Source organism: Acinetobacter sp. YH12023, from assembly GCF_013420135.1.
Lineage (GTDB): Bacteria > Pseudomonadota > Gammaproteobacteria > Pseudomonadales > Moraxellaceae > Acinetobacter > Acinetobacter amyesii.
The window spans coordinates 230,687-288,357 of sequence record NZ_VOYU01000004.1 but is presented as its reverse complement, the minus strand read 5'-3'; the positions used below and the strand labels follow the sequence as shown (position 1 = coordinate 288,357).

Sequence of the window (57,671 nt, the reverse complement as noted above, 5' to 3'; positions counted from 1 at the left end):
ATGTATGTGAGCAAGATGGGGTGGTATGGATTTATCTCGGTGAAAAGCCCAAACAGGAACGCCCAGAAATATTTAAATTACCGTTTTATGATCAAGCCGGCTGGGTCAGCTATTACATGGTCGGCAGTTATGATGGTGAGATGGGCGCTGTTGCACAAAATATTATGGATGTGACCCATACTATATTTGTCCATGAAGGCTGGTTTCGTTCAGAGTCCGGAAAAGCCGTAGATGCCACCATAGATGTCGGGCCGCGCAAAGTAGTCGTTGACTATCATGACCATGATGCAGATGTTGGCATGATGCCATGGCTGACCAATCCGCATGGTGCTGAACAGGTTCACCGCGACAGTTTTATCGCACCGAATATTACCTTGGTGGAATACCATTGGGGAGAGCCGTCGGGTATGGTGTTTAATAGTCTGATTAGCCCTGTGGGACCGTATGAGTCAAGGGTTTATACCTGTGTTAGTTATAAATTTCCGATTCCAAAATTGTTGTCTAAGGCATTGATGCCGGCTGTGAATGCCTATACTTGGGTGGTCAACAAACAAGACATTAAAATTTTGTCAGCGCGAAGAGCTGGCATCGAGCATATGCCGATGACCCATTCGCATAGTGTACGAGGGGATATGGCACATATTGCCTTAGAGAAGATTTTAGATGCCTTACGTCACGACCAACAATTGGCACCATCTTTTATTGGCAAACGTCCGATGCAATTTCAAATTTGATAGCAGTTGAATCTGCTTGAGGAGTTTATTTTTCTGAGCAATGTGATTTTTGAAGATGATTTTTTCTGCGCACGTGCAAATGTATGCTATATGAAGGCATTAATTTGAGGAGACCGCTATGCGTCAGCAAATCGCTTTAATTATGGCACTGCCGAGTGAATCTAAAGGCTTATTTGAAGCTGCAGGCATTGAAGTGCATTACAGTGGTATTGGTAAAGTCAATGCCGCATTTAAAGCCTTTGATGTGATTCAAAAAACCGGATGTCATACTTTGCTGAATTTGGGCACTGCGGGAAGTTCACATTTTGATGCACATGCTTTGGTTGAAGTAGCTCAATTTGTACAACGGGATATGGATGTATCGCCTTTGGGTTTTGATGTCGGGGTGACCCCGATGGATACCGATCATCCTGCTGAAATTCAGCCAGAGAGCATGTTTAGTCATTTGCCTAAAGGAATTTGTGGTACAGGCGACAGCTTTGAAACTGGGCTGCCGAAAGTACCGTGTAATCTTGTCGATATGGAAGGCTACGCAATCGCTAAAGTATGTAAAAAACTGGGTGTTCGCTTTGTGTCGGTAAAATATATTACCGATGGTGCGAATGACACAGCACATCTGGATTGGGAAGAAAATTTATTATTCGGCGCAAAGAAATTATTGGAATTATATCAAACAGTAAAATAAGGCATTCAGCTAATTTCGGTCGGCGACCATAGAATGCTATGGTCGTATGCCAATTCGACCCAATTCAATTTACTTTTCTGGGCGTGGAATTACACCGTAAAGCATCATATGGACGGTATGTTGAATAATCCGTTGTTGCATACTGCGATTACGTAAGGTTTTTCCAGTGACCATTTCCATTTGGGTTGCAAAGTCAGCATAGTTTTGCGTGATTGCCCAAATGTTCAGAATTAAAAGTTCTGGATCAATATCTTTTGAAATTTTGCCTTGTTCTTGCCAGTTGCTAATGACTTTGGCTTTGCGTTTCACTAATTTTTTTAGTGGGCCTTTTAAAATTTCAAGAATGTGTGGTGCGCCCTGAATGACTTCAAGTGCGAACAAACGTGAGGCTTTCGGTTGCGTACGTGATACTTCAATTTTCTGCAATAGATAATTGGTGATCGCTTCTTCGGGCTCAAGGTCTGCTTCCAACATTTGTAGCGGAGCAAGCCACTTTTGTAGAACCGTTGTCAGAACTTCAACATAAAGCGCTTCTTTATTTTCATAGTAATAGAAAATATTCGATTTATGCATTTCTGCAATCTGTGCGATCTCATCCAAGCTGGCGCCATTGAAGCCATACAGGGAAAAGACATCCAGTGCTGCATTAAGCAACTGGTGGCGTTTCTGGGTACTCTTTTTTTGTTCCATTAGCTCTTTTAAGAAAATGAAAAGGGAATATTGAATTGTACGGCAAATCAACAGATTTGTGCACAATCATCGTTTTTAATTTTATGAATTTTGGCAGTTTATTCTGTTCAACGGTCAAATAAATACGACGAATGCCATAATATTTCAAATAATCATTTTAGGGTGAAATTTAAATAAATCATTATTTTTAGTCATGGATTTATATGATTTGTCGTAATTTTTGTGATGTATTTGTCAACAGGCGATAAATCTACCCTCAATGCTAAACATGGTTTTGTTGCGATATTGTTCTTGAATAGTACAGGAAGTCACACGGTTTAAGTGATGATTTCCTGCACAAGTACAGCTTAAGTGGCCAAGACCGCTTGTAAGACTTGTTGTTCAAGTTCAGTAAATTCAATGCCTTTTTTTCGTGGGCGGGTCAAATCGACACTAAATTCTTTGGCAATATGGCCTTTATCGAGCAAGATTATACGGTCTGCCAACTGCACGGCTTCACTTACATCATGCGTGACCAAAATCGCGGTAAACCCTTGTTCAGTCCAGAGTTTTTCAATCAAATTCTGCATATCTAAACGTGTTAAGGCATCGAGCGCACCCAGTGGTTCATCTAGCAGCAAAATGCGTGGTTTATGTGACAAAGCACGTGCCAGTGCAGTACGTTGACGTTGCCCCCCTGATAGCTGTGTTGGCCAAAGCCCCGCTTTATCTTTTAAACCAACTTTCTCGAGGAGTGCTGTGGCATTGGCATGTTGGTCTTTGCTTAAACCGAGTTGCACATTTTTCTCAATGCTACGCCAAGGCAGGAGGCGAGGGTCTTGGAACATCACACGAATATCATCACTTGTGATGCCTTCACGAATATGACGTGCAGACTTAAATTTAATTTCGCCATAACTCGGTTTTTCTAAGTCGGCGATGAGGCGAAGCAGGGTACTTTTACCACAGCCACTACGACCGACAATCGCCAAGAATTCACCGGGTTGAATATGTAGGTCAAGGTCTTCAAGGACTTTAACATCGCCATAAAATTTGTGTAGTTGTTCAATCAGGATCTCTGCGCCCAACACCGCATGGGGGTTGATATCCTCGACTGAAGAACGCTGAGGTTGGGTTGAGTCGTCTGCATGACGGCTTATGCTTAAATCGGTCATCACATGCTCCTTATTTTTGGTAACCCGAGTGCCAACGGAGTAAATATTTTTCTAAGGCAACAGCCAGTACATCGGCCAATTTACCGAGTAGGGCATACAATAAAATCCCGACCAAGACGATGTCGGTTTGCAAGAATTCGCGTGCGTTCATGGTCATATAACCGATGCCGGCTTGTGCAGAAATGGTTTCTGCCACAATCAACAGAACCCAAACGAGCCCGAGTGAAAAACGCAGACCAACTAAAATAGACGGCATCGCTCCCGGCAGAATGATTTCTTTATACAGTTGCCAGCCACTCAAACCGTAGCTTTTGCCCATTTCAATCAGTTGAGGATCTACAGAGCGAATACCATGATAGGTGTTGATATAAATGGGAAAGAATACGCCAATAGCAACTAAAAAAAGCTTGGCCGATTCATCGATCCCAAACCATAAAATCACCAAGGGAATCAGGGCAAGAGCAGGAATGTTACGGATCATTTGCAGCGTGGTATCAAGTAGCGTCGATGCTGTTTTGGATGAACCATTCAGCAGCCCTAAAAAAAGACCTAATCCACCACCGACTAAAAGCCCAACCAAAGCACGACCCGCACTGATTTGAACATGCTTCCACAGTTCACCACTGATCAGTAAATTCCAAAAGGCCACCACCACCGCACTTGGCGCAGGCAAAATGCGACTTTCTAACAGCCCTGTAACAGAGGCAATTTGCCACCCGATAATTAATGCAATAGGAAACAACCAAGGCAGCAAACGCTGCCCGAGTTGTGTTCCACGTGAAACCTTCGGTGCTTTGAAGGTTTCAACAGAAACAGTTTTGGACATTAGGCCGGCTCCTGAATCTTTTCAGCTTTTTTATTTTCATCTGGGGTGTAGTTGTTCGCGACGATCTCACCAAATGGGCCTGTTAAGTTAGGTTGAACCAATTTCTGACGTGTTTCCAATGGCAGTAGTGGGAACACCAATTCTGCAAAACGAATAGACTCTTCAAGGTGTGGGTAACCAGAGAAAATAAAGGTGCTAATTCCTAGATCGGCATATTCTTGGATACGTGCGGCTACCGTTTCAGGATCACCAACGAGTGCCGTACCTGCACCACCACGAACCAGGCCAACACCCGCCCATAAGTTTGGCGATACTTCTAATTTGCTACGCTCGCCGTTGTGCAGTTCAGCCATACGGCGTTGACCAACAGAGTCCATGGTTTTGAACTTGGCTTGCGCGGCTGCAATGGTGGCATCGTCGACATATTGGATCAGCTCTTCAGCTGCTTTCCATGCCTCTTCATTGGTTTCGCGCACAATGACATGTAAACGAATGCCATAATTCAGTTCACGTCCTTTGGCTTTGGCTTTTTCACGCACCACTGCAATTTTTTCTTTTACCGCAGCAGGTGGCTCACCCCAAGTTAAATAGGTGTCAACTTGATCCGTTGCCAGTTCAACAGCTGCCTCTGAAGAACCGCCAAACCATAGTGGTGGATACGGTTTTTGTACCGGTGGATAAAGTAATTTTGCGTCGTCCACACTCAGGCGTTCGCCATGGAAGGTATAGCTTTCACCAGTATGTGAACGGGTTAAAATTTCACGCCAAATCGTGGTGTATTCTGCGGCAGTTTGGTAACGCGTCGCATGATCTTCATAGACACCATCACCCTTGAGTTCTTGCTCATCACCGCCTGTAACTAAATTCAGTAAGATACGACCGCTAGATAAACGGTCAAATGTTGCAGCCATACGTGCAGTCAGTGCAGGCGTTGTCACCCCTGGGCGTAGCGCGACTAGAAATTTTAGATTTTTAGTGGCATCAATCAAGCTTGCAGCTGTAAGCCATGGATCTTCACATGAACGACCTGTCGGAATCAGAACGCCTTCATAGCCAAGATTATCCACCGCTACTGCAATTTGCTTCATGTAGGCATGATCGACTTGGCGTGCACCTTTACTTGTTCCTAAGTAGCGACTGTCACCGTGGGTAGGGATAAACCAGAAAATTTTCATGTTCAGTTCCTTGTATTTTTGATGGCTCGGGTATCAATGTGATGAAGGTGTCCAAACTTGCTTTTGGACTTGAATGTTGTTTGGAATCAGTTGGACTTGTTTAAATAAGTCCGCAATATTTTGCTGTGCTTGTATGACCTCGGGTGTCAGTGGGCGCACAGGAGATGGTTTGGATCGGCGAGAAAAGGCTTGCGCAGCAATATTCTTTTGCAGCCCAGTGCTGTTTTGATAAACCTCTAAAGCCACATTTTGGTTCTTCACAATCCACTGATCGGAAGCGTCTAGGGCCTTTAAAAATTTAGCTGGGGCATCAGGGTGCGTTTGAACGACTTTTGGATTTGCCACATAAAATGAATAGGTCTTTGGAAAATCACCAGATTGAATCAGCACTTTAGCCTGAGCATCCAACTCCGCTGCAGATAAAAACGGGTCCCAAATGGCCCATGCATCAATTGATTTTTTATCAAATGCGGCCCGTGCATCTGCTGGTGGAATCCAAATCGGTTGAATGTCATTCCAAGTCAAACCGGCTTTTTCTAAAGTTTTGGCTAATAACTCATGTGCACTCGAGCCTTTTTGTACAGCAACGCGTTTGCCACGTAATTCTTGAATGGTTTTGATTGAGCTATCCGCTGGAATCACGACAGCAAGCGACTGTTCAGGCACCACTTCATAGCCAATATAATTCAGGTCTTTATTGGCAGCTTGGGCAAAAATAGGCGGGGTGTTGCCGACATAGCCATAATCCACCGCACCGACGGCAAGGGCTTCTAACATTTGTGGGCCAGCAGGGAATTCCTTCCATTTAATCTGAGCGCCGGGAAATTGTTGTTCAAAGAGCTTTTGTTCACGGGCAACCAGTAAATTTAAGGCTGATTTTTGGAAACCGATAACCAAGGTTTTTACGGCTGTTTCAGCTGGTTTTTCACCATCCTGCTGTGCTGTTTCTTGTTTTTGGCAGGCACTGAGTCCAAGGCCCAAAGTGGCTAAAGTCAGTATGGAAAATGTTCTTAGAATACGCATGGCATCGCCCTTATGCTGTAGTCGGCTTATTTAATAATGGCCGACTCAATATTTAATTTATTTGGAATTAATTTTTCGTTATAAAACGCATCAGCGACTTGCTGCTGCTCCTGCGCCACTTGTGCAGTAATCGGCGTCACTTGATTGCCTAAGCGAGAAATTGATGTTTTAAGTACATCTAGACCTAAGCCGGTTTTGCCTTCGAGTAACTTGGCCGCTTCATCTTGATTTTTTGAGACCCATTGCGTGGTCAAATTCAACTCATTCACCACAGCTTGCAGGACTTTTGGATTTTCCTGAGCAAATTTGCGATCGGCCAAATAGAACTGGTAGTTCTTCACCAAGTTTTCGCCATTGGCAATGGTGCGAGCATTAAGTTGATGCTCAGCGGCGGAAAGGAACGGGTCCCAAATTACCCATGCATCAACGGCACCTTTTTCAAAAGCAGCACGTGCATCGGCAGGCGGTAAATACACGACATTGATGTCGCTAAATTTAAGCTGATTAGCTTCCAACAACTTGAGCAACAGGTAATGCACGTTTGAGCCTTTGTTTAAGGCCACACGTTTACCTTTTAAGTCCTGAATACTGTGAATAGCCGAATCTTTTTGCACAATTAATGCTTCTGCTTTTGGAACAGCAGGTTGGTTGGCAATGTAAACCAAATCGGTTTGAGCAGCTTGAGCAAAGATAGGTGGTGCTTCACCGACTTCACCAAATGAAACACTGCCCACATTGAGACCTTCAAGCAGCTGTGGACCCGCAGGAAATTCCACCCATTTGATATTTACACCTTGGCTTTTTAAGGCTGTTTCTAAGGTTCCGCGTTCTTTTAAAATTGGCAATAAGCCATATTTTTGGAAGCCGATATTTAAGGTGACATTTTCTTCAGCCTCTTTTTTGCCACAGCCCGACATCATCATGGCACCCACAACAGCTGTAGACAGTACAAGTGTTTTTGTCCAAAGTTTTGCTTTGTGCGTACGCATGTGTTGCTCCTATAAAGGTCTAAATTTGCAGAACTGTTGATTTATGAACACATAAGCTAAAGAGTTTTCTTTTTCGAAAAAAATAAGAAAACTTAAATTTAAAATCAGGAAAAAAGATAAATAAATATCAGCAAAACTTATGAGAAATTATGATTTTAGAAAAACATATAATGTGTCGAAGTATTATTTTAAGTTATTGAAATTATTTTATTTATTTGGGTTATTTAAATGGTAGATATGGTTATTCTATGGCTTGCAAAGTGATTTGAGGGGATAGCCAAGGGATTCGGCATAACCTTATGCAAAATAATGCTATTCAGCGCATAAAAAAAGCCACTTTAAAGTGACTTTTTACAAACCAATGAGTTTCTTTGGTAGTTATATAAGGCCTGACGGGCATTCGGTAAGTCATCGACACTGACTTGTTCAAAACCTTGTTCAAGGAACCAATGCGCTGTCCGTGTGGTCAAAATAAACAATTGTTCAATACCTAAATCTCGCGCTTTTTCTTCTAAATAATGCAAAATTTGGCTGCCACGATTCGATTTTCGATAACCTGGATGCACAGCCACACATGCGATTTCAGCAGAGCGTTTCTCATTCCCTGTGACAGGAATCGGGTATAACGCAGCGCAAGCCAAAATCGTACCGTCACGTTCAATCACTGCAAATTGTCCAATTTCATTTTCCAGACGTTCGCGTGAGCGATAAACCAAGATACCTTCTTGTTCGAGAGGGCGTAAGAGATTGATTAAGCCACCCACATCTTGAATATCGGCAGTACGCACTTCTTCATAATGCGCATCCGTGATCATGGTGCCAGAACCGTCACGTGTGAACAATTCTTCGATCAATGCGCCATCATAGGCATATGAAATAAGATGAACACGGTGTACGCCTTGTAACGAGGCATCTTTAGCAACGCTTAAATGCAGGGCAATATCGGGATTAGAATCTTGATATTGCAAAATATGCTGATCAAGTTGATGAGGTGTAATTTCGCGTTGTAGCTGCCCATGTTCATTGTGCAAACCGTGTTGTTTGCCCAAGAAAATTAACTTATCCGCTTTTAAACTGATGGCGGTTTTGGTCGCAACTTCTTCAGCCAATAAATTAAACACTTCACCTGTAGTGGAATAACCTGTCGGCCCAAGCACCACAATGTTTTGGCTCTCTAAATGACGTTGAATTGCATCGATATCGACGGAACGAACTTCACCAGACAGTTGAAAATCGATACCGTCACGAATGCCATACGGTTTTGCCGTGACTAAATTACCTGAGACCACATCAATACGCGCGCCGTACATCGGTGAGTTGGCTAAACCCATAGATAGGAGGGCTTCAATTTGCAGACGAATGGAGCCAACAGCATTCATCACAGCAGGTAAAGATTCGCGAGTGGTGATGCGACGATGATGATGAAATGGTGTCTGGATGCCGCTGCTTTGTAAATTATGATTGATTTGCGGACGGGCACCATGCACCAAAATTAGACGAATACCAAGCGAGTGTAATAAGGCAATATCGTGAATAATGTGTTGAAAATTTTCATGTTGCAGCGCTTCACCATCAAACATGATGACAAAGGTTTTGTTGCGATGCGCATTAATATAGGGTGCAGAATGACGGAACCAATGCACATACTGTAAGGTTGTGCTGGAAGATGGTTCAGTGATATTCGTTTGCATGCCTATGCCTGTTTATTCGCTTTGGTATGGATGATTCTAAACAAAAACATATGACAGCGGAAAGCAAATATAAAAAAACACCTGAACAGTGTTCAGGTGTTGGGAAAGGGACTTAAGAGATCGTCGAATGATTAGCCATTCTTAATGCGAATGATACGATCGGTACGATCATTGACTAACACATAGTCACCATTGATTTTGTACCATTGTTGATAACGACCGGTGTTCGGTAAGCGGCGCGCTTCACGATCACTCACTTTGTAGCGGCTTGAATCGAAATAACGAGGAAAGCTTTGACCGACACGCCAATCGCGGCTTGGATTTACACGACGAAAGTCATTACGGTCGTAGCGATTATTGTCATAACGGTTGTTGTTATTCCAATTGCTCGGACGGTGATCTTTGTCCCAACGGTTGTCTTGATGTTGGTATGACGGATGGTAACGGCGGTCATCTTGACGATGGTCTGGCGCAGCAATGGCTGCTGTTGTTACCATCAAAGCCGATACGGAAAGAACTAAACTCGATACGATTTTGTTCATGGGACACCTCTATACATTTCTAATCTGTTTTTCGATGATTCAAAATTAGCGAGAAAGTTCAGAGAAAGCGTGGGGGCAATATAGTTGAATTGTGAAATGTATGGAGGAAATTTGAAGGTGTGTAAATGATCTGAACGTTAGGCAGCATCAGCTTTTGCGGTTAAACATTAAAAAAACCTCATAAAAAAAGCCCAGAGTTGATCTGGGCTTTAAAAATATGGCGAAATTAAATTCAAAACGGCTTACATACCTAAAATTTTCAGAATACTGTTACTATCTGAGTTGACCAATATGTAGTCATTATTGATTTTATACCATTGCTGATTACGCGATGGTTTAGGTAAGTTATGGTCTTTATAATCGACTTTATAACCATTACCACGATAATGCTGTGGCATCACATAGCCCGTTTGCCATTTATGTTGTTGCAAACGTTTGACTCCACGTTGTTCACGCATACGGCGTCGATCTTCAAGATCGTCATCGTCCTGATAACCACGGAAATCACGATCTTTTTTCATTTGACCATATGCATTGCCGCGTGGGCCATCAAAGCCACGTTCATCGTTCTTGAAGTGAGGCGCTGCAGACGTGATGCTGCTTGCTATTAAAGCACTGAAAGAAATAGCCAAAATTGGCAAAATCTTTTTCATGTTCAACCCTCATGAGTAATTTATCTTCAATATCACTACTGTACGCATTAAATGCAGAGAAACTGTGAAGAAAGATGAATATTTCTTTAAATAAAACGAAGAGATTGCGGATATTATGCGATAAATTTCGCGCTGAGAACAATCTTTCCATCTTGAAAGAGATGGTCCGATAATGCGCGCTTTTTATCCTTGCAATTCAGCTTTGATTAAATTTGAGGTCTATTGTAAGCACGATCAAAACAGCCCATCAAGTCTTGACAGGCAAATGAGGGGAGAGATGAAAGACTGAAAATGTTGAGTAACTTCGGGTTTTAGTACCACTGCTCGTTTAGGCATTGGAGTGAATAAATTGCTTGAGCCACATATTCAGCTTGCTCGGCATCGTCCATTGCAGAGATCAAATTTTCAGTCAGTTGTAAGTTTTCAATTGAACGAATGGTTTCAATTTTGCGTGTTTGATCAGCCATTTGGGTCTCCTTGCCGTCGGTCTATGTCATGGCAAGCAGTCTATGCTTTTATATTTAATTTGAAAAACCGAATATTATTATAAAAATAATTTAAAAATACGATCAATGGCAGGTTGGGTAATGAAGCTGTCTATTGATCAAAGCTTGTTGAATTTCAAATGCTAATCTAAGAGTTTAAAAAAAGGGCATCAAATGGCCCTTTTTAGTTCTAAATGTGTCACTTGGAACGTAATTAGTATGCGTATTTCAGGTCGGTATAATCCGTTAATGATTTTTGAATATGAGCTTGAATAAATTCATTAATATCTTCAGGTGTCATTGCTGCACCTTGTTTGGTAATCACATGCTCAAACGGTGCTTGATCTTGCGCAATGATGCGATAAACAAAGTTAGTGATCACTTGAAAGCCTGCTTCTTGCTTTTGAATGCAAGTGACATAGAAATAGGCATGCTCAAAGTTTAAGTCAGTATGCGAAAAAATAAATTGTTCAAATAATTTTGCATTTTGACCGACGTCTAAGCCTTTTAAATCGTCCACGATACTCGGGTCGAATTTCATGCCATATTTTGCTGAAATCGGTTGACCATCGACCAGTAGGTTAACCATGCCATCCTCAGTTGGAGTCACTGTAATATTGCTAAAGTCAGACATGTATCAATCCAATGTTTTTAAAGAATGCCCCAAGTATCGGCAAATTTGCTAAAAACTCAAGTCGACTTTCGCGTGGTCACTGCAAAATCAGTCGGTTAATGATGCGTTGTAAAGATTCAAGACATAAAAAAAGGAAGCGCGATCTTCCTTTTTAAATTGGGTTTTCACCCTATTCATCTTGGGCATCTATGCTAGCACCGGTTAAATGCAAGCTGTCGTCACCCATTAAATATAAATATGCAGGCATGATGCTTTCAGGCGTAGGCAAAGTTTTTGGATCTTCGTCTGGATACGCCTTTGCACGCATGGCAGTACGTGTCGCACCGGGATTAATGCAGTTAAAACGAATATTGGGGTGTTCATTTTCTTTGGCGAACAATGTACTCACGGCTTCAATGGCAATTTTTGAGACCGAGTACGCGCCCCAACGTTCACGGGCTTCACGTCCCACACCCGAACTGGCAAAGACCACTGAGGCATGCTCAGATTTTTGCAGTAATGGCATTAGCTCTTGAGTCAGTACAAAAGGCGCACGAAGGTTCACCGCCATAACATCATCCCATACATCTACAGGATAATGTTCTAGTTCAGTCCGCTCACCCAAAATCCCGGCATTATGCAAAATGCCGTCAAGGCGTCCAAATTGCTTTTCTAAGGTATCGACCAACAGCTCATAATCACGAGGAGAGGCACTAGACAGTTGTAGCGGTAAAATCGCCGGTTGGGGGGCACCCAATCCTTCAATTTCATCGTAAATCACTTCTAGTTTATTCAGTGTGCGTCCATGTAAAACCACGGTTGCGCCATGTAAGGCATAGCTGAGGGCAGCCGCACGGCCAATACCATCGCCCGCACCTGTAATCAGGATAATGCGATCTTTGAGCAGATCGGGGCGAGGTTGATATTCTGAATATTTCATCCGTACCTCCTCGTTTTATTTTGTTGTGTTCTATCGTTATAAAGTCGCTGTGTTTAGCGTTTTCGGTTTGATAACCAAATCATGAATGACTTCATGCAATTCAGCAACAGTCTTCACTATACAATCTGCATGCCAAGCTGTTAAGTCATCTTTGTGTTGTAAAGGTAAATAGCCATAAGCCGCAAGAATTGTGTACATCTGCGCATTACGACCGGCATCGATATCACGTGGATGATCACCGACATAGATACAGTCTTGAGCATCTAGATGAATGTGCTTGGCTGCTAAATACATCGGCTCTGGGTCTGGCTTGGTTTTACTGACATCGTCTGGGCAAACCAATACCGAGCAGCGTTCAGTTAAATTCAACGCTTTGAGCAACGCTTCACTGAGTGAACGTGGCTTATTGGTGACAATGCCCCACGGAATTTGATGTTGTTCTAACTCTGCGAGTAGTGGATACATGCCTTCAAATAGATCGGTATCAACTGCAATATCAGCACCATACAGATCTAGAAAGCGTTGACGATGTGCCAGAAAGACAGGATCTTCAACGTCTAACTCTGGATAGACCAGTTTGACCATCGCACGCGCGCCTTCAGATACTTGTACACGAATATCTTCTGCACTGACCACCGCAATGCCTTTGTCACGGCACATGTCTTGAATAATACGAATAAAATCAGCCGCGGTATCAATCAGTGTACCGTCAAGATCAAAGAGTACAGCTTTCATTAGGCTTCTTTCACCGTATGAACCATGTAGTTCACATCCACATTCGGTGCGAGCCAATAGCGTTTGGTGATCGGGTTATAATGTAAACCTGTCATATCTTTGAGTTTTAACTCGGCTTGACGAATATCATGAGCTAATTCTGAAGGTTTAATAAACTTGGAATAATCATGAGTGCCTTTCGCCAACATGCGTAAAACATATTCCGCACCAATAATCGCAAACAAATAGGCTTTAGGATTACGGTTAATGGTGGAGAAGAATACATGACCACCCGGTTTTACCAGTTTTTGACACGCTAAAATAATTGATGCTGGATCAGGTACATGTTCGAGCATTTCCATACAGGTAACGACGTCATATTGACCTGCTTGTTCTTCTGCCAATTGCTCTACAGGCACTTGGCGATATTCAATATTTTGCACATTTTCTTGTTCGGCATGTAGGCGTGCAACATTTAATGGCGCTTCGCCCATGTCGATACCCAATACTTGCGCACCGCGACGTGCCATGCTTTCAGCTAAAATACCGCCGCCACAGCCAACATCTAATACTTTCTTGCCAGTGATACCATTTGAATGCTCATCAATCCAGTTCAAACGCAGGGGATTAATCATGTGCAAAGGGCGGAACTCAGAATGCTGATCCCACCATATGGCTGCGAAAGCTTCAAATTTGGCAATTTCTTGTGGATCAACATTCAATTGCGACATCGGTTGCACCTCAATCAAGTCTTTATATTTTAGAAAAAAGTTTATGGGAGTTAGTGTAGCGCGTCCTGAAAAAAAAGCGATAAAAGCCTTAAAAAAGTTCACAGAATGAAAACGAAATCGACAGATTTGATTTATAGTGTTGCCATAAACTAATCATAATGATTTTGAGGACGATAAGTTCAATGAAAAAATTCCTTTTAGGCACGATTACAACAGCTATTTTGGCTTTTTCTGGCAGTGCGATGGCAGCGCAATTTGTCGCGGGGACTGATTACACAGTTATTCCAAAACCGATTAAAGTCGAACGTCCGGGTAAAATCGAAGTTCGTGAGTTCTTTTGGTACGGTTGCCCACATTGCTTTAAATTAGAACCGCATATGCAAACGTGGTTAAAGCAATTGCCTAAAGATGTACGTTTTGTCCGTACACCTGCAGCAATGAATCCACTTTGGGAACAAGGCGCGCGTGCTTACTATGCATCGGAAGCACTGGGTGTTCGTCAAAAAGCACATTTACAATTGTTCCATGACATTCATGTGGGTCAAAAAAATATCTTAGAACAAGGCGCATTTGCTAAGTTCTACACCCGTTATGGTGTTCCTGAAGCGAAATTTAACAGCACATTTAAATCATTTGCTGTGTCTTCAAAAATTGCTCAAGCGAAAAACTTAGCGGCTCAATATCAATTGAGCGGCGTGCCTGCGATTACCGTCAATGGTAAATACATCGTACAAGGTGAAGATGCACGTACCGTTGAAATCGTGAAATTCCTTGTTGATAAAGAACGCAAAGCGAAATAACAGATGTCATAAAAAAGCCGCACTCGATGCGGCTTTTTTATGGCGATAAATTTTGTGGATCAGAGATTTGAGCCAAAGATCGATCCCAATGTAAGATGCCACGAAATAAGAGCTGAACTTGAGTCTGAGCTTGGCGGCGAAATTGTTGTAGCGCATCAGTACGTTGTGGAAGGTCAATATGTCGATGTAAGTCAATCCACTGCATTGCCCAACTTAAGGCCAATTCAAACAAAATTTGTCCCAATACTTTGAGGTCTTGTTCGGATTGAATATGTTGAGTCGCTTCAACTTGAGCCAGTGCATGGGCCAAATCGGTACTGAGAAAATTAAACTCACGAGTAATGGCTTGTCTTAACAATGCTGAACCACCCCAACGTTCAGCAATAAGAAACATCCATGCCTCAGGAAATTGCTCAACGGCATGAAATAAATAATCCAGACTTTGTCGTGTGCGTGCATCTGGTGCTTGAAAGCATTGCTGACTCAGTTGATTGAGGACATTCCGAAGGTGCAGGGCCATTTGGTCGACTAGTTCCAAACCGAGTTCGTCCATGTCTTGAAAATGGCGATAAAATGCAGCGGGGACCAAGCCAACATGACGGGAAATTTCGCGTAAGCTCAGACTGCTAAAAGAACGGCCTGTGGTACTCAATGCAAGCGCTGCATCAAGGATAGCTTTACGACTTTGTTGCTTACGTTCTTCCCGTATCGACATGCAATTCGTCCTGAATATTGCGTGGCTTCAGTCTAACAAATTTCCTGATGACGTACGACGGTCCTATCAAAACTTGGTTGAATGGATTTTGTAAATGCACACGAATGCGTCCCGAATCTGGCTGTACCTTCTGTTATAATGTACCGCAATCAATTTTGTCAGATTAAGGACTCATCATGCGTATCGACCAACGAGCATTAGATCAATTACGTGAAGTAAAAATTACCCGTAACTACACACGTTATGCGGAAGGTTCTGTATTGGTCGAATTTGGTCATACAAAAGTTCTTTGTACTGCAAGTGTCGACAACTCAGTACCGCGTTTCCTTAAAGGTAAAGGTCAGGGTTGGGTGACTGCTGAATATGGTATGTTACCTCGTTCAACACATACACGTACTGACCGTGAAGCGGCACGTGGTAAACAAAGCGGTCGTACTCAAGAAATTCAACGTCTGATTGGTCGTAGCTTACGTGCGATGGTCGATTTGAAAAAATTGGGTGAAAATACAATTAGCATCGACTGTGATGTGATTCAAGCAGATGGCGGTACACGCACAGCATCAATCACAGGTGCAGCTGTTGCTTTGGTCGATGCGATGAATGTCTTGCTTGAAAATAAAAAAATCAAACAAGATCCGCTTAAAGGCTTAGTTGCAGCTGTTTCTGTAGGTATGTATCAAGATGAAGCATTACTTGATCTTTGCTATGAAGAAGATTCAAACTGCCAAACTGACTTAAATGTGGTCATGACACAAGCAGGTGAGTTCATTGAACTTCAAGGCACAGCTGAAGACAAACCATTTACGCGTGCACAGTGTAATGAAATGCTTGAATTGGCTGAAAAAGGCATTCAAGAATTGATCAAAAAACAACAAGAAGCTTTAGGCTGGTAAGTTGTTTGATTCAGTTTAAACTGAATAAAGAGCGCATCTTCGGATGCGTTTTTTTATGCGCTGAATATAGAAAATCCAACAAGAATCGGCTATTAAGTAGCGTGTCTTTGACTCAAATTAATAGGATCAGAATGCTTTGAAGGACTAAAAATGAAAAATTGGATGATGTATTTTTCTTTATTCAGCGTATTTTTGATCAGTGGTTGTGATTTTTTGGGGAATCAGGATCAAGAGCGTGAAGGTGGTCGTTTTTCTGAACAAAGTGAAAACTCAAAAGATCAGGACGATGATCAAGATGAGCGCGAGCAGCATGAAGACGATGCGGAGCATGAAAAGGACTCTGAACATGAAGATCAACGAGGTGCAAAACAACAGCAAGATGATGATTAAGTCATGCTAGAGGTTAAGCAGAAAAAAGGGTGCGACAGCACCCTTTATTTATGTTTAGAGTAAGCCTAGAGCTTAGGCATTAAAGCGCATCGATAAATCAATCGCTGTGACATCTTTGGTAAGCACACCCATCGAGATATAATCGACCCCTGTCGTTGCCACTTCACGTAAGTTTGCAATGGTGATATTGCCTGAGGCTTCAAGTTTGCAGCGACCATTCACATGTTTGACGGCATCAATCATTTGTTGCTGACTAAAGTTATCCAACATCACAATATCCGCACCTGCTTCTAACGCTTGGTTGAGTTCATCCCAAGTTTCGACTTCAACTTCCACAGGTTTGCCCGGTGCAATGGTATGCGCTTTAGCAATAGCTTGGCTAATGCCACCAGCAGCCATGATGTGGTTTTCTTTAATCAAAAAGGCATCAAATAAACCTAAGCGATGGTTTTGACCACCTCCGACAGCAACTGCATATTTTTGTGCAATACGTAGGCCTGGTAAGGTTTTACGGGTATCGAGTAAACGAGTATTCAAACCTTCAAGCTGCTGGACATAGGCAGCAGTTTTAGTCGCTACTGCAGATAATGTTTGTATAAAATTTAAGGCTGGACGCTCAACCGTGAGTAAACTACGCGCAGAACCTGCGAGTTTTAAAAAGGCTTCGCCTGCGGCAACACGGTCACCGTCATGTTTCAACCATGTGACTTGTACACTTGCATCAAAAGTTTGAATGAGCGCATTGACCCACGGTTGCCCTGCTAGCACCATATCTTCACGGCTGATAATCGTTGCAGTGGCCTGTTCATCTTCTGGAGTTAAAAGGGCAGTGATATCGCCTTCGCCAATATCTTCTTGTAGTGCGTGTTGAATATTGATTTGGATAGATTGTTCAAGCAAAGATTGCGATATGCTCATAAGAAATTCCGTATCTTTTTAACCCGAGAAAATGTGCGCGCTATATTAGCATTGTTCATGAAAAATGAGCGATTTTTAACTCCTTTCACAGACTTGAATTGAGATTTCAATGTGAAAGTTTTAGCATTAAACCTTTCAAGTAGGGCTCGGCGTTTTGATCTGCAGCATTGCAGGCCGGCTTAGATACAGGATTTTTTTATGTCACAAGCAACAACATTTCAGGTGCAGGATGGGCAATTGCTAGGTGCGCGTCAAATTCCATCACCGAATTTTAACCAGCGTCCTGAAGATACCGAAATTCAGCTTGTCGTCATTCATAATATTAGTTTGCCACCTTCTCAGTTCGGCGGTGGTTATATCGAACAATTTTTCCAAAATCAGTTGGATTGGTCGAAACATCCTTATTTTCAAACTATTGAAGGGATGCAAGTATCGACACATTTATTGATCCTGCGCACAGGCGAAGTTCTACAGTTTGTCAATTTTAATGATCGAGCTTGGCATGCAGGTCGCTCAACCTATTTAGCACAAAAAGAATGCAATGATTATTCGATAGGCATCGAACTCGAAGGAAGTGATGATTTACCTTTTGAAGCTGCACAATATGCCGTGCTGACAGAGGTCGTGGCGTGTTTACAACAGGCTTATCCTAAAATTCAACAACATATTGCAGGGCATTCAGATATTGCACCGGGACGTAAAACTGATCCAGGTCCATTTTTTGAGTGGAACACTTTTCGTCAACAGCTGCATCATTTTAAAAACAAATAAACAATACATACTGCGTTTAATAAACCAATGAAATTCCTTGACGAGTTTCATTACAATAGGCGCACTTTCAAAAGTGAGAAATACCGATGGCGCTTTGGCGTTCGACAGTCATTGTCAGTGCAATGACTATGTTGTCCCGTGTATTGGGACTGGTACGGGATATTGTCCTGTTAAATGTATTTGGTGCAGGTAAAGACTTCGATACCTTCGTGGTTGCCTTTCGTATTCCTAACTTTTTTAGGCGCTTATTCGCAGAAGGGGCATTTTCACAAGCCTTTATTCCTGTATTGACTGAATATAAAACCAGTCGAACCCATGCCGAAGTCCAGATTCTGATTAGCCGTGTTTTTGGCTGTTTAGGTCTGGTGATGACTAGTTTGACGTTCATCGCGATGGTGGCGGCACCTGCCATTATTTATATCTATGCACCGGGTTTCCATGGTGATGCAGACAAGTTTGCGTTAGCTACCGATATGTTCCGCCTAACGATTCCTTACTTACTGTTTATGTCTTTAACGGCATTTGCCAGCAGTATTTTGAATAGTTATGGCTCATTCAGTACACCTGCGTTCGCTCCAGTGTTACTCAATGTCGCGATGATTGCCGGTGCGCTGTGGTTAACCCCTTATATGGCTGAGCCAATTATGGCTTTGGGTTGGTCTGTTGTCGCGGCAGGATTCTTGCAATTGGCGATTCAGATTCCAGAGCTGTGGCGTAAAAAATTACTGATTCCACCGAAAGTTGACTTCAAACACGAAGGTGTTGATCGGATCATGAAGTTGATGCTGCCAGCACTGTTTGGTGTCTCAGTGACGCAGATCAACCTACTGTTGAACACCATTTGGGCGTCTTTTATGCAAGATGGTTCAGTATCATGGCTATATAGTGCTGAACGTATGACCGAGCTACCTTTAGGTTTGATTGGGGTAGCTATTGGTACCGTGATTTTACCGTCATTGTCTGCACGCCACGCTGAACAAGATCAGGACAAATTCCGCCGTATGATTGATTGGGCAGCTAAGGTCATTATCTTGGTGGGTGTGCCTGCCAGTATTGCGCTTTTCATGCTCTCTACACCTATTATTCAGGCCTTATTTGAACGTGGTCAATTTAGCTTTGAAGATACACAGATGACCGCATTGGCATTGCAATGTATGAGTGCCGGTGTGATTTCATTCATGCTCATTAAAGTGTTTGCACCAGGGTTTTATGCGCAACAAGATACCAAAACTCCAGTACGTGTAGGTTTAATGGCGGTCGCAGCCAATGCCATTCTTAATGTGGTGTTTATTGGATTCTTTAAACTGATTGATTGGCATGCTGAGCATATGGCCTTGGCATTGGCATCCTCTGGTTCCGCATTAGTGAATGCAGGGATGCTGTATTTTTATTTACATAAGCGCAATATTTTCCGTTTTGGTGCGCATTGGAAAAAACTGGTGATTCAGTTTGCGATTGCCAATGCTGTGATGATTGCTGCTCTGTGGTATGGCTTAACATGGTACAACGGTGATGTGTCTGCGTGGATGCGTGTCGCGGAAGTGATCATCTTATGTGTGATTGGTGTTGCTGCTTATGGTATTGCCTTAATTGCAACAGGCTTTAGACCACGTCATTTAAAACCATAAAGCTAAAACCATATAACGTAGTAAGTTTACGTGGATGTAAAAAAATAAGAGCCCATAGGCTCTTATTTTTTTCATTGACACTCAAGATGATAAAAACGTACGTTTCATATCCATAAGTCTAAGGGGGTAATTTGTAGTTTAAAACGACATACAATCCGTCGCCTAAACTTTTCCTCGAGAGAGGAAACCAACAATTGCGAGAATAACTGCAATAACCAAAAGAATAACAGCAAAGTCTTTGGATAAGCCTGCCACACCACCAAAACCTAGCAGACTCGCAATCAATGCAATTACAGCGAAAATAATAGCCCAGCGGAACATAGTTTTATCTCCATGTGATTTTTTATTCTGTATGCTCATTATAAGAGGCTAAAAAAACCTACTCTGTAGTCTTTTGTTTATTTAATGTTCAATATTCGGTAACTTAAACAAGGAATTAATGTGCAGGTTCAGTTAATATGCCTGCCACCTTTGTTGCGAGCGAGAAGATGACCGATACTCTACGCCCACATTTTTGGAAAAAGCATCCTTTGACTGAACTCACCCATTTGGAGTGGGAGTCACTCTGTGATGGTTGCGGGCTTTGCTGTTTAATTAAGCTTGAAGATGAAGATACTCATGAGGTTGCCTACACCAAAGTGGCATGCAAACTTTTAGATTGTGAAAAGGCATCTTGCTCCAATTATCCAAATCGTCAAACACATGTTCCAGACTGTATACAGCTGACGCCACATCAGATTCACCAATTTCATTGGCTACCACCGAGCTGTGCTTATCGTAGAATTTCTGAAGGTAAAGATTTACCACGTTGGCATTATCTAGTGACGGGAAATCGTGACAGTATTTTGAAGGCACGAAAGTCTGCCGCAGGGCGTTGCATCAGTGAAGAAGACGTCAACCCTGACGATATTGAAGATTATATTGTGCGTTGGGTACGCTAAAGGACACAGATACGCTCAATTTTGGATCTAGAGTTGATCTTGTATCATAGCCAGAAAGTCTTGTTCTGACAGAACCTGAAAACCGTGCTGTTTGAGGAGTGCTGTGGTTACCCCATAGCCTTCAATTTTCGTACGGGTAAAGCTGCCGTCATAAATATAATGGCTGCCGCAAGACGGGCTGCGATCTTTCAAGACAACAACATCAACTTTGTGTAATTGGGCCAATTCTAACATTCGTTGAGCACCTGCAATAAATTCAGCACTAACGTCTGTCCCCAAAACATCTTTAACTTGAGCTGTACCATTGAGCACATCAGTGGCTTGACCATTTTGAATTTCTGCAGGAAAACGTGGACAGCTCAGGCCGCCCATCATTTCTGGGCAGGCCGTAATGACTTGGTGAGTCTGCATCAGTTGGCAAATCGCTTGTTGTGTATTCGATTTGGCATCATAACGAACGGGTTGGCCTGCCAGACAGGCACTGACTAAATACTTCAGTGTCATCGTGTCATGCTCCACAAGTTTTAGTGACTCAAAAGTTCCATCGCATGGTCATAACTGAGCGGACGATAAAAGTAAAAACCTTGTCCAGTATGACAATTACATTCTTTTAAGGTATCGACCTGTTCCGGTTTCTCTATACCTTCGACTAATATATTCAGGGAAACACTCGCACCAATTTGTGTAATCGCTTTGACAATGGCAAGTGCTGAACAGTCGGTATGCATGCGTTCCACAAAATTACGGTCTATCTTAATACAGTCGACAGGGTAATTACTCAAACGTGTTAATGATGAATGACCTGTACCAAAATCATCTAGAGAAATGTGTATGCCATGCTCTTTTAATAAATGGAGAGCGCGAATCACATAATTTGAGCCACGTTCTGACAGGCTTTGCTCGGTAATTTCGACCTCAATAATATCTGGTGATATACCAAACTGCTTTAAGCGATTCAGTAATTTTTCCGCATAGTCATCACGTAAAAATTCGACAGGTGCAGCATTTATTGAAATCGGTAGCGGTTGCAGTCCAAGTTCAATCCATTTTTGAATATCTTGAAAGATTTTAATTTGCATTGTTTCACTAATGCGTGAAGCTAATTCATAATCTTGAAATGCAGCAAAAATTTGAGAAGGTAATTGTAATTGTTGGTCTTTATCATACCAACGTAACAAGGCTTCAAAGCCGATAACTTGACTGTCAGAAAGACGAACTTTGGGCTGATAAAACGGAATAATTTGATTGGACTTAATCAAGCTGCGTGCAAGCGTTAATTGGCGAGTAGTATTTTCAAGGGTTTTGAACATAGTATGGTTGAACATTCGTACACCACCACGACCACTGCTTTTTAAATCATTTAGCGCAATATCAGCACATTTAAGTAAATTGGAGGTATTTTGTGCATCGCGAGGGTAGATCGCACAGCCAATACTCATACCAATGTTGATACTTTGCCCATTATAGAAAATGGGCATGTCCATTTGCTGACAGGCGATGCTGGCAAAATTCTGTAATTGTTGTTGCGATTTTAAATTTGGAATAGAAATGGCAAATTCATCGCCACCTAAACGTGAAACTACAATATTTGTATCAAAACATTGCTGAAAACGCTGCCCAAGGGTATGCAGTAAATGGTCTCCTGCACTATGACCTAAGGTGTCGTTAATATGCTTAAAATAATCTAGATCGATTAATAACAAACCCAGTTGTTGCTGATGTTCTCGCGCCACTTTTAATTGGCTTTTAAATACTCGACTAAACGCACGGCGGTTTAATAAACCTGTTAAATCATCTCGTTCAATGATGCGTTGAAGTTTATTTTCTGCAAGTCGCTGTATCGTAATATCACGTGATACACAGAGGATTTCTTTGACTTGGCCAGATTCGTTGAATACTGGGCTGAGCATATTATCCCAATAAGCCAAGGGTTCATCTGCTACTTGGCTCATGCCGACAAAGCGAGATATTTTACCTTCTTTGGCTTCGGCAAAAGCATTCAAACACGCGTCACGGACTTCTTCAGGCAGTAATTTATGCCAAGACATACCAAACTCAGTTTCAGTTAGAGGTACGCCCAGAGCTAAACATCCCGCGCGGTTCATATGCAGAACATGACCGTCTAGACTTAATAATTTTATACAGTCGACACTAGCATCTAACATTTGATTACGACTATTCAGTTTTTCTCGTAATTCAGCGAATTGATTATCTTGTAATTGTATATTCTTGGCTTGGGGCATTTTTTGAAATAAATTTATAGGTAGATCAATGCCTTGTTGAACTTGAACGATTCGCTTTTGCTTTGTTGATTGCTTCATACAATCTGTCCAATTGGGTCAGGCAAGTCTAAAATGGGATATCTTGCCGATGATACTTTAATTTGATCAATAAGGGCTAGGATGTCTTGTTACATTATAGTTAACATTCGCCTAAGCTTTTTTACATGCAAGATACTTAAATAACGACATTAAACCACTCTCCTAAATTGAATACCGAATAAAGCAAAGATTCTGCCAAGGCAGTGTTAGAATAGAAAAAACGTCCCCAATTGCCGGAAACGAAATAATAAGATGTCAGACAGCCAAATTCCTCTTCCTGAACGCATGCGTCCTCATGATTTATCTCAAATTATTGGACAAGATCACCTTCTGGGTGAAGATGCACCGTTACGCCAGATGATTGACCAAGGGCATTTGCCATCGATTATTTTTTGGGGACCTCCGGGTGTAGGTAAAACCACGATTGCATTGTTGTTGGCGCAGGCTGTTGACCGACCATTTATTAGTTTATCTGCGCTCAATACTGGGGTGAAAGAGTTACGTGAAATCATCGCCGATGGTGGAGATTTATTGACACCTGTGGTGTTTATTGATGAAATTCATCGTTTTAATAAGTCACAACAAGATGCCTTACTGAATGCAGTTGAAAAGGGCAAAATTACCCTGATTGGTGCAACCACAGAAAACCCTTCATTTGAAGTTAATAATGCCTTATTGTCGCGTTGTCAGGTGTATACCTTAAATGCTCTAGATAATGACGCAATTCAGCGCTTATTGGATCAAGCCATTCAGCAAGATTCGTTTTTAAAAGAGCGTTATATTCAAATCGAAGAATATGAAGCTTTATTTCAATTTGCCGCAGGTGATGCTCGTAAAGCATTAAATCTTTTAGATTTAATCGCCAGTACGTTTGAGCCAGACTTAGAAAATATCATTAACAATGCGGTGGTAGTCAAAGTTGCGCAGCAAAATATTGCACGCTATGACAAATCGGGCGAACAGCATTATGATCTAGTTTCGGCTTTTATTAAGTCGATTCGAGGCAGTGATCCAGATGCCGCTTTGTATTGGATGGCTCGAATGCTCAAAGGTGGTGAAGATCCTGTTTTTATTGCCCGTCGTATGTTGATTGCGGCATCTGAAGATATTGGCAACTCAAATCCAAATGCTTTACTGTTGGCTGGAGAATGTTTCCGATCTGTGCAGGCAATTGGTATGCCTGAATGTCGAATCATTTTGGGGCAATGTGCGGTGTATTTGGCAACCAGTGCTAAAAGTAATAGTACTTATTTGGCCATCAACAAAGCCTTAGATTTGGCTGAAAAAACCTCGAATCTACCTGTGCCACTACATTTGAGAAATGCACCAACCAAATTGATGAAAGAGCAAGGCTATGGCGTGGACTATTTATATCCACATAATTATCCTGAACATTTTGTCATGCAGGACTATATGCCACCTGAACTGAAAGGCACTAAGCTGTATGAGTCTGCACGCAATAAACGTGAAGTCGAAGGTGAGCGTTTGCAGCAACGCCGTTGGATGCAACAACAACAGCAGCAATGATTTGAATGATCATAATGGGAAGGCGCTTCGGCGCCTTTTTTATGCCTATTTCACGCAAAAAAAAGCCCAACTCAAGGCGAGCTGGGCTGAAAAAATAGGATGTCTTTGGGGAGATACATCCTAGAGGGTAGATGGAAAATCTGGTCGGCATACACATTGGAAACTTATAGATCCTCGTGCTGCCTGGTATGTAGCTATCTTAGTGTGAACTTGGGTAAATGTGAAACAGAGGTTTTTTATGGTTAACATTTGTTTTTTCGATCATGGATTAATCGAGTAATATTTCATTAAAAAACCGAGCTAAAGAGCTCGGTTTTTATAATCGATGGACGATTTAGATATCAGAAAGGTCGATACCTAAACGTGCAGCAACTTCTTCATAAGCTTCAACTACACCGCCTAAACCTTGACGGAAACGGTCTTTGTCGAGTTTTTTCTTAGTGTCTTTGTCCCATAGACGGCAGCCGTCTGGAGAGAATTCGTCACCTAGTACGATACGGTCGTGGAACACGCCAAATTCAAGTTTAAAGTCAACAAGCAGCATGTTGCCTGCATCGAATAGACCTTTAAGTACTTCGTTTACTTTATAAGTCAATTCTTTCATTTGAGCGAGTTGTTCTGCAGTCGCCCAACCTAATGCAATCGCTTGTGATTCATTCACCATTGGGTCGCCTAACGCATCGTCTTTGAAGAACAATTCGAAAGTTGGCGGAGTAAGTTCTTTACCTTCTTCAACGCCTAAACGACGGCAAAGTGAACCTGCTGCATAGTTACGAATTACGCACTCTACAGGAACCATAGTCAATTTTTTCACTAAAACTTCAGTTGGAGAAAGAAGTTTTTCGAAATGAGTTTCGATACCAGCCGCAGCCAATTTTTCCATGATAAAGGCGTTAAAACGGTTGTTCACCTTACCTTTGCGATCCAGTTGTTCAATTTTTTCACCGTTGAATGCAGAAGCATCGTCACGGAAAACTAGGATGAGGTGGTCAGAACTATCTGTTTCATAAACAGATTTCGCTTTACCAGTATAGAGCAAGGTTTGTTTTAACATGAGGGAACCTTTTTCGAGAAAAAATGCCTAGTACGACTAGGCTGGCCAATTTTGGTAAATCTGAGCTAACAGATCTGCAGCTTTTTCTTTGTCTGCAAAACTGTTATCGGCATTGAACACAGCGATGTTATTGCTTGAACCTACAGAAGAAAGTCTTAAGACATAGGTCTGCTGATCGACCTTGACGGTTACTTCGTAACGGTTTTTGCTCTGACCAACAATGGTATGGTTAAGGCTGCTGAGGGTAGCAAGTGTGTATTGCCAAATTGTAGCAGAATTTCCTTCAACTTTGATCAGTGGATTTTGATTTCCATCCACCAATAGTTGAGGGCGGCTAATATTTGTACTGTCTGTTGAGGAATCTGCGACGACATTATTTTTTTCCGCGGCTGGACGCGGAAGGGCATAGCGATTGCCACGCTTATTTTCAAGCTTTGGTGCATGCTCAATTGCTAGTGGGTCAACAGATGGAGCAGGATACAAAGGCGTTGCAGGACGAACCATCGACCCTTCAGGGTATTTCAGCGGTTCAACATCTGTGGTTTGTTTATAGTCCAGTGTGCCATTATTAAAGGCAAGTGAACTACAACCGGCTAATGTAAATACTGAAAGTGCCAGGCTAAGTCCTAAACGTAATTGCATGATGTTTGCTCTTCTTTATTTGATAACGCCCGCAGTGATGAGTGCTTCACGAAGCGGAGTACGATATTGTTCTGCAAGGGGTGTTAATGGTAAGCGAATGCCTGTTTCAATCAGGTTCATCTCATGAAGTGCCCATTTCACAGGAATTGGGTTCGATTCGCAAAATAAAATTTGATGTAAATTTGCAACAGTATTGTTTTGTTGCTCGGCTTGGACTGCGTCACCCGCCAAAGCGCTTGCACACACTTCGCTCATTTCTTTTGGCGCCACGTTCGCAGTAACCGAAATGTTGCCTTTAGCACCTAAACCCATTAACTGATAAGCTGTTGCATCATCACCTGAGTACACCACCATATCTTTGCCTTTAAGGCCTTCAATGAGTTCTTGACCACGAGGAACATCGCCAGTGGCGTCTTTAATGCCCACGATTTGTGGAATTTCAGCAAGACGGATCACGGTGTCGTTGTGCATATCTACACCAGTACGGCCAGGTACGTTGTATAAGATTTGAGGTAAATCAACCGCTTCAGCAATCGATTTGTAGTGTTGATACAGGCCTTCTTGGGTAGGTTTGTTATAGTATGGTGTAACTAATAATGCCGCATCTGCACCTAATTCTTTGGCTTCTTTGGTGAGTTCAATTGCTTCGTGGGTTGAGTTTGCACCTGTGCCGGCAATAATTGGAATGCGTTTGTTCGCCACACGGATGATTTCTTTGATCACCTGAGTGTGTTCGGCCATGCTCAAGGTAGAAGCTTCACCTGTAGTCCCAACAGCAACAATACTATTGGTGCCTTGCTTTATATGCCACTCAACCAGCTTCTCGAGGCTCTTCCAATCTACGCTGCCATCTTCAAACATTGGGGTGACGATTGCGACAATTGAACCTTGAATGGTCTGAGCTTGCTGAGTCATTTTGAAAAGCTATCCTATTTGTCCATCCGACAAGATGAAATATTGATTTCTGGATGGTTTCGAATTTTGATTTGTAGCATGTTCATTGGGCTATACCCAAATTGAATAATGCTTACGCAAATTATGACTGATCAAACGCATAAGAACAATATGCTTTGGTCAAAGCCATAAAATTCTTTATACAAATCAAACTTAAAACAATCAAGTGTAAAATAGCGGTTTTTTTGCAGCCTGAAAATTGTTCAGCAAGGGCTGAATCTTGAAAATGTGTTATTCAATCGAGAGGGTTGGCATGGTTGATGGGATTGATTAAATCATCAGCAAAAGGTTGATCTATGTGTATTCCGTGCTTTTTAATCAGAATTTAAGATTAAATAACAATGACTAAAGATTTAAAAACTATATCAATTCGCTCGGGTTTTATTACAAATGATTGTTAAAAACTTGGGTAATAATCTTTTTTATATCTAATAGAAATAGACATGTTTTTATGAGTGTTTAAAAAGATCGCTTGATTTGACTGTTCATTGCACGATTCATATTTTTTTATTTTAAATTTTTAATTGTTTTTACGACTTTGTGACTTAAAGCACAAAAACTATTACACCATGCACGTAATCCAATTTTGGACGAAAGGCTTCAACTTATTGGTAGTTATATCCTTTATAAGGCTCAGCGATGATGCGACTTAATTTGAACGCTGATGACAACAAGGATTCTCCAATGGAAAAGTCAGATAATAAGCATGCTATTGTCACGGTAGCAATCTGCTTCCTTATTGCCGTAATCGAAGGTCTGGATATTCAGGCTGCAGGTATTGCAGCAGCAGGGATTCGTGAATATTTCGGGCTGGATAGCTCGCAGCTAGGGGTGTTTTTTAGTGCCGGTATTTTAGGATTATTACCTGGTGCTTTGTTGGGTGGTCGGATTGCAGACCGAATGGGCCGTAAAAAAGTATTAATTTGGTCTACGGGGATGTTCGCCATCTTTACCTTATGTACGGTATGGGTAAATAGCTTCCATAGCTTACTCGCTGTACGTTTTCTTGCAGGTGCAGGTTTAGGTGCAGCAATGCCAATTTTAATTACCTTGGCATCTGAAGCGGTAACGCCACAAAATCGTGGTCGTGCAGTCGGTTTGATGTACTGTGGTATGCCTGTGGGTGCGGCAATCTTGTCATTAGTTGCAATGACGAACTTCGGTGCAAACTGGAAAAATATTTTCTATTTAGGCGGTTTATTACCGATTGTTGTTATTCCATTGATGATTTGGTTCCTGCCCGAATCGCGTGAATTCTTGAAAGCCAAAGATCAAGCGGTTCAAGCGACTGCCAATGGTGAAGTGCAACAAGGTGCTTTCAAAAACCTCTTTAACACAGAAAACCGTTTACGTACTTTCTCAATTTGGGTGAGCTACTTCTTCACCTTGATGGTGGTGTACATCATGTTGAGCTGGTTACCGTCGTTGTTCACCGAACTCGGTTTCACTCGTAAAGATGGTGCAACTGCGCAGTTCTACTTCATGGTGAGTGCAACCATTGGTACGATCATTTTAGGTATGTTGACTGACCGTTGGAAGAAAGCTTATGTGATCATTTTGATGTACGGCGGTATTTTGGCAGGTCTATTTGCGCTGAATGGTGCAGGTTCATTGACTCAAATGTACATGGCGTCAGCTTTAGTCGGTGCATTCGTGATTGGTTGTCAAGGTGTACTGTATGCCTTCGGTGGTATCGTGTATCCGACACAGTTACGTGGTACGGGTGTTGGTGTAGCTTCAGCCGTTGGTCGTGTCGGTGCAATGTTAGGCCCTGCAATTGCGGGTCAGTTATTGGCAGCAGGTTTTGGTGCGGCAGGGGTGATTACCGCGGCAATTCCATGTATCGCAATCTCTGCAATATTTATGTTGTTATTGGTACGTCGTATTCCATCATAAGGAACATGCCATATCAAAAAAAGCCCGCATATTGCGGGCTTTTTTATGGCGACAATAGAAGTCGCACTAATGCTTTAAGCCAAGATAAATAAACGTATTTGATGTAAAAATACAGTAGAAAGAGAAAACAAAAAATCAACGTAGAGGGGCTATGTCAGCAAGAAAACTGGTCGCAATTTTTAAAGTTGATCAACGTGAATTTAGTTTGTATCTACATCAGCACGAATTTATCTTGGAACTCAAACCTGTATTTCAAAGACATCGCCAACATCCGAGACAAAATGCGTGGTTAGCCTTTGCCGATGAACCTACCCTAGAAGATGTTGCTGAAAATATTAATGCATTTGAGGTCATGCAACAGACACGCAGCCATTTATTAAAATATATCTTTCAACATCAACCGCGATATTTTTATTTTCATGCTTCGACTCGGCGAAAAGCCCGTATTTACCCACGCTTTGCACAACGTTTGGTTGAGCATTTGCCCAAGTATCGGTATTGTCAGGAAGGACAGTCATTTTATTTTTACGCACAGGACTGAATACTCAGGTTTTTAAAATATGAGCGAATCAGTAGAGTCGCCGATAATGCATGACAACGGATGGAGAGATATGCAAAAAAATACAGCGCTGATTGTGGTCGATGTACAAAATGGTTTTACCCCGGGTGGTCAGTTGGCTGTTGCCAATGCCGATCAAATTATTCCAGGGATTAATCAACTGGGGCAATACTTTACGAATATTGTGCTGACTCAAGATTGGCATCCAGCCGACCATATCTCTTTTGCTGAAAATCATCCTGAGCATGTACCTTATGACAGCATAGAGCTGAATTATGGAACGCAAGTATTGTGGCCGACGCATTGTGTACAAGGCACACAGGATGCCGAATTGCATCCTGATTTAAATTTACCAACGGCGCAGCTAATTATCCGTAAAGGTTTTCATCAGCATATCGACAGCTACTCTGCTTTTATGGAAGCAGATCAGAAAACTTCAACAGGTTTGGCGGGCTATTTGCGCGAACGTGGTATTGATACAGTCTTTGTGGTGGGGATCGCCACGGATTTTTGTGTTGCATGGACGGCAATGGATGCACGTAAGCTTGGTTTTGAAACTTTTGTGATTGCTGATTTGACCAAAGGGATCGATTTACAGGGTTCGCTTCAGCATGCATGGCAAGACATGTTGGCGAATGGGGTGAAGCGTATTTACCTGAAAGATATTGTGCAGCAGCATGCACAGGCATTATCTTTGGCATGACCCAGTGGGCTCAGTTGAGAAAAGGCACAAGGGTGTGCCTTTTTTTGTCCCTGTTTTTAAATGGAAGATGCCTATGTCGGCTTTCTTAAAATTCACTCAATTTGTGCAGAAAACATTTGCGATTTGGGTGGTGCTGTTTGCAGCGCTCGCCATGTTTTTTCCTGATGTATTTGTTTGGTTAAAAGCATATATCCCATGGATGCTAGGCATCATTATGTTGGGTATGGGCATGACCATGACACTGCAAGATTTTAAAAGTGTATTGCAAAGTCCTAAAGCTGTGATGATCGGGGTTTTGGCACAGTTTATTGTGATGCCGGGATTGGCATTTTTCTTGTGTAAATTATTACAACTGCCGACAGAAATCGCGATCGGGGTCATTCTTGTCGGTTGCTGTCCGGGTGGAACGGCTTCTAATGTCATCACCTATATGGCAAAAGGCAATACCGCATTATCTGTTGCCTGTACCTCTGTTTCGACATTACTCGCCCCGGTTTTAACCCCTGCGATTTTCTATTTGCTGGCAAGCCAATGGATTGAAATTAATGCGGCATCGATGTTGGTTTCAATTTTACAAGTGGTTTTATTTCCGATCATTGTGGGGTTAATGATTCGAACTGTCTTTAAGCACCGAGTGGATGCCTATATACAGGTCATGCCACTGGTTTCTGTTGTGGCAATTGTGGCGATTGTGGCGGCAATCATTGCGGGTAGCCGAACACAGATTTTGCAATCAGGTTTACTGATTCTTGGGGTAGTTGCCTTACATAATGGCTTGGGCTATCTATTGGGCTTTTGGGCCAGCCGCCTATTTAAATTACCCTATGCAGACTGTAAAGCAGTATCAATTGAAGTCGGGATGCAAAACTCAGGTTTAGGTGTGGCATTGGCGGCGACCCATTTTGCCGTTTCACCTTTGACCGCTGTGCCGAGTGCGATTTTTAGTTTGTGGCACAATATCTCGGGTCCTGCACTGGCAACCTATTGGGCAGCACGGACGAGTGAGCCCAAAGCATCGGAACAAGACAAGCCTGTGCAATAAACAAAAAAATTCAGTAATAGAGGGTAATCTCCCTCTTTTTTTATGTCGAAAATAAATTTTACGATTTGATGAACAGTGTTTTAGGGAATTGCATGCTTTTTTAATTGATTAATGCTATTTGTAACATAAGTGTCATCTCCGCTGCCTAACATGCCGGCAACCACTTTAGATATAGACTGTTTCAAGCAGCATTGAGAGGGTATGCAACATTTTCAGCATTCATCAGAGACCTATTATAATCGTGAATTGTCGCTTTTAGATTTTAATCGGCGGGTCTTGGCTCAGGCACTTGATTCAAGTTTACCGTTACTTGAACGCTTAAATTTTCTTATCATTTTTTCACGCAATTTAGATGAATTCTTTGAAATTCGCATTGCGGGGCTGATGAAACAACGAGATTTGAATGCGATTGCACGGACGCCAGATGCCATTCCGACTGAAGTGGTCTTAGATGAACTTTCCCAAGTGATTCATGACACGGTTGCAGAGCAATACCAGACCCTCAATCATGCTGTATTGCCTGCATTACAAAGTGAAGGCATTCGCTTTATTCAATTTAAAGATATTTTAGAAAAACATCGGGCGTGGATTAGCCATTATTTTAGTAAAGAAGTTCAACCAGTTTTAACACCAATTAGCTTAGATCCATCGCATCCGTTTCCACGCTTGGTCAATAAAAGCCTCAACTTTATTGTGAGTCTAGAAGGCAAAGATGCCTTTGGTCGTGCCATTGAAATGGCAATTGTGCCTGCGCCACGCTCATTGCCGCGTTTAATCAAAATGCCCGCCGAGGTTGAAGGCAGTGCAGAGACACAAATTTTCCTGACCGCCATTATTCAGCAACACATCAATGACCTATTTCCGGGGATGAAAGCGACGGGCTGTTATGCCTTTCGAGTGACACGCAATGCAGATTTAGTTCTGGCTGAAGATGTGGATGACTTGGCGGTGGCATTAAAAGATGAATTGTCTTCACGGCGTTTTGGTCGGGCAGTTCGCTTAGAAATTGAAGATGATTGTCCGCAAAGCATTATTGATTATTTGTTAGATGAATTTGATTTGAGTGAGCAGGAGCTCTATCGCATTGACGGCCCGATCAATTTATCGCGTCTCAGTACCAGTTTTAATCGACCTGAACTGAAATATCCGGTCTATACACCGATTATTCCTAAAGTTTTTCGTAAACAAACCGCGATTTTTGATGTATTAAAAACACAAGATGTGTTGTTACATCATCCGTTTGACTCCTTTCAACCGGTCATCAACTTATTACGTGAAGCTGCAAAAGACCCTCAGGTATTAGCCATTAAGCAAACGCTCTATCGTAGTGGGCCAGATTCGGACATCGTACAAGTTTTAGCGGAGGCGGCACGCAACGGCAAGGAAGTAACCGCCGTCATCGAACTTCGGGCGCGGTTTGATGAAGAATCCAATATTACCGTGGCCAACTTATTGCAAGAAGCGGGCGCTGTCGTGGTGTATGGCATTGTGGGCTATAAAACCCATGCCAAGATGATTTTGATTGTACGCCGTGAAAATAATCAGTTGTTACGCTACGCCCATTTGGGAACAGGTAACTATCACGCAGGCAATGCGCGGATGTATACCGATTATGGCCTGATGACGACGCATCCCGATATTTGCGAAGATGTGCATCGTATGTTTCAGGAATTGACCGGTATGGGCAAGATGGCAAAGCTGAAAGCCTTACTGCATGCACCATTTACCCTGCATACTGAATTACTGAAACTGATTGAACAGGAAATTGTTGCCGCACAAGCGGGAAAATACGCAAGAATTATTGTGAAGGTCAATGCACTCACGGAACCGCAACTGATCGCTGCTTTGTATCGTGCATCGCAAGCAGGGGTACGTGTAGATTTAATTATCCGTTCGATTTGTTGTTTGATTCCTCAGGTCAAAGGTATGTCTGAGAATATTCATGTGAGATCTATCGTTGGACGCTTCTTAGAGCATACTCGAGTGTATTATTTTGAGCATGCAGGCGAAAAACGATTGTACTGTGCCAGTGCCGATTGGATGGGACGTAACTTATTTTCACGGGTCGAAACCTGTTTTCCCATTTTGGAAAGCCGTTTGAAAAAACGCATTATGAAAGATTGTTTACTTAACTATTTGGAAGATAATCAAAATGCATGGGAAATGCAGTCGAATGGGCAATGGGAGAAAGTCGCGGTTGAAGCAGCTACCGAACCGCATAACGCGCAAAAATATTTGATTGCACAGAAAATTTCGACTGTTTAAGACAAAAAATCCCGACTTAAGTCGGGATTTTTGATTTCGCTCAAACCTTTACGAGGCTTTTGACTGTTTGGATTTTAAAATTTCAGTTCTGAAGTTTTGAGCCAATTCAGCGGCATCACTGTCCATACCATTGAGCATAAACGCATGACGCGTCAACACATTGGTCGGATTTGGCAAGCTGACCAATTGGAAATGATCTGAAATCTCTTTGAGCAAAGTTGTCGGCACATGAATGGCACTTTCTTTGGCAACCAATTGTTGGACTAAACGCTCAGCCGCTTGTACAGAAGACAATTGCATGGCTTCGACAGAGCTTGAAATCGCGCTACGGGTTTGTAAAACGAAACGTTTTTCTTCACGGTAGCGTTTATATAAAACATCAGAAAGCAATTGGAATACTGAGCTGATCATGGTGAGGCAACGCAGCGCATCTGGAGTGTCAGCGGTCATGCTGATGGTTGCACCATGTTCATCAAACTTATGTACCGTACTGATGTCAGAACTGTTCAATTTATAATGTTGAACACAGAGTTCTGTGGTTTTATTCAAGAAAATTTGGCAGAGATTAAAATACGGCACAGACACGGTTTTGTTGACGCTATCGAGAAGCTGTTTCGGATCATAAAATTGAATATTTAATGCCAAGCTGTTGCTGTCGAGAACCACTGGTTTCATATCTTTATGCTGTTTTGCTTTGGCTTGCGCATTTTGCTGCGCTTGAGCAATCGCCACAGCGGCATTATGTTTTTCTTGTTCTAAGGCCTGCGCTAGCGTTTGAATTTCGTGTTTTAGACGTGATTCATTGTTGATTCGCGCTAAATATTCAGTACGACTTGGACGTGCAATGGCACGATACGCCAACCATAACAAGCCATGCAAGAATAATGAAAATAGAATCGCAGCCCATTGCGTACGTAAGATTTCACCAATACTTGGTTTAATTAAGGTGATTTCAACCGTTCCGACTTTCTTTTCGTTTTGCAGCGCATCTCGAACAAAGATTTCACCATCACGGGTTTTGGTCAAACCGCCTGTGGCCAAAACTTGATTATTGGCATTTAAGATGCGGATGGAAGCCACGCTCGGGTTGGTTGCATAGCGGTCAGCAAGTAAGGCTAATGATACGGTATTGGCCGGCTCAAGCTCAGATAGGCTGTCTGTAACCAATTGACTGGTCATCAGTTGTCCCTGACTGGCACGGTTTTCGTTCAGTTGGTGGGTTGTTGCCAATACCAATAAAAAGGTATGCAAAGCAAAACAAACTACTAATAGGCTAGCAAATAGCCCTTGTCTAGGCGCATTCAACGTAAACTTCCAAGGCAATTCTATTCAATTTAGATTATGATTCTTACATTAGTTGTAGCTCAGACCCGAGTCAATTCATGCGAGAAATCATTCTTATATCACTTTTAGGACCTGACCAACCTAATCAATTTACACGATTAATGCAGGTTTTGTCCGCACATTCCTTACAGATTTTAGATGTCGGACAAGCAGTCATCCACAATCAGCTGACTTTAGGTATTGTTGTTTCGTCGGAAGACCAGACTGCGACAGCATTAGCCATGAAGGAAATGTTGATTTTAGCACATGATATTGGCTTAACTGTGCGCTTTAAACCAATCTCTACAACAGAATATCAACAATGGGTAAATGAGGGAGGCCGCACACGCTATATCGTTACGGCACTTGCGCCAGAATTACAGGCGTCTCATTTACAGGCAGTTACAAATATTGTGTCGAGCCAAGGCTTCAATATTGAAACTGTGACGCGTTTATCTGGCCGTCCAGAGTTAGATGGATCAAGCGAAGGTCCGCGCCGTGCCTGCGTTCAATTTGGTTTAAAAGGCCAAATGTTGGATGCCACTGCAATGCGTGCAGCATGTTTACGTCTATCTACCGAACTTGGGGTAGATGTTGCCGTTCAAGAGGACAATGCTTACCGTCGTAATCGTCGTTTGGTCTGCTTTGATATGGACTCGACGCTGATTGAGCAAGAAGTGATTGACGAATTGGCGATTGAAGCGGGTGTCGGCGCTCAAGTGGCTGAAATCACTGAACGTGCTATGCAAGGTGAACTCGATTTCCAACAAAGTTTCCGTGCACGTGTGGCACTGCTCAAAGGTATGGATGCTTCGGTATTGCCTAAAATTGCAGAACGTCTGACCATTACAGAAGGTGCGGAACGTCTGATTTCAACGCTGAAATCACTGGGATATCGCACAGCTATTTTGTCAGGTGGTTTTCAGTATTTTGCCGAATATTTACAAGCAAAACTGGGTATCGATGAAGTGCATGCCAATGTACTGGACGTCCAAGATGGCGCGGTAACCGGTGAAGTGAAAGGCCATATTGTGGATGGTGCTCGCAAAGCCTTCTTGTTGACTCAAATCGCTGAAGAAATGGGGATTTCATTAGAACAAGCCATTGCAGTCGGTGATGGTGCGAATGACTTGCCAATGTTATCTTTAGCCGGCTTAGGCGTTGCCTTCCGTGCGAAACCTTTGGTGCGTCAAAATGCTAATCAAGCCATTTCAAGCGTGGGTTTAGATGGTGTTCTTTACCTGCTTGGTGTGCATGATAAAGATTTGAATCGTGCTTAAAAGCATTTAATTCATACAAAAAAACGCAGCCAAAAGGCTGCGTTTTTTATGCCAAGAATTCAGCCCATCCGATGAGCGGTAGAAGAAAATTGTCGATAAAAACAACGATTAACAGCATTCGAAAAATTAATTTTTTTAGCCTAAAACCAGCTGTTTTTTTTGTAATGACACTCGAAACGAGATGCCATCATTGTTCTAGAAATTCTTTAAAAAGAAAAAATGTAATGACAAAATAATGTTGCGACAAGGTGTGTCGCATTAACAAAAAACGAGACTTTTTTTATGCAAAAAACTCAGCATAATGCTTGCAAGAGATTGAGATCGACCAAATCTATTTACTGAAGATACAGTAGTGAGACGGCTCAGCATCCTGTAAGACAAGAGATGTCAGCTGTCAAATGACGGAGGTTTTTATGTTAACAGCGAATTTAGCAACAATCGTTGGCCTGAGCTTGGTATCGGCGGCTGTGATTGCTGTTTTCTTCTCGCCTTATCGTCGCTGGTTAAGTTTTATGCTGGCGGGGATGCTGGTGTGGGGACTCATTGAAGTAATTCGATTTGGTACACAAACCATGTTTGAATTATCAGTGACTTATAGTTATTTAACGGCATTAATGACCGCAATGGTAGTATTCACTTTAGTATTGTTACGTGAAGACCGTCGTGCAGAGCGCGCGATGGCAAAGCGCCAATGTATAGAGCACACGCCTGTATATGATGAAGAACAGCAATGTTCGAGCCGATAAGTGCCAGAACAAAATTTCAATGAAAATGCGCCTGAGGGCGCATTTTTTTATGAACGTATTAGTCCGATTTGAGATACAAAGCCTTACTTCTCAAAAGCCAAGTTATGGTAGGATGAAACCAGTCAATTTTCCAACAATTACAATAGGCTTTAAGTCATGAAACTATCATCAATTCCTGTCGTAAAACTACCTTTAGTTGATGTCAGTACGGATCCACTTGATTTACTCGTGGCAGGTTTAGCGCTTCGTATGAAACAGCTTGCACGTACTAGCCCTAAATTCATTGAATTGGTTCATGAACGTCAATTCCGTATTCAAATCGGCACGGATTTAGGTGTTGCACGTCAAATTATTGTAAATAATGGACAGATTGATACTGTTTCAGGCGATGCTGAAAAAGCAGACTTTATTTTGCAATTTGCGGACAGCGAACAGGGCGTAAAAACCCTGATGAAAGGTGACCCAACTGCATTCATGACGGGTATGCAAAATGGCAGTATTAAAATGGAAGGTGATTTTGGTCTACTGGTTTGGTTTAACCAAGTGGCGAAGTTAATTCCACCTAAACTTCCAAAACCGGTTAAAGAAAAAATCAAAATCGCACGTGCGTTTATTAAAGAAAAAACAGGTAAGTAAGATTTACGCCTTGTTCTCCTCCTTTAGGGGGAGAATTTAAAAAAAGCCCTCTTGTGAGGGCTTTTTTTAATGCTTCAGTGGTTATTCAACTTCTAAATTAAAGGTCACTGGACCGTCATTGACCAAATGCACTTTCATGTCGGCAGCAAAGATACCTGTTTGTACATGGTCATATTGGCTCTTGGTGTAATCGACCAGCTGTTTATACAGTGCTTTGGCATCGCTTGGCGGCATGGCAGGGCCAAAATCAGGGCGCAGGCCTTTTTGCGTTTGTGCCATCAGAGTAAATTGAGACACTAAGAGGATACCGCCGCCAGCTTGACTGACATTCCAGCCCATCTTGCCTTGTTCATCATCAAAAAAACGGTATTTCAAGATCTTATCGATCAGTTTTTTGCCCTTTTCTAAATCGTCAGCTTTACCAAGTCCTAAAAACACTAAAATACCGTGATTGATTTCACCCGTGATCTCACCATCGACCACCACTTTGGCTTCCAAAACACGTTGTAACAAGGCCCGCATAAATTCTTCCGAGTAGAAAATTGAACATAGGGCAGGGATTGTAGCAAAGACAGCATTCTTTCGAAGCGATGTTTAGAAAATTTTGGGCTCAACCATTTGAAAATGAACTGTATATTTTTTATGAATCTAATAATACGATTGAATTTATGAAAATAATATGTTTTATCTATTTATTAAATATCAGTATCTTTGCGGGGCAGGAAAGGTATTTAACAGAGAGATTAAGACGATGTTTAAGCGTTCTTTATTGGTTGCGATGTTAGCAACAGCAACAGCGGCGACTCAAGCAGCGCCATTAACTAAAGACAATGGTGCACCAGTAGGTGACAACCAAAATTCTATTACAGCAGGTCCTAACGGTTCTGTATTACTACAAGATGTTCAACTCATCCAAAAATTACAACGTTTTGGTCGTGAGCGTATTCCTGAGCGTGTGGTACATGCCCGTGGTACAGGTGCGTATGGTGAATTCGTTGCAACTAAAGATTTATCTGATCTCACCATTGCTTCATTGTTCAAAGCAGGTACTAAGACTCCAGTTTTCTTACGTTTCTCGACTGTAATTCATGGTAAAGGTTCTCCAGAAACTTTACGTGACCCGCACGGTTTTGCGATCAAGTTCTATACACAAGAAGGCAACTGGGACTTAGTGGGTAACCAAACTCCAGTCTTCTTCATTCGTGATGCAATTAAATTCCCTGACTTCATTCACGCAATGAAGCCAAGCCCAATTGACAACGTTCAAGACGCGAACCGCGTATTTGACTTCTTGTCTAGCCAACCATGGGCAACCAACATGTTGACTTATGTGTATGGTAACCAAGGTGTTCCAACTAGCTACCGTGAGCAAGATGGTTTCGGTGTACACGCATTCAAACTGTACAACGACAAAGGCGAATATAAATACGTGAAGTTCAACTTCCGCTCTAAACAAGGCGTGAAAGGTCTGAACGTTAAAGAAGCGATGGAGCTGCAAGGTAAAGACTTCAACCACTTAACCAACGATCTTTACAAAAACATCAACGCGGGCAACTTCCCGAAATGGGATCTTTATATCCAAGTGTTAGATCCTAAAGATCTCAACAGCTTCGATTTCGATCCATTAGATCCAACTAAAATCTGGCCAACGAACTTAGTTCCAGAAACTAAAGTGGGTACGTTGACACTGAACCGTATGCCGAAAAACTTCTTCCAGGAAACGGAACAAGTGGCATTGGCTCCGGGCAACTTAGTCCCAGGTATCGAGCCATCAGAAGACCGTCTGCTGCAAGGCCGTATCTTCTCTTACTCAGATACACAAATGTACCGTTTAGGTGCGAACCACCAACAAATTCCAGTCAACCGTCCATTAGTTGCTGTAAACAACAACAACCAAGATGGTTACATGAATGTTGGCGGCACTTCATCAAATGTGAACTACGAGCCAAGCCGTATTGAGCCAAAACCAGCGACTGCGAAAGCGCGTGCGGTTGAAACGCCGCTTTCTGGCACAGTTCAGCAAAAAGGCGTGAAAGAGCAAAACTTCAAGCAGGCGGGTGAACTTTATCGTTCATACTCTGCGAAAGAGAAAGAAAACTTAATCATGAACTTGGCGGCTGACCTTGGCAACGTGAAAGATTCGGAAACGAAACACATCATGTTGTCTTACTTCTATAAAGCAGATGCAGACTACGGTACACGTATGACTAAAGCAGTAAACGGTAACCTTGCAACTGTAAAAGCTAAAGCAGCACAACTGAAAGACTAATTTCGATCAGTCTGAAGGATTGGTAACTAGGGTCTAGAACGTTACCTCAAAAAAGTCCTATGAAGCTCCATACCTTTCCTGCACCCTAGGGGGAGTTTCATAGGCACTCCTTAAATATTCATTTTTATGAAATGAATTATTTCTAATTCAATTCTACATTCGATTTCTGTTGGAGTTCATCATGAAAGTTATGCAACATTTGACTTTAGCCAGTTTTCTAGCGTTTGGTTCCGCATTTGCAAACGTGGCAATCGCGGAAGATATCTCCCTAGCTAAAGCAACTGCAAGCGATCAGATGACCTCACAACAGGAATTGATCGCAATCTTCTTTGCCGCAGCCAAAACTGGCAATGAAGAAGTCATCAATGAATTTCTTAAGCACGGTTTTCCGGTCGATGTGCGCAATGCTTCGGGTTTTACGCCACTGATGATGGCGACCTATTATGGCCATCAAAATATTGTGACTCGTTTGCTAGAACAAGGTGCAGACCGCTGCGCACGTGACAATAAAGGCAACACCGCATTGATGGGTGCCATGTTTAAATTAGAATGGGCGATTGCAAAGCAATTACGCCAAGTGGATTGCGATGCAAATGCCAAAAAAACGGGGCAAAAGACTGCAGAACAGTTTGCGCGTGAATTTGGTCAAGAAGAAAAATATCGACAGTTACTCAAAAAATAGTGAGCTTGATCGCGCTCAGCTTCAGCAAAAAAATTGAAAAAAGTCGATGAATCGCGGTGATTTATAAGTTATTCCACTAAATCAATCGGCTTTTTATCAATAAAGTATGCTTTAATGCAAAGAGTTGATAAAAACTGAAAGTCTTTATGTCTCCAATCATCCAATCCTTATTAGACACAGATCTGTATAAATTCACCATGCTTCAGGTGGTGTTACACAAATTTCCGCAAACCCATAGTGTGTATCACTTTCGCTGCCGTAACTTGGACGATACAGCCTATCCACTGGTTGAAATTTTGGATGATTTAAACATGCAGCTCGACATGCTTTGTCAGTTGAAGTTTAAAGAAGATGAATTGCAGTATTTACGCAGTTTACGTTTTATTAAAAGCGATTTTGTTGATTATCTTGAATTATTTCAGCTTAAACGCCGTTTTATTAAAGCGGGTATTGATGATGAAGGTCGACTCGACATTTGGGTAGAAGGCCCAATGGTTCAAGCGATGATGTTTGAAATCTTTGTTTTAGCCATCGTCAATGAATTATATTTCCAACGTATTCGTACACCCGAAGTTTTAGCCGAAGGTGAGCGCCGTTTGCAACATAAGATTGCCTTGCTGAAGCAGTATGAAGCACGGCAAAATCCAAATGATCCACCATTCTTGGTCTCTGATTTTGGCACGCGTCGTCGTTATAGTTATGCATGGCAAAAGCATGTAATTGAAGAATTAAATCAGGCTTCACCGTATATTTTCCGCGGTACAAGTAATGTTCTGATTGCCAAAGACTTGAATATTACTCCAATTGGTACGATGGCGCATGAGTTCCTACAAGCATTCCAAGCGCTTGATGTTCGTCTACGTAACTTCCAGAAGTCTGCGCTAGAAACATGGGTGCAGGAATACCGCGGTGACTTAGGAATAGCCTTAACGGACGTTGTCGGTATGGATGCGTTCCTACGTGACTTCGATTTGTACTTTGCCAAACTATTCGACGGTTTACGTCATGACAGTGGCGACCCGTATGAATGGGGCGATAAAGCCTATGCACATTACAAAAAGCTTAAAGTCGATAGCAAAAGTAAAATGCTGACCTTTAGTGATGGTCTAAATATCGAAAAAGCGTGGGATTTGCATAATTACTTCAAAGACCGTTTCCAAGTTAGCTTTGGTATTGGCACCAACTTGACCAATGATATGGGACAAACTGCGCTGAATATCGTACTGAAACTGGTTGAATGTAATGGTCAATCTGTGGCAAAAATTTCAGATAGTCCGGGTAAAACCATGACGGATAATGATACTTTCTTGGCGTATCTGCGTCAGGTGTTTGACATCTCTGAAGTTAGCACTTAAACACAGCATTAGATAAAACTAAAAAAGCCGAATCAATGATTCGGCTTTTTTATATCTAAAATATTGCTAAAGGAATGCAAAAATTCAGAATAATAGTGAAAATGACTTATGCTAAGATCGAATTTAATCGCACAAAATACAATACGAACAACGATGACAGCATCTACACTGAATTTTGGTCTGCTGATTGAAGCGGAAGAATTGGTTCCACATCTGGGCAATGAAAAACTACGGATCGTCGATTTGAGTCGTCGTTCGGTTTATGACCAATTGCATATTCCACATGCACTGCATGTGCAGCCGAAACTGTTAGTGCGCCAAGAAGAACAAGCGATGGGGCTATTACCTGACCAAGCTGGCTTAGAACAGCTCATTCGCTATCTGAATATCAGTCCAGATCATCATGTGGTGGTGTATGACGATGAAGGTGGGGCATGGGCTGGTCGACTAATTTGGAACTTGCATTGCCTCGGTTTTGAAAATACCAGTCTCCTCAATGGTGGCATCCATGCTTGGCTTGGGGCAGGCTTACCGACCTCGTCTGAAATTGAGAAATTTGAACCCGTGAGCCCATTGGTTGAAGTAAGTGCAGAGGCGCGTGCTCAGTATCAAACAAACTATGATGAGCTATTGGCTCGTGTACAGCAGGAGCAGATCCAAGTATGGGACTGCCGTACCGAAGATGAATATACAGGCTTACGTTTAGCAGCGCGACGCGGCGGTCACATTCCGGGGGCACGACATTTCGAATGGAGTACTGCCCTTAACCGAGAAAATCATTTAAAATTGCATCCTTTAGAACGCACACAACAACGCTTAGAACAATTGGGATTCAATTTAAACGAACCTGTGGTGGTATATTGTCAGTCCCATCATCGGTCGGGCCTAGCTTATATACTAGGACGTTTACTCGGTTGGAATATTCGAGCTTACGATGGTGCGTGGAGCGAGTGGGGCAACCGACTCGATAGTCCTGTGATCACCGGAGAGTTGCCGTCTTGAGCCTTACATCTCAGTTAAAAAAACAAATTTTTATTCAAGCTCAGCGTGTTGTTCCACAGCACAAATTATCACGTATCGTCGGTAAATTGGCTGCGAGTGAAAACCCTGTGGTGAAAAATGCTGTGATTACCGCATTTAAAGCACAGTATGGCATCGACATGTCGATTGCTGAGCAAAGTAATGCCCTGAAATTTAAATCATTCAATGAATTTTTCACTCGTTCTTTAAAAGAAGGCGTACGTGTAGTTGATGCAAATGCCAACAGTGTTGTTTCACCCGCAGATGGTGCGATTTCACAACTGGGTAAAATTGAAAATGGTGATGTATTTCAGGCCAAAGGGCAGAAGTTCACTGTTGAAAACCTGATTGCCGATCCACAATTGGCTGAGCCGTTTAAAAATGGTCAGTTTGCTACGGTCTATTTGTCTCCAAAAGACTACCACCGTGTACATATGCCATTTGCAGGGACATTGACAGAAACTTTGTATGTACCGGGTGAATTATTCTCTGTAAACCAAACCACTGCTGAAAATATTCCGGGTTTATTCGCTCGTAATGAACGCATGGTCTGCTTATTTGATACAGAAGTTGGTCGTATGGCGGTCGTACTGGTAGGTGCAATGATCGTGGCAGGTATTGAAACCGTGGCTACAGGTAAAGTTAAACCGACAGGGCGTTTGGAACTGAATCAACACGATTTATTCTTAGAAAAAGGTGCAGAATTGGGCCGTTTCTATTTAGGTTCAACAGCGGTTGTGTTGTTTGAAGAAAACAAAATGCAATGGGATGCGACCTTTAAAGCCAACTCGACTGTGGTGATGGGCGAAGCTTTAGGGCATACCATTTAATGAATTCCCTGTCCCTTTAGGAGAGGGTTAGGGAGAGGTTTTTGAGCTAAGCGGATGTATTCAAAAAAAGAATCCCTTCTAACCTCCCTTTATTAAAGGAATGAATAAAAAAAGCGCCATCAGGCGCTTTTTTTAATTGCAAAATTTAGCGTTTTACGACAATCGAGTCGATACTGCTATGACGTAAAGTTTGCTGTGCAATCACAGCAGCTTCTTGTGAATCATAGGGGCCAGACACGACGCGATACCAAACTTTGCCATTTTCATTACTTTGGATCACATCGGCAGATAAGCCATTTAAAATAATTTCTGCACGACGGGCATCGGCTTGGTCAGGGTCATCATAGCTACGCACTTGCAAAATATAGCTTGCAGGGGCAGGTGTTGTTTCTGTGGCTTCAATACCCGGCTCAGTCGGTATAGTGGTATCCGTTTCAGGTGCTTCAACGATCACCACGGTTTCTTTGGTATCTGTTTCAGGCACAGCTTGATCTGGAATCGGGGTGACTTGTTGCTGAGGCAACAGATCATAAAAACGGTAATCTTTATTGGTTTCTTCTTGGTAGTGTTCAGAGGTAATTTGACCTTTCGGTTTTACCGGCTCCCATGGTTTCCATAACATCAAGGCCACCAAGAAACTCAACACGATTAAAATGATCACAAGTGTACCTAACCATGCAGGAATCAATGGTTTTTTAGGCTGATTCGGCCGCTCTGATACACCGCGTTGCGTTTTTCCAAACACGAGGAAACCTCTTTAATTGTAATTGTTACGAACCTAGTGGGAACTGACCCAAAACCAAGTTCTGATTATTATATATTACATGACTGTCATGCTGTTTATGTTTAATTTTCACAATTTCAACATCTTCAATTTTTCATAAAAAGATGACTGAATATCCATGAAAATACAGGCTCATAAAGAGCCTGTATAGGCGTCAATGTATATGGTCATACATGGACGGATTCTAACGTATGCTAAGAATTGCTTACATTGATTCAGGCGCACTCACACCCAATAATTCAAGACCATTGCGTAAAACTTGCTGTACATTTACAGACAGTAATAAGCGCGCTTGAGTCAGTTCTGCATCATCACCCAAGACTTTATTTTCGTTGTACCAACCATGGAACAACGCCGCCAACTCTTTCAAGTAGTTACCCACTTGGTGTGGTTCATAGCTGTTTGCAGCACGCACCACAATTTCAGGATAAGCCGCAAGTTTAGCAAGAACTTCAGTTTCAGCTTCTAACTCAAGTTTAGCTGCAAATTGACGTGCAGCTTCAGTAGAGAATTGAACGTCTGTCGCAGCAGCTTTTTCAAGCATACGGCAGATACGTGCGTGTGCGTATTGGATGTAGTACACCGCATTGTCTTTGCTTTGAGACACAGCAAGGTCTAAGTCGAAGTCAATGTGTTGTTCTGATTTACGCATGACGTAGTAGAAACGAGCAGCATCGTTGCCTACTTCTTTACGTAAGTCGCGTAAAGTCACGAATTGACCTGAACGAGATGACATTTGAACCATCTCGCCGCCACGCCATAGGCTCACAAATTGAACCAAAAGCACAGTCAATTTTTTAGAATCATAGCCAAGCGCATCAATCGCTGCTTTCACACGTGCGATATAACCGTGGTGGTCAGAACCCCAGATATCCACGATATCGGTATAGCCGCGTTGTAGTTTATTTAAGTGATAAGCAATGTCAGATGCGAAGTACGTAGTTTGACCATTACGACGTTTTACAACACGGTCTTTTTCATCACCAAATTCAGTTGATTTGAACCAGATGTTGCCATCTTTTTCGTATAAGAAACCACGTTGATCGAGCATTTGTAATGCTTCATCAATTTTTTCAGTCAAGGTTGCTTCGCTGAACCATTGATTGAAAGTCACGCCAAATTCACCGAGGTCATCTTTAATGTCATCAAGAATGGCTTTCAGCGCAGCTTGATGGAACACACGGTAACCCGCAGCCAAATGGTTTTGTGAATTATGAATTAGGCCATCAATGTGTTTTTCTTTATCGCCTGAAACAACGACTTTATTGCCTTCGCTATCGAGTTCAGCGGCATATTGCACATCTTCTGGAACATCTTTGTAGATGTCGGCAACAGGGCGTACATAAGCATCGCCATCTTTGTCGATAATGCTTTGTGCGATTTCTTTAACGTAGTCGCCTTGGTATGCATTTTTAGGGAAGACCAGTTGTTGACCGGTCAATTCTAAATAACGCAAGTAAGTCGATGTCGCCAAGATATCCATTTGACGGCCAGCATCGTTGACATAGTATTCACGGTCAACTTTAGCACCTGTTGCTTCAAGAAGATTGGCAACGGTCATACCGTAAGCTGCGCCACGACCATGACCCACGTGTAGGCTAGACGTTGGGTTGGCTGAAACGAATTCCACTTGAACACGTTTTTCAGCATTGGCCTGTGTGCGACCGAACTGATCTTTCTGAGCTTGAATTTGGTCTAAGACAGCAAAACGTTGGTCAGCATTTAAAAAGAAGTTAATAAAGCCAGGACCTGCAATTTCTGCTTTGCTGATATCTGCGACTTCTGGAAGATTTGCCAGAATTTTTTCGGCTAAATCACGCGGCTTCATACCTGCAGCTTTAGAGGCAATCATGGCAATGTTTGACGCAAAGTCACCGTGGCTTCGGTCTTTGGTTCGGGTCAAATTGCTAGTATTGTTCCAGTCAGTTGGGAGTACACCTTCAGCTTGAAGGGATTGCACTGCATGATCGAGCGCTGCTTGTATTGCCGTATTCATAATCAGTCGAAAAATAAATGTCGCAGAAAAACGGTAAATATAGCAAATTTCAGACTCTTTAGGTGAACCCATTTGTTGCGAATAAAAAATATTCGATAAAAGTGAAGCATTGCTTATATCGAAGTAAAACGATATAAGTGGTTTAGCGATTCAGGATCACTGCTTGAGTATATGGACATGTCACAACCCACCCCTAAAATTTTTGGCAATGTGCCGAAGTTAGCTGCACGCTGGGCGCTGATTATCGTGCCGTTTATTTTGTCTTGTCTCATGAGCGGCATTATTTCGTTTATTAATATGCTCAGAAATTTAGGGTGGTTTGAGGGTTTTCTTACCCTATGGCTGCATAATTGGATGATTTCTTGGGCTATTGCTTTTCCCATTGTACTGATTTTATTGCCATTTGTTCGAAAGTTTACAGGCCTGCTGGTTGATATGTCAGGGCCACAGCCACCTGCAAAATAAGCCTGCATGTAAGTCACAGTTGAGTAAAACGGTGACTTACTGCATTTCGCTTTAAATATTTATAGGCTATCGCGACAACTTACTGCTTTAGAGAGTAATTCGGCTTTGTTGTTTTGGAAGGTATAGAGTTTTGAGGAATTAAACACTTTAATGACTTTGGCCTGAGCGACAGCGGTTTTAAAGCTTTGGAACTTTTGCTGATGGGCTGTCTCAAACGGATTTCCAAAGTTTTTATTGTCGAGCAGAATTTGAATTTGCCCCACATTTGTATCATGTGCTTTTAGGATCTCTTGGCCATCCGCGTTGCTTATACTGAAAGTTGGGCGCTGAGTGCTGATTTTGCAATTCAATTTGAGGCTCAAGGTGAAATTATCTGCCGATTTATTTTTGAGGGTAGATGTGCCTTGTTGATCATTTTCAATATAGATCCACTGATTTTTCGGCATATTGGTCAGTAGGGTTTCTAACTGTTGTTGGGTACTTTTGCTGATATCGACAGTGCCTTTTTTATCGATTTCAGGGGCTTTTTCTTTACCGAGCATGCCCATCACTTTGTCGCTGACTGTGCTACTGGTTTTGGAAATGGTCTGGCAAGCGCTTAAGCTACTGATGATTAGAATGAATGGTAGTGTATAGATGGCAGGTAAATGCATAGATTTTATTGTTCTATTAAATTTTCGGATCGGCAAAGTTTAACGGTTCTACGCATAAAGCTCAAACCTGCGGCCAATCTCCTTTGAGGAGGACTGCTGCAGGCGGCTAAAGCAGCCATTCTACACAGGCACGAATAATCCCTAGTGCGAGGCCAATAAAACCACCGACCACGACACCATTGACTCGAATCATATGCAAGTCGCCACCGACTTCGTTTTCGATCTTATCGATCATTTCACGTGAGTCCCATTCGTGTATACGTTCACTGATAAACCGAATGACTTTTTCGCTATATTGATCGGAGAGATTGATGGCAATATCACTCATTTTTTCATTCAGCAATTGGCGTACAGCGACATTAGAGACAATATTTTCGCCCACTTGTTGAATGGCGACACGTAGGTTTTGTGCAATACCTGAGTCCGGCTTTTGTAGATCAGATTTAATCGCATCACATAAAATCACAACAGCGCCGCTTAAAAAGTTAAGCATTTGTGGGCTGTCTAATAAAGCGTCCTTGGTGCTATTCAAACGTTGGCTGGCTACACTTTGATTGTCTGCCAACTCATGCATGAGTTGCTGTGCCATTTCTTCAATTTTTCGACGCCAAGGATGTTCTGGATCGGCCAACATAGATTCGACACGGCTCACCAATGAATCAATGGTGCGTTGTTGTACATCAATGCCGATCCAGCTTGCACCTTTGGCGAGCTTCCAAACCCCGAGTTCTTTAAACAACTGACGTGATAAATCACGGGTTTGTTCAGGGTGCTGTAACATCCAGTCATGGGCTAAATCTAATCCACGTTGCAGGACATCTTGATGGAAATCATTTTCTAAAACTGCTCGCAGCATTTCACTGGCAAGATGGTTGACTTGCGTATTGCGTACCCATTGCACGCTGTTATTTTGGATAAATCGTCCAATTTGTTCCTGACCGACAAATTCGAAAATTTTCGGTACCGTTTGCTGAATGACTTGAGTCACTTGCGCATTATTGTGCGGATTGGCCAACCATTTCCCGACGGCAAGAGAGAGATCCGTCTCCGCTAAACTTTTTTCAACCACTTGTGGTGAAAGAAAATTTTCCTGAACAAAGCGGCCCATGGACTCAGCAATGCGCGCTTTATTGCGTGGAATAATTTCTGTGTGGTCACGTAAAAATTTAGGAATCGGAATACGACCAAAGGGATTGCGAAATAAAACGGTTATCGCATACCAGTCTGCCAAACCACCAACCACGCCAGCTTCTGCTGAAAGCATCAAAATATGAATGAGCCAAACATATTCGGGCAGTAATTTAGCTGCGATCATCAATGCAATCCACGCCAGCACCGCCACCACCAAAGCAATGGTGGCGAAGCGTTTACTGCGTTGCAGACTAGATGAAACAGCGGGCTGTTCAGTTGGGCTCATCAATGATCGGGTCTCTATGGGTTGACTTATTTAGAGGTGGGCTCAGCGGCTACAGGCAAAGGATTTCCTTGGCTGTCTAAACCATATTTAGCTCCGAGTGACTGCAAAATCAAGCGAGCATCAAAGGCATCCTGAGGGGCTTTGGCACGATCTTTATAGCAAGTAATACTGTAGGAAACTTGAGTTGGATCGAGTGTGACCACCTGTGGAACGTCATAAAACGGGCCTGGCCAAAAACCAGGATGGCGACGGTAATAGCCATATGGATAAGGCATTGGGTCTGGGTAAATCACCGCTTGGCGCGGCGGTTTTTGACTCCGATTACTCGGGTCATCCATGACTTTAAAATATTGAAAGCCATTGTGTAGGGTGGTTTGAGCGGCTTTAACCAAGGTGATTTCTTCGGCAGTACCATAGCTCATATTGGGTCTAGCTTGGAAGCTAATCCGATAGCTTTGAGCATTTAATGGTGTCGCAGAATATTGACCGAGTTGTTCAAAGGTCAAAGGTTTTGATGGGGTTGTGGCACAGCCAGTTAAACCGAGTGCTGCGGTTATGGCTGCTGCGATAATGAGTTTGTTCATGCGCATACTCCTGTTTAATCGGTTCATGGCAAGGGGAGATACTGGCCAAAAGCCGTCAATTAAAAGCTAGAATTGGGCTGGGTTAAAAATTCCAATTCCTCTGCTGTAGATGTTCTGCCCAATACCGCATTGCGATGCGGGTAACGTCCAAATCGATCGATAATCACTTTATGCTTTTTTTCAAATTCTAAGTTGATCGGATTGCCCAGTTGCTCAAATAATTTTAACGCGCTTTGATGGATTTTTGTCGATTCGCTATGCATAAAGGGCATATATAAAAATGAGCGCTGTTCAGGGCTTAATTGTAGATCTAAACCCTGCGCGATGGCTTCTTGTGCAAGCGCCAAAGCCAGTGCATCTTGGGCAAAAGCCAAGCCAGAGTCACGGAATAAATTTCGCGAAAACTGATCTAAAACAATAATTTCAGCCAAGCGACCTTCGGCTGTGGTGCGCCATTGCCACAGTTCTGCTTGACTGGCCGCTTGATGGATGTCTTTAAACTTTTTTTCGATTAAAACATCAAAATTATTGCTTTTAGCGAACCAATTGGGCTGATTTTCTGGGTTAAACCAAAATTCGAGAATATCTTGATAATTCATAAGTTTTAAGCATTATTAGCATATATTTGTTTATAAAATCACAAATTTCAAATGTCATATAGAGTAAGTTTGTGATAAAAAATTGCCAAAATAAAATCACGGTTTGTCTCAAAACTATACAGTGGGTCATATGCCCACTTCAAATCGCGTTATACTGATATAAACTGATGATTTTATTTTAGTAGTTTCTTCCATTTAAGCGAGATAGCAATGAGTCAACCCGAATCGACCTCTCAAGACATTTTACCGACTTGGGTAGATTCTTCGCTGATTAAAGGAATGTTGCGCGGTATTGAGCGCGAAAGCTTACGTATGCAAAGCAACGGTTTCTTGTCTCAGGCCGACCACCCCCAAGCCTTGGGTGCGGCTTTGACTCATCCGCATATTACGACAGACTATTCTGAAGCTTTAATGGAATTTATCACACCGCCAAAAGAAACCATTACCGAGGCGTTGAACTATCTGCAAGATATTCATGCTGTTGCGCATACGCATTTGGAACATGGTGAGAAACTTTGGCCGTTGTCGATGCCGTGCATGTTGGATAAAGACGAAGACAGTATTCGTTTAGCGCAATATGGCAGCTCGAATATTGGGCGCTTTAAAACCTTGTATCGTCGTGGTTTAGGGGTGCGCTATGGTCGCCGTATGCAGACCATTTCAGGGGTACATTATAATTTATCTTTCCCAGATCATTTCTTTGAAGCACTGCAACAGCACGAAACTGACGACGCCCTCAACGCATTGAGCTTACAAGATTATCGCAGTCATCGTTATTTCGGCCTGATCCGGAATTTTATTCGTTTAACGCCATTGGTGATGTTTTTGGTTGGGGCGAGCCCGTCGGTGTGTAAATGTTTTATGACTGGACGTGAACATCAGCTGTTACCGCTCTTAAAAGGCACGCTATTTTTACCCTATGCAACGGCGCTGCGTATGGGAAATTTTGGCTATCAAAATTCAGCACAAAAACAGTTAGGGATTCACTACAACGACATTCAGGCATATTTGGAAGGTTTGCAAAAAGCGGTGCATACCCCGTATGCCGCATTTAGTCATTTAGGTTTAAATGATGAACAGGGTGAACCGATTCAAATTAATGACCATGTGTTGCAAATTGAAAATGAATACTACAGTTTGGTTCGTCCGAAACAAGTGCCACAGGATGGTGAAACACCATCTGAAGCCCTGCAAAATCGTGGCGTAGGTTATGTTGAATTACGTGCGGTAGACGTCAATCCTTATAGCCCGATTGGGATCAATGAAGACACGGCAGGCTTGCTCGAAGTGGTGGCTTTATACTGTTTATTGCAAGACAGCCCAGCATTGTTAGATGCCGAACAAAATGAAATTGAGAAAAATCAGGCTGAAGTAGTAAACCGTGGTCGTGCGCCAAACGCAGTGATTTTACAGCAAGGTCAAGCGGTTCCAATTGAAACATGGTGTCGTACACATGTTGCAGCGATGCAACCGTTGGCTGAATTGCTGGATGATTCTTACAATACAGATATTTACACTCAGGCAATGGCTGTGATGCAATCACGCATCGATGAAGTCGATGAAACATTGTCGGCACGTATGATTAGCGATACTTTAGAACAAGGTGGAACTTGGGGCTTTGGTAGCTTTATGGCCTTACAACATGCTGAAGTGTATGAGCAGCATGTCTTGAGCCCTGAAACTGCAGCATACTTTGCACAAGCTGCTGGGCAGTCTTTAGAAAAACAGGCTCAACTTGAGCAAGACTGCACCTTGAGTTTTGAAGAATATTTGAAAAACTTTAGATAAAAAATTTAAGAGGATTTACCATGAAATGGAGTTTCCGCTTCGTGAGTGGTTTGTTGTTTTTAGCCAGTGTGATCGGTATGTCTTTTGCGCTGTTTTTAGAACATGTACAAGGCTTAGAACCTTGTCCGTTATGCGTATTCCAACGTATTGGTTTGATTGGACTCGGCATCATTTCATTGATTGCATTGATTCACAATCCAGCATCGAATTGGGGTAAACGCATTTACGCATTGTTAGGGACACTATCAATTCTTTGGTCTGCTGGGGTGGCTGCGCGTCATATTTGGCTGCAAAATTTACCGCCAGACAAAGTACCGAGCTGTGGCCCAGGACTGGATTATTGGGTAGAAACGCTGCCGTTAAAATCAGTCTTTGAGCAAGTACTGACCGGCTCTGGTGAATGTGCCAAAGTGGATTGGACCTTCTTGGGACAATCATTACCGGTTTGGTCATTGGTGTTTTTTGCGGTCTTAACTTTGCTTAGCCTTTGGCAGTTATTACGTAAATACCCAAGCAGACCAGTGCCACGTTTACGTGATAAATTTTAATTCTATGATGCAAAAAAAGCCCTCAACTGAGGGCTTTTTTTATGAGTCTGAATGGGGGGTACGTTAGGTTAGGGCAATGCCTTCCACACTTTCCAAGTCCATCATAAATTCATAGATATGATCACAAGCTTTATCGTCATTGTTTGGATAGAACCAATGCACGATTTGCTCGGCCACTTGCGGATGATGCTGAATTTCAAAATGGTTCAGGCCATAAAATATTGCTTTATGTGAGTCAGGTACTTTTAATTGGTAGCGTGGGTTTGGGTGTTCTCCTAACGCACTTTTCACACTGACCAAGTAATCTCCAATCACATGTCGCGTTTTATTGCGACGATGTTCATATTCGATGGTCCCTGCCACGAGGTAGGTATTGATATGCGATGGAATCGGGGCTGGTTTACGGTTGTCGTCCATGAATCCAATACGGACATCATTATGTTCCCAATCATCATCACGCACGCTGCCATAGCGCAAATCTAAAATGCCGTTACTGCGAATATTCACCACGTGGCCCACGATTTTGACCAAAGGGAAACGCCCCAATTGATCTTGCAGATGAAATCCGATACGTTCAAGCACAGCACCATGATGCGGTGAGCCTAAGCAGACTAGATTTTCGACTTGATGAATCCATTGGTACATATTTTGTTTGCCATAAAAAATGGCACTACGGGACACTAAGCCCCCCATACTATGACCAATTAAGTCGATACTGGTAATACCCGGGTTACGACGGACCAAATCTTCTAATGTATTGGCGAGGCTGCGACCATTGGTCGAAATACGACGACCCGTATTGTAATTTAAATACAGCATGGTGTTATGGTCACGTTGAGAAAGTAATTTTTCACCAATGCCGCCATATTTGGCTGTCGACCATGACAGATGATTCATGCACAGCCCATGAATTAACAGGGTAATACGACCGTTTAATTCGCCTTTTTGTACCGCACCATAATGGTCGTAAACCACCATCGGTAAGGCCATCGGGTTGTGATATTTCAGTAAATAGTCACCCAGCACCCCATTCAGCGCACCTACTAGAAAATGTAAAGACGGGGTGAGGGGTTTGTCGTGTAAGCGTGGGAATTTTTCAATAATGCTACGCAGCGTTGGTGCAAGTAAATAATTGCCATAATTGAAAAAAGTGTTGTAAGAAAATTCGTAAATCCGTGCAATGGTCGGCTGCTTATGAAAGGCTTTCGAGCCTTGTTCGCTCATTCCAAAAATACTGATTAAAATTTCACGTTGAATGTTTTTGATCAAGTCATGCACGACATCACTAAAACGCATTGTCACGAGTTGTGCCAAACCTTCCAGCACATCTGCTTGACTGGGTGGCGTGCGGTCCCATTTACAATAGGTTTCATGCAATGGTGTTAAGCTAGGCATAATGTTCCTATCCTTACATTCAATGCTATCCCTCGATTGTATTTATTACTGGAATAACCTGAAGTTTCATTGTTTATTTTATAAAATTCTCACGAACAGCTTTTACAATACCGATAACAGACCTGTCGGTGAATGCCTTTTGTCTGACAATTTTACTAAAAATTCAAATTTAGAAAATGTGACGCAGTTAGCACTTATATGCCACTTTTAAAGCAATTTAAAGATCAATTTGGAATCAAAATGATGAATATTGTGTATTTGCATGGTTTTCAAAGTAACTCAAATTCAGTGAAAGGGCAGATATTGCGGCACTATTGCGCAGACTTAAATGGTGTGCACGTGCATTTGCCAGATTTGAATATGCCACCGCTACAGGTAATGCAGCAGATGTCAGAGCTGATTGAAGGTTTGGATAATGTGGTTTTGGTCGGTAGCAGTTTAGGTGGCTTTTATGCGACGCAGTTGATGGCACGCCATCAGATTCCTGCGGTGCTCATCAATCCTGCGGTCTATCCATGGCAATTATTTCATGATTTATTTGGCGACACGGCATTGCCTTATCAGGTGACTGAAACGTGGTGCTTGGATGATGCACAGCTCAATCAAATGCAGGCTTTGGCTGTATCTAAGGTTGAAAATGCAGATCAACTGTTGGTCTTGCTCCAACAAGGTGATGAAACCTTGGATTATCGTGATGCCACTAGGTTTTATAGTGCGGTTCAAGCCGGCACGGCTATGCTGATCACTGAGGTGGGTGGAACGCATGGCATGGATAACTTTGCAGAAAAAATACCCATGCTCTTGCAGTTTTTGGCAGATGCTGTAAAAAATAAGCGGGCATAAGAAAAGCGAAATCAGTTTAATCATACAAAAAAGCAGCTTTACGACATGAATTGACGCATAAATTGACTAAGAAAATGGCGGCTGATCGCAAGAGATATGCATTTTAATAAAAAAGCATATACTGTAGCGCTTGAAGAAATGTTTTAACCAAAAAAGCAGGGAATTTTGCAACGTGACGCAATATACGGCTCAATCACTTGAAGTTTTATCTGGTCTAGATCCGGTACGTCGTCGTCCGGGTATGTATACAGACACTACACGACCGAACCATTTAGCACAGGAAGTGATAGATAACTCCGTCGATGAAGCGCTTGCAGGTCATGCCAACAAAATTACTGTGACGGTTTATAAAGATGGTTCTTTGTCGGTAGAAGACAATGGACGCGGTATGCCTGTTGATATTCATCCTGAGTATGGTCAAAGCGGGATTGAAATCATTCTGACCAAACTCCATGCCGGCGGTAAGTTCAGTACCGATAACTACCAATTCTCAGGTGGTTTACACGGTGTGGGTATTTCGGTGGTGAACGCACTGTCAGATCGTGTTGAAGTGGAAGTTCAGCGTCAAGGCAATCTATATAAAATGGCCTTTGAACATGGCGTTCCTGTGGCACCGCTTGAGGTGTTGGAAGGTAAATGCGCTAAACGTGCAACGGGTACTACCGTGCATTTTTGGCCTGAAGCCAAATATTTTGATTCGCCTAAATTTGCGCTGAAAGCCTTAAAACACAACTTAAAAGCTAAGGCTGTTTTGGCGGCAGGCTTGCAGATTATTTATATCGATCAAATCAACAACGAAAAGATCGAATGGCAATTTGAAAATGGTCTAGTCGACTATTTGATGGATGAGCTACAAGACCGTGACATTGTTCCTGTTCCTGCATTTGTTGCGACTGGTGAAGCTGAACGTGCTAGTGCTGAATTTGCCATTTGCTGGAACGTTGAAGGCGGCGAACAGATTCAAGAAAGTTATGTCAATTTGATTCCAACTGCGCAAGGCGGTACACATGTCAACGGTTTACGTTCGGGTGTGACAGATGCGATTCGTGAGTTCTGTGAATTACGTAACTTGTTGCCGCGTAATATGAAGCTGTCTGCCGAAGATGTGTGGGATGGTGTCAACTTTATTCTGTCTTTAAAATTCCAAGAGCCACAATTTTCGGGTCAAACTAAAGAGCGACTTTCAAGCCGTGAAGCCTCTAGTGTGGTGTTAAATATTGCTAAAGATGCCTTTGCACTGTGGCTGAATCAAAATTCCGATATTGCTATGCAACTGGCAGAAATGGTGATTGCCAAGGCCGGTCGCCGTTTAAAAGCTGCGAAAAAAGTTGAACGTAAAAAGATTGTTTCAGGTCCAGCTTTGCCGGGTAAACTGGCTGACTGTGTGGGGCATACCCTCGAAGAATCAGAACTGTTTATTGTGGAAGGGGATTCTGCAGGTGGTTCTGCTAAGCAAGCACGTGATAAGAACTTCCAAGCGATCATGCCGATCCGCGGTAAGATTTTAAATACTTGGGAAGTGTCTTCAGACGAAGTTTTAGCATCGCAAGAAGTACATGATATTGCGATTGCGATTGGTGTAGATCCGGGCAGTGATGATTTGTCAGAACTACGTTATGGCAAGATTTGTATCTTGGCCGATGCCGACTCGGATGGTTTGCACATTGCGACGTTGCTTTGTGCTTTGTTCGTTAAACACTTCCCAACTTTGGTGGAAGAAGGGCATTTGTTTGTGGCAATGCCACCACTGTTCCGTATTGATGATAATAAAGACGTTCATTACGCGCTGGATGAGGAAGAATTAAATAGCATTTTGAAAAAATGCAAAACCAAAAATCCACAAATTACTCGATTCAAAGGTTTGGGTGAGATGAACGCGAGTCAGTTGCGTGAAACGACTATGGATCCCGATACACGTCGTTTAGTGCAACTGGACTTGGATGACGTACAGTTTACTTCAGGTTTACTCGACAAATTATTGGCGAAGAAACGCTCTTCAGACCGTAAGCATTGGTTGGAACAGAAGGGTAATTTGGCCGATTTGGCGGTTTAAAATGGCAATAAGGAAAAAAACCACGCAAGTGGTTTTTTTTTGCTTCAAATGTAGGAAAAGCTGCATGATTTGTGTGCTAAAACACCGTATTTTTTGAAAAACGTCGCAAAATTGTTCAATTATAGGTCAAATGTTGGATACAAGTTTGTATGCATCTTTGCGGTGATTTTATGGTGTTTGGATCGAACCATAAAAAAATAGAAGCAATTTTTTTGAATATAACTATATGAAAAATAATATCTAAAAATAAATAAAAGCACTCAATCAAAATAAAAAATAAGGCTTGGCACAGTTATTGAATTGCTCTGTTGTGATGAAAGACAACAAATGCATTTTAAAAATGTGACTTACAAGCTTAGGTTGGGAGTGTGAATAATGTTTCAACGCAATGTATTTGCTAAAAGTATTTTAGCGGCAACGATGACTGGGGCGATTGCTTTAACGGGCTGTTCAAAACCTGCAGAAGAAAAAACAGAAAGTGCTGCATCTGAACCAAAAGCGGCTGCAGCAAGTGGCGATACTATTAAAGTCGGGATCTTACATTCGCTGTCAGGCACGATGGCGATTTCAGAAACTTCTCTTAAAGATACGGCCTTGATGGCGATTAATGAAATTAATGCCAATGGCGGGGTATTGGGTAAAAAACTAGAACCTGTGGTGGTTGATCCAGCATCGGACTGGCCACTATTTGCGGAAAAAACCCGTCAGTTGATTACCCAAGACAAAGTAGCCGTGATTTTT

The 57,671-nt window shown here is 42.3% G+C and carries 59 protein-coding genes (2 of these 59 running past the window's edge); 28 read left to right on the top strand and 31 right to left on the bottom strand.

Annotation, left to right across the window (positions count from 1 at the left end; genetic code table 11):
* A protein-coding gene (locus tag FTT92_RS06670; protein WP_180171705.1) for an aromatic ring-hydroxylating dioxygenase subunit alpha crosses the window boundary here: on the top strand, positions 1-734 show its 3' portion. Its footprint begins 343 nt before the window's first position; 734 of the gene's 1,077 nt are visible here — the last part of the coding sequence; the start codon falls outside the window, past its left edge; the stop codon is at positions 732-734.
* 118 nt (positions 735-852) lie between these two features.
* Positions 853-1,419, top strand: a complete 567-nt coding sequence (locus tag FTT92_RS06665; RefSeq protein ID WP_078190650.1) for a 5'-nucleosidase — start codon at positions 853-855, stop codon at positions 1,417-1,419.
* Positions 1,420-1,488: 69 nt separating this feature from the next.
* On the opposite strand, the gene FTT92_RS06660 is transcribed toward FTT92_RS06665, so the two are convergent.
* The 14 genes from FTT92_RS06660 to ubiG form a co-directional block, all read right to left on the bottom strand.
* Positions 1,489-2,109, bottom strand: coding sequence for a TetR/AcrR family transcriptional regulator (locus FTT92_RS06660; protein WP_078190649.1), 621 nt, complete (start codon positions 2,107-2,109; stop codon positions 1,489-1,491).
* 347 nt (positions 2,110-2,456) lie between these two features.
* Positions 2,457-3,263, bottom strand: coding sequence for an ABC transporter ATP-binding protein (locus tag FTT92_RS06655; RefSeq protein ID WP_180027319.1), 807 nt, complete (start codon positions 3,261-3,263; stop codon positions 2,457-2,459).
* 10 nt (positions 3,264-3,273) lie between these two features.
* Positions 3,274-4,089, bottom strand: coding sequence for an aliphatic sulfonate ABC transporter permease SsuC (gene ssuC, locus FTT92_RS06650; RefSeq protein ID WP_180101703.1), 816 nt, complete (start codon positions 4,087-4,089; stop codon positions 3,274-3,276).
* Positions 4,089-5,264 carry an FMNH2-dependent alkanesulfonate monooxygenase gene (ssuD, locus tag FTT92_RS06645; protein ID WP_180171704.1) on the bottom strand — a complete coding sequence of 392 codons (1,176 nt, stop codon included), beginning with the start codon at positions 5,262-5,264 and terminating at the stop codon, positions 4,089-4,091. The genes ssuC and ssuD overlap by 1 nt, the downstream gene beginning before the upstream one ends.
* 33 nt (positions 5,265-5,297) lie before the next feature.
* Entirely contained in the window at positions 5,298-6,287 is a 990-nt protein-coding gene (locus FTT92_RS06640) for an aliphatic sulfonate ABC transporter substrate-binding protein (RefSeq protein WP_180171703.1), read from the bottom strand.
* 26 nt (positions 6,288-6,313) lie between these two features.
* On the bottom strand, positions 6,314-7,276 hold the full coding sequence (locus FTT92_RS06635) for a sulfonate ABC transporter substrate-binding protein (protein ID WP_180024668.1): 963 nt from the start codon (positions 7,274-7,276) through the stop codon (positions 6,314-6,316).
* A 338-nt stretch (positions 7,277-7,614) separates the two neighbouring features.
* Entirely contained in the window at positions 7,615-8,967 is a 1,353-nt protein-coding gene (argA, locus tag FTT92_RS06630; RefSeq protein ID WP_111886026.1) for an amino-acid N-acetyltransferase, read from the bottom strand.
* Between the two features lie 131 nt (positions 8,968-9,098).
* Positions 9,099-9,509 carry an RcnB family protein gene (locus FTT92_RS06625; RefSeq protein WP_180171702.1) on the bottom strand — a complete coding sequence of 137 codons (411 nt, stop codon included), beginning with the start codon at positions 9,507-9,509 and terminating at the stop codon, positions 9,099-9,101.
* 242 nt (positions 9,510-9,751) lie between these two features.
* Positions 9,752-10,162, bottom strand: a complete 411-nt coding sequence (locus FTT92_RS06620) for an RcnB family protein (protein ID WP_078193274.1) — start codon at positions 10,160-10,162, stop codon at positions 9,752-9,754.
* 311 nt (positions 10,163-10,473) lie between these two features.
* Positions 10,474-10,629 carry a hypothetical protein gene (locus tag FTT92_RS06615; protein WP_180171701.1) on the bottom strand — a complete coding sequence of 52 codons (156 nt, stop codon included), beginning with the start codon at positions 10,627-10,629 and terminating at the stop codon, positions 10,474-10,476.
* Between the two features lie 232 nt (positions 10,630-10,861).
* Complete coding sequence (locus tag FTT92_RS06610) at positions 10,862-11,281, bottom strand: hypothetical protein (protein ID WP_111885093.1); 420 nt, start codon at positions 11,279-11,281, stop codon at positions 10,862-10,864.
* A 169-nt stretch (positions 11,282-11,450) separates the two neighbouring features.
* Positions 11,451-12,200 (bottom strand): YciK family oxidoreductase, encoded by a 750-nt coding sequence (locus FTT92_RS06605; RefSeq protein ID WP_078190639.1) that lies wholly within the window; start codon positions 12,198-12,200, stop codon positions 11,451-11,453.
* A 36-nt stretch (positions 12,201-12,236) separates the two neighbouring features.
* Positions 12,237-12,935: an HAD family hydrolase gene (locus FTT92_RS06600; RefSeq protein WP_078193272.1), complete on the bottom strand. Its 699-nt coding sequence runs from the start codon at positions 12,933-12,935 to the stop codon at positions 12,237-12,239.
* Positions 12,935-13,645 (bottom strand): bifunctional 2-polyprenyl-6-hydroxyphenol methylase/3-demethylubiquinol 3-O-methyltransferase UbiG, encoded by a 711-nt coding sequence (gene ubiG / locus FTT92_RS06595; RefSeq protein WP_078190637.1) that lies wholly within the window; start codon positions 13,643-13,645, stop codon positions 12,935-12,937. Before ubiG ends, FTT92_RS06600 begins: the two co-directional genes overlap by 1 nt.
* 182 nt (positions 13,646-13,827) lie before the next feature.
* Here ubiG and FTT92_RS06590 point away from each other — a divergent pair, with 182 nt between their 5' ends.
* The gene (locus FTT92_RS06590; protein WP_078190636.1) at positions 13,828-14,445 is read left to right on the top strand and encodes a thiol:disulfide interchange protein DsbA/DsbL; all 618 of its coding nucleotides are present in this window, start codon (positions 13,828-13,830) and stop codon (positions 14,443-14,445) included.
* A gap of 37 nt (positions 14,446-14,482) precedes the next feature.
* Here the strand turns inward: FTT92_RS06590 and FTT92_RS06585 are convergent, their stop codons facing one another.
* Entirely contained in the window at positions 14,483-15,160 is a 678-nt protein-coding gene (locus tag FTT92_RS06585; RefSeq protein ID WP_180171700.1) for a TetR family transcriptional regulator, read from the bottom strand.
* A gap of 176 nt (positions 15,161-15,336) precedes the next feature.
* On the opposite strand from FTT92_RS06585, the gene rph reads away from it, so the two are divergent.
* Both rph and FTT92_RS06575 read left to right on the top strand, forming a co-directional pair.
* Positions 15,337-16,053: a ribonuclease PH gene (gene rph / locus FTT92_RS06580; RefSeq protein ID WP_078193269.1), complete on the top strand. Its 717-nt coding sequence runs from the start codon at positions 15,337-15,339 to the stop codon at positions 16,051-16,053.
* 150 nt (positions 16,054-16,203) lie between these two features.
* Entirely contained in the window at positions 16,204-16,443 is a 240-nt protein-coding gene (locus FTT92_RS06575) for a hypothetical protein (protein ID WP_180121127.1), read from the top strand.
* A gap of 72 nt (positions 16,444-16,515) precedes the next feature.
* On the opposite strand, the gene nadC is transcribed toward FTT92_RS06575, so the two are convergent.
* Positions 16,516-17,361 carry a carboxylating nicotinate-nucleotide diphosphorylase gene (gene nadC, locus FTT92_RS06570; RefSeq protein ID WP_180171699.1) on the bottom strand — a complete coding sequence of 282 codons (846 nt, stop codon included), beginning with the start codon at positions 17,359-17,361 and terminating at the stop codon, positions 16,516-16,518.
* Positions 17,362-17,559: 198 nt separating this feature from the next.
* Between nadC and ampD the strand changes: the two genes are divergently transcribed.
* Together ampD and murJ are read left to right on the top strand one after the other, a co-directional pair.
* Entirely contained in the window at positions 17,560-18,132 is a 573-nt protein-coding gene (gene ampD, locus FTT92_RS06565) for a 1,6-anhydro-N-acetylmuramyl-L-alanine amidase AmpD (RefSeq protein WP_180101697.1), read from the top strand.
* Between the two features lie 86 nt (positions 18,133-18,218).
* Positions 18,219-19,760 carry a murein biosynthesis integral membrane protein MurJ gene (gene murJ, locus FTT92_RS06560; protein ID WP_180092649.1) on the top strand — a complete coding sequence of 514 codons (1,542 nt, stop codon included), beginning with the start codon at positions 18,219-18,221 and terminating at the stop codon, positions 19,758-19,760.
* A gap of 162 nt (positions 19,761-19,922) precedes the next feature.
* Here the strand turns inward: murJ and FTT92_RS06555 are convergent, their stop codons facing one another.
* Positions 19,923-20,081, bottom strand: a complete 159-nt coding sequence (locus FTT92_RS06555) for a DUF1328 domain-containing protein (RefSeq protein WP_005006601.1) — start codon at positions 20,079-20,081, stop codon at positions 19,923-19,925.
* Between the two features lie 167 nt (positions 20,082-20,248).
* Here FTT92_RS06555 and FTT92_RS06550 point away from each other — a divergent pair, with 167 nt between their 5' ends.
* A complete protein-coding gene (locus FTT92_RS06550; RefSeq protein ID WP_180171720.1) occupies positions 20,249-20,701 on the top strand; it encodes a YcgN family cysteine cluster protein in 453 nt (150 codons plus the stop codon).
* Positions 20,702-20,728: 27 nt separating this feature from the next.
* Here the strand turns inward: FTT92_RS06550 and FTT92_RS06545 are convergent, their stop codons facing one another.
* Both FTT92_RS06545 and FTT92_RS06540 read right to left on the bottom strand, forming a co-directional pair.
* Positions 20,729-21,205, bottom strand: a complete 477-nt coding sequence (locus FTT92_RS06545) for a DUF523 domain-containing protein (RefSeq protein WP_078193265.1) — start codon at positions 21,203-21,205, stop codon at positions 20,729-20,731.
* Positions 21,206-21,225: 20 nt separating this feature from the next.
* The gene (locus FTT92_RS06540; protein WP_180171698.1) at positions 21,226-23,022 is read right to left on the bottom strand and encodes an EAL domain-containing protein; all 1,797 of its coding nucleotides are present in this window, start codon (positions 23,020-23,022) and stop codon (positions 21,226-21,228) included.
* Between the two features lie 252 nt (positions 23,023-23,274).
* On the opposite strand from FTT92_RS06540, the gene FTT92_RS06535 reads away from it, so the two are divergent.
* Positions 23,275-24,549: a replication-associated recombination protein A gene (locus FTT92_RS06535; protein WP_180008611.1), complete on the top strand. Its 1,275-nt coding sequence runs from the start codon at positions 23,275-23,277 to the stop codon at positions 24,547-24,549.
* A 334-nt stretch (positions 24,550-24,883) separates the two neighbouring features.
* Here the strand turns inward: FTT92_RS06535 and purC are convergent, their stop codons facing one another.
* The 3 genes from purC to dapA are packed head-to-tail and all read right to left on the bottom strand — an operon-like array spanning position 24,884 to position 27,160.
* The gene (gene purC / locus FTT92_RS06530) at positions 24,884-25,603 is read right to left on the bottom strand and encodes a phosphoribosylaminoimidazolesuccinocarboxamide synthase (protein ID WP_078190626.1); all 720 of its coding nucleotides are present in this window, start codon (positions 25,601-25,603) and stop codon (positions 24,884-24,886) included.
* Between the two features lie 36 nt (positions 25,604-25,639).
* Entirely contained in the window at positions 25,640-26,245 is a 606-nt protein-coding gene (locus FTT92_RS06525; protein WP_078193263.1) for a lipoprotein-34 precursor (NlpB), read from the bottom strand.
* Between the two features lie 15 nt (positions 26,246-26,260).
* On the bottom strand, positions 26,261-27,160 hold the full coding sequence (gene dapA / locus FTT92_RS06520) for a 4-hydroxy-tetrahydrodipicolinate synthase (protein WP_180171697.1): 900 nt from the start codon (positions 27,158-27,160) through the stop codon (positions 26,261-26,263).
* A 723-nt stretch (positions 27,161-27,883) separates the two neighbouring features.
* Here dapA and mhpT point away from each other — a divergent pair.
* The 5 genes from mhpT (at position 27,884) to ppk1 (ending at position 33,664) form a co-directional block, all read left to right on the top strand.
* Positions 27,884-29,095, top strand: a complete 1,212-nt coding sequence (gene mhpT, locus FTT92_RS06515; protein WP_180171696.1) for a 3-(3-hydroxy-phenyl)propionate transporter MhpT — start codon at positions 27,884-27,886, stop codon at positions 29,093-29,095.
* A gap of 151 nt (positions 29,096-29,246) precedes the next feature.
* Positions 29,247-29,636: a hypothetical protein gene (locus FTT92_RS06510; protein WP_180084462.1), complete on the top strand. Its 390-nt coding sequence runs from the start codon at positions 29,247-29,249 to the stop codon at positions 29,634-29,636.
* Between the two features lie 70 nt (positions 29,637-29,706).
* A complete protein-coding gene (gene pncA, locus FTT92_RS06505) occupies positions 29,707-30,357 on the top strand; it encodes a bifunctional nicotinamidase/pyrazinamidase (RefSeq protein ID WP_078193259.1) in 651 nt (216 codons plus the stop codon).
* Between the two features lie 73 nt (positions 30,358-30,430).
* Positions 30,431-31,399: a bile acid:sodium symporter family protein gene (locus tag FTT92_RS06500; RefSeq protein ID WP_111885107.1), complete on the top strand. Its 969-nt coding sequence runs from the start codon at positions 30,431-30,433 to the stop codon at positions 31,397-31,399.
* A gap of 201 nt (positions 31,400-31,600) precedes the next feature.
* Positions 31,601-33,664 carry a polyphosphate kinase 1 gene (ppk1, locus tag FTT92_RS06495; protein ID WP_180171695.1) on the top strand — a complete coding sequence of 688 codons (2,064 nt, stop codon included), beginning with the start codon at positions 31,601-31,603 and terminating at the stop codon, positions 33,662-33,664.
* Between the two features lie 48 nt (positions 33,665-33,712).
* Here the strand turns inward: ppk1 and FTT92_RS06490 are convergent, their stop codons facing one another.
* On the bottom strand, positions 33,713-34,969 hold the full coding sequence (locus FTT92_RS06490; protein ID WP_078190618.1) for a hypothetical protein: 1,257 nt from the start codon (positions 34,967-34,969) through the stop codon (positions 33,713-33,715).
* 77 nt (positions 34,970-35,046) lie between these two features.
* Between FTT92_RS06490 and serB the strand changes: the two genes are divergently transcribed.
* The 3 genes from serB (at position 35,047) to FTT92_RS06475 (ending at position 37,649) form a co-directional block, all read left to right on the top strand.
* A complete protein-coding gene (gene serB / locus FTT92_RS06485) occupies positions 35,047-36,267 on the top strand; it encodes a phosphoserine phosphatase SerB (protein WP_111885109.1) in 1,221 nt (406 codons plus the stop codon).
* A 413-nt stretch (positions 36,268-36,680) separates the two neighbouring features.
* A complete protein-coding gene (aciT, locus tag FTT92_RS06480) occupies positions 36,681-37,013 on the top strand; it encodes an AciT family ciprofloxacin tolerance protein (protein WP_078193317.1) in 333 nt (110 codons plus the stop codon).
* Between the two features lie 156 nt (positions 37,014-37,169).
* Positions 37,170-37,649, top strand: a complete 480-nt coding sequence (locus tag FTT92_RS06475) for an SCP2 sterol-binding domain-containing protein (protein ID WP_078190615.1) — start codon at positions 37,170-37,172, stop codon at positions 37,647-37,649.
* 81 nt (positions 37,650-37,730) lie between these two features.
* Here the strand turns inward: FTT92_RS06475 and dtd are convergent, their stop codons facing one another.
* Entirely contained in the window at positions 37,731-38,171 is a 441-nt protein-coding gene (gene dtd / locus FTT92_RS06470) for a D-aminoacyl-tRNA deacylase (RefSeq protein ID WP_180171694.1), read from the bottom strand.
* A gap of 229 nt (positions 38,172-38,400) precedes the next feature.
* Here dtd and FTT92_RS06465 point away from each other — a divergent pair, with 229 nt between their 5' ends.
* The 5 genes from FTT92_RS06465 to asd all read left to right on the top strand — a co-directional run bounded on the left by FTT92_RS06465 (position 38,401) and on the right by asd (position 43,805).
* Positions 38,401-39,918, top strand: a complete 1,518-nt coding sequence (locus FTT92_RS06465; RefSeq protein WP_180171693.1) for a catalase — start codon at positions 38,401-38,403, stop codon at positions 39,916-39,918.
* Between the two features lie 181 nt (positions 39,919-40,099).
* A complete protein-coding gene (locus tag FTT92_RS06460) occupies positions 40,100-40,600 on the top strand; it encodes an ankyrin repeat domain-containing protein (RefSeq protein WP_180171692.1) in 501 nt (166 codons plus the stop codon).
* 146 nt (positions 40,601-40,746) lie between these two features.
* Positions 40,747-41,955, top strand: coding sequence for a nicotinate phosphoribosyltransferase (gene pncB / locus FTT92_RS06455; RefSeq protein ID WP_180171691.1), 1,209 nt, complete (start codon positions 40,747-40,749; stop codon positions 41,953-41,955).
* A 153-nt stretch (positions 41,956-42,108) separates the two neighbouring features.
* Positions 42,109-42,957: a sulfurtransferase gene (locus FTT92_RS06450; RefSeq protein WP_180171690.1), complete on the top strand. Its 849-nt coding sequence runs from the start codon at positions 42,109-42,111 to the stop codon at positions 42,955-42,957.
* Positions 42,954-43,805 (top strand): archaetidylserine decarboxylase, encoded by an 852-nt coding sequence (gene asd, locus FTT92_RS06445; RefSeq protein WP_078193251.1) that lies wholly within the window; start codon positions 42,954-42,956, stop codon positions 43,803-43,805. The genes FTT92_RS06450 and asd overlap by 4 nt, the downstream gene beginning before the upstream one ends.
* A 145-nt stretch (positions 43,806-43,950) precedes the next feature.
* Here asd and FTT92_RS06440 read toward each other — a convergent pair whose 3' ends face one another.
* Positions 43,951-44,550, bottom strand: a complete 600-nt coding sequence (locus tag FTT92_RS06440) for an SPOR domain-containing protein (RefSeq protein WP_180171689.1) — start codon at positions 44,548-44,550, stop codon at positions 43,951-43,953.
* A 244-nt stretch (positions 44,551-44,794) separates the two neighbouring features.
* The gene (gene argS, locus FTT92_RS06435; protein ID WP_180171688.1) at positions 44,795-46,585 is read right to left on the bottom strand and encodes an arginine--tRNA ligase; all 1,791 of its coding nucleotides are present in this window, start codon (positions 46,583-46,585) and stop codon (positions 44,795-44,797) included.
* Between the two features lie 177 nt (positions 46,586-46,762).
* Here argS and FTT92_RS06430 point away from each other — a divergent pair, with 177 nt between their 5' ends.
* Positions 46,763-47,050 (top strand): DUF2798 domain-containing protein, encoded by a 288-nt coding sequence (locus tag FTT92_RS06430; protein WP_372491143.1) that lies wholly within the window; start codon positions 46,763-46,765, stop codon positions 47,048-47,050.
* A 59-nt stretch (positions 47,051-47,109) separates the two neighbouring features.
* On the opposite strand, the gene FTT92_RS06425 is transcribed toward FTT92_RS06430, so the two are convergent.
* The 4 genes from FTT92_RS06425 to FTT92_RS06410 form a co-directional block, all read right to left on the bottom strand.
* A complete protein-coding gene (locus FTT92_RS06425; protein ID WP_180132816.1) occupies positions 47,110-47,703 on the bottom strand; it encodes a hypothetical protein in 594 nt (197 codons plus the stop codon).
* Between the two features lie 106 nt (positions 47,704-47,809).
* A complete protein-coding gene (locus FTT92_RS06420) occupies positions 47,810-49,120 on the bottom strand; it encodes a DUF445 domain-containing protein (RefSeq protein WP_180132815.1) in 1,311 nt (436 codons plus the stop codon).
* A gap of 26 nt (positions 49,121-49,146) precedes the next feature.
* A complete protein-coding gene (locus FTT92_RS06415; protein WP_078193246.1) occupies positions 49,147-49,704 on the bottom strand; it encodes a hypothetical protein in 558 nt (185 codons plus the stop codon).
* A 59-nt stretch (positions 49,705-49,763) separates the two neighbouring features.
* The gene (locus FTT92_RS06410; protein WP_078190604.1) at positions 49,764-50,303 is read right to left on the bottom strand and encodes a DUF924 family protein; all 540 of its coding nucleotides are present in this window, start codon (positions 50,301-50,303) and stop codon (positions 49,764-49,766) included.
* Between the two features lie 210 nt (positions 50,304-50,513).
* Between FTT92_RS06410 and gshA the strand changes: the two genes are divergently transcribed.
* Positions 50,514-52,091 carry a glutamate--cysteine ligase gene (gene gshA, locus FTT92_RS06405; protein ID WP_180171687.1) on the top strand — a complete coding sequence of 526 codons (1,578 nt, stop codon included), beginning with the start codon at positions 50,514-50,516 and terminating at the stop codon, positions 52,089-52,091.
* 20 nt (positions 52,092-52,111) lie between these two features.
* Positions 52,112-52,639: a disulfide bond formation protein B gene (locus FTT92_RS06400; RefSeq protein WP_180073350.1), complete on the top strand. Its 528-nt coding sequence runs from the start codon at positions 52,112-52,114 to the stop codon at positions 52,637-52,639.
* A gap of 63 nt (positions 52,640-52,702) precedes the next feature.
* On the opposite strand, the gene FTT92_RS06395 is transcribed toward FTT92_RS06400, so the two are convergent.
* A complete protein-coding gene (locus FTT92_RS06395; RefSeq protein ID WP_180171686.1) occupies positions 52,703-54,034 on the bottom strand; it encodes an alpha/beta hydrolase in 1,332 nt (443 codons plus the stop codon).
* Between the two features lie 243 nt (positions 54,035-54,277).
* Between FTT92_RS06395 and FTT92_RS06390 the strand changes: the two genes are divergently transcribed.
* The 3 genes from FTT92_RS06390 to urtA all read left to right on the top strand — a co-directional run.
* Complete coding sequence (locus FTT92_RS06390; RefSeq protein ID WP_180171719.1) at positions 54,278-54,877, top strand: YqiA/YcfP family alpha/beta fold hydrolase; 600 nt, start codon at positions 54,278-54,280, stop codon at positions 54,875-54,877.
* A 172-nt stretch (positions 54,878-55,049) separates the two neighbouring features.
* Positions 55,050-56,930: a DNA topoisomerase IV subunit B gene (gene parE / locus FTT92_RS06385; protein ID WP_180084453.1), complete on the top strand. Its 1,881-nt coding sequence runs from the start codon at positions 55,050-55,052 to the stop codon at positions 56,928-56,930.
* Positions 56,931-57,305: 375 nt separating this feature from the next.
* A protein-coding gene (urtA, locus tag FTT92_RS06380) for an urea ABC transporter substrate-binding protein (RefSeq protein ID WP_180078537.1) crosses the window boundary here: on the top strand, positions 57,306-57,671 show its beginning. Its footprint extends 921 nt past the window's final position; only the first 366 of its 1,287 coding nucleotides appear in the window; its start codon is at positions 57,306-57,308; the stop codon falls past the right edge of the window.

Excerpts from the sequence above, each read along its gene's own strand:
- FTT92_RS06590 (WP_078190636.1), top strand. The coding sequence starts at position 13,828 with ATGAAAAAATTCCTTTTAGGCACGATTACAACAGCTATTTTGGCTTTT.
- FTT92_RS06610 (WP_111885093.1), bottom strand. The coding sequence starts at position 11,281 with ATGTCTGACTTTAGCAATATTACAGTGACTCCAACTGAGGATGGCATG.
- FTT92_RS06450 (WP_180171690.1), top strand. The coding sequence starts at position 42,109 with ATGACAGCATCTACACTGAATTTTGGTCTGCTGATTGAAGCGGAAGAA.
- FTT92_RS06550 (WP_180171720.1), top strand. The coding sequence starts at position 20,249 with ATGACCGATACTCTACGCCCACATTTTTGGAAAAAGCATCCTTTGACT.
- ssuC (WP_180101703.1), bottom strand. The coding sequence starts at position 4,089 with ATGTCCAAAACTGTTTCTGTTGAAACCTTCAAAGCACCGAAGGTTTCA.
- FTT92_RS06430 (WP_372491143.1), top strand. The coding sequence starts at position 46,763 with ATGTCACAACCCACCCCTAAAATTTTTGGCAATGTGCCGAAGTTAGCT.
- ampD (WP_180101697.1), top strand. The coding sequence starts at position 17,560 with ATGTCACAAGCAACAACATTTCAGGTGCAGGATGGGCAATTGCTAGGT.
- FTT92_RS06465 (WP_180171693.1), top strand. The coding sequence starts at position 38,401 with ATGTTTAAGCGTTCTTTATTGGTTGCGATGTTAGCAACAGCAACAGCG.
- FTT92_RS06640 (WP_180171703.1), bottom strand. The coding sequence starts at position 6,287 with ATGCGTATTCTAAGAACATTTTCCATACTGACTTTAGCCACTTTGGGC.
- purC (WP_078190626.1), bottom strand. The coding sequence starts at position 25,603 with ATGTTAAAACAAACCTTGCTCTATACTGGTAAAGCGAAATCTGTTTAT.
- dtd (WP_180171694.1), bottom strand. The coding sequence starts at position 38,171 with ATGCGGGCCTTGTTACAACGTGTTTTGGAAGCCAAAGTGGTGGTCGAT.
- FTT92_RS06600 (WP_078193272.1), bottom strand. The coding sequence starts at position 12,935 with ATGAAAGCTGTACTCTTTGATCTTGACGGTACACTGATTGATACCGCG.
- FTT92_RS06460 (WP_180171692.1), top strand. The coding sequence starts at position 40,100 with ATGAAAGTTATGCAACATTTGACTTTAGCCAGTTTTCTAGCGTTTGGT.
- FTT92_RS06535 (WP_180008611.1), top strand. The coding sequence starts at position 23,275 with ATGTCAGACAGCCAAATTCCTCTTCCTGAACGCATGCGTCCTCATGAT.
- ubiG (WP_078190637.1), bottom strand. The coding sequence starts at position 13,645 with ATGTCGCAATTGAATGTTGATCCACAAGAAATTGCCAAATTTGAAGCT.
- FTT92_RS06510 (WP_180084462.1), top strand. The coding sequence starts at position 29,247 with ATGTCAGCAAGAAAACTGGTCGCAATTTTTAAAGTTGATCAACGTGAA.
- FTT92_RS06585 (WP_180171700.1), bottom strand. The coding sequence starts at position 15,160 with ATGTCGATACGGGAAGAACGTAAGCAACAAAGTCGTAAAGCTATCCTT.
- FTT92_RS06660 (WP_078190649.1), bottom strand. The coding sequence starts at position 2,109 with ATGGAACAAAAAAAGAGTACCCAGAAACGCCACCAGTTGCTTAATGCA.
- FTT92_RS06605 (WP_078190639.1), bottom strand. The coding sequence starts at position 12,200 with ATGAAATATTCAGAATATCAACCTCGCCCCGATCTGCTCAAAGATCGC.
- FTT92_RS06655 (WP_180027319.1), bottom strand. The coding sequence starts at position 3,263 with ATGACCGATTTAAGCATAAGCCGTCATGCAGACGACTCAACCCAACCT.
- nadC (WP_180171699.1), bottom strand. The coding sequence starts at position 17,361 with ATGAGCATATCGCAATCTTTGCTTGAACAATCTATCCAAATCAATATT.
- argA (WP_111886026.1), bottom strand. The coding sequence starts at position 8,967 with ATGCAAACGAATATCACTGAACCATCTTCCAGCACAACCTTACAGTAT.
- mhpT (WP_180171696.1), top strand. The coding sequence starts at position 27,884 with ATGGAAAAGTCAGATAATAAGCATGCTATTGTCACGGTAGCAATCTGC.
- pncA (WP_078193259.1), top strand. The coding sequence starts at position 29,707 with ATGCAAAAAAATACAGCGCTGATTGTGGTCGATGTACAAAATGGTTTT.
- pncB (WP_180171691.1), top strand. The coding sequence starts at position 40,747 with ATGTCTCCAATCATCCAATCCTTATTAGACACAGATCTGTATAAATTC.
- FTT92_RS06400 (WP_180073350.1), top strand. The coding sequence starts at position 52,112 with ATGAAATGGAGTTTCCGCTTCGTGAGTGGTTTGTTGTTTTTAGCCAGT.
- ssuD (WP_180171704.1), bottom strand. The coding sequence starts at position 5,264 with ATGAAAATTTTCTGGTTTATCCCTACCCACGGTGACAGTCGCTACTTA.
- FTT92_RS06635 (WP_180024668.1), bottom strand. The coding sequence starts at position 7,276 with ATGCGTACGCACAAAGCAAAACTTTGGACAAAAACACTTGTACTGTCT.
- FTT92_RS06410 (WP_078190604.1), bottom strand. The coding sequence starts at position 50,303 with ATGAATTATCAAGATATTCTCGAATTTTGGTTTAACCCAGAAAATCAG.
- FTT92_RS06575 (WP_180121127.1), top strand. The coding sequence starts at position 16,204 with ATGAAAAATTGGATGATGTATTTTTCTTTATTCAGCGTATTTTTGATC.
- FTT92_RS06395 (WP_180171686.1), bottom strand. The coding sequence starts at position 54,034 with ATGCCTAGCTTAACACCATTGCATGAAACCTATTGTAAATGGGACCGC.
- FTT92_RS06525 (WP_078193263.1), bottom strand. The coding sequence starts at position 26,245 with ATGCAATTACGTTTAGGACTTAGCCTGGCACTTTCAGTATTTACATTA.
- FTT92_RS06545 (WP_078193265.1), bottom strand. The coding sequence starts at position 21,205 with ATGACACTGAAGTATTTAGTCAGTGCCTGTCTGGCAGGCCAACCCGTT.
- rph (WP_078193269.1), top strand. The coding sequence starts at position 15,337 with ATGCGTATCGACCAACGAGCATTAGATCAATTACGTGAAGTAAAAATT.
- FTT92_RS06425 (WP_180132816.1), bottom strand. The coding sequence starts at position 47,703 with ATGCATTTACCTGCCATCTATACACTACCATTCATTCTAATCATCAGT.
- gshA (WP_180171687.1), top strand. The coding sequence starts at position 50,514 with ATGAGTCAACCCGAATCGACCTCTCAAGACATTTTACCGACTTGGGTA.
- dapA (WP_180171697.1), bottom strand. The coding sequence starts at position 27,160 with ATGACTCAGCAAGCTCAGACCATTCAAGGTTCAATTGTCGCAATCGTC.
- ppk1 (WP_180171695.1), top strand. The coding sequence starts at position 31,601 with ATGCAACATTTTCAGCATTCATCAGAGACCTATTATAATCGTGAATTG.
- FTT92_RS06540 (WP_180171698.1), bottom strand. The coding sequence starts at position 23,022 with ATGAAGCAATCAACAAAGCAAAAGCGAATCGTTCAAGTTCAACAAGGC.
- FTT92_RS06390 (WP_180171719.1), top strand. The coding sequence starts at position 54,278 with ATGAATATTGTGTATTTGCATGGTTTTCAAAGTAACTCAAATTCAGTG.
- FTT92_RS06555 (WP_005006601.1), bottom strand. The coding sequence starts at position 20,081 with ATGTTCCGCTGGGCTATTATTTTCGCTGTAATTGCATTGATTGCGAGT.
- aciT (WP_078193317.1), top strand. The coding sequence starts at position 36,681 with ATGTTAACAGCGAATTTAGCAACAATCGTTGGCCTGAGCTTGGTATCG.
- murJ (WP_180092649.1), top strand. The coding sequence starts at position 18,219 with ATGGCGCTTTGGCGTTCGACAGTCATTGTCAGTGCAATGACTATGTTG.
- serB (WP_111885109.1), top strand. The coding sequence starts at position 35,047 with ATGCGAGAAATCATTCTTATATCACTTTTAGGACCTGACCAACCTAAT.
- FTT92_RS06475 (WP_078190615.1), top strand. The coding sequence starts at position 37,170 with ATGAAACTATCATCAATTCCTGTCGTAAAACTACCTTTAGTTGATGTC.
- FTT92_RS06420 (WP_180132815.1), bottom strand. The coding sequence starts at position 49,120 with ATGAGCCCAACTGAACAGCCCGCTGTTTCATCTAGTCTGCAACGCAGT.
- FTT92_RS06500 (WP_111885107.1), top strand. The coding sequence starts at position 30,431 with ATGTCGGCTTTCTTAAAATTCACTCAATTTGTGCAGAAAACATTTGCG.
- FTT92_RS06625 (WP_180171702.1), bottom strand. The coding sequence starts at position 9,509 with ATGAACAAAATCGTATCGAGTTTAGTTCTTTCCGTATCGGCTTTGATG.
- FTT92_RS06615 (WP_180171701.1), bottom strand. The coding sequence starts at position 10,629 with ATGGCTGATCAAACACGCAAAATTGAAACCATTCGTTCAATTGAAAAC.
- FTT92_RS06665 (WP_078190650.1), top strand. The coding sequence starts at position 853 with ATGCGTCAGCAAATCGCTTTAATTATGGCACTGCCGAGTGAATCTAAA.
- FTT92_RS06415 (WP_078193246.1), bottom strand. The coding sequence starts at position 49,704 with ATGAACAAACTCATTATCGCAGCAGCCATAACCGCAGCACTCGGTTTA.
- FTT92_RS06620 (WP_078193274.1), bottom strand. The coding sequence starts at position 10,162 with ATGAAAAAGATTTTGCCAATTTTGGCTATTTCTTTCAGTGCTTTAATA.
- argS (WP_180171688.1), bottom strand. The coding sequence starts at position 46,585 with ATGAATACGGCAATACAAGCAGCGCTCGATCATGCAGTGCAATCCCTT.